The organism is Candidatus Rickettsia tasmaniensis (assembly GCF_036857515.1).
Classification (GTDB): domain Bacteria; phylum Pseudomonadota; class Alphaproteobacteria; order Rickettsiales; family Rickettsiaceae; genus Rickettsia; species Rickettsia rickettsii.
In genome coordinates, this window is sequence record NZ_JAQCNX010000015.1 from 1 (window position 1) to 46675 (window position 46675).

The following is a 46675-nucleotide window of genomic DNA, read 5'->3' on the forward strand; positions in this document are numbered from 1 at the left end:
AATATTTTTTATAATTTTGACAATATGAGGTATCATATTTAATCCATTATTATCAACATCAAAACTATATAAAACACCGTTGACGGAAATAACATTTAAACTTCGCTTATTGTTATTATCAACTCCAACAAAAGGTACTAAAAAAGCAGCAGATTTTAGTTTCTTAGGATCTTGCCCATCATTTAAATCAGCTACAAACTTTACTTTCCCTGTTTCAGGATTAAATGCTGCTATTTGATCCAATCGTTTTAGAGATCTTCACAGAACCTAATATAAAATAGACTCCTTGCATAATCTCTTTCTAAAGGTAATTTGTATGTCGATCCGGTACTCGAATCCTTACATGGATTTGGCTACGCCCCGGCTCTATGTTCCGTGCCTCCTTCAAATTCCTCTTTATAAAATAGATTATGCAAGAAGTCTAATATTTATCTTATACAAAATTTTATTAAAAACTATGGGACTGTTAACAGTACTATAGTAAACTCAACCCTATTTTGTGACAGGCACGAAGGTAGAGCCTATATATATAATAGACGAGAGGATGAACAACGAAGCACAAAGTTCAAATCAGTTTACTATAGAACTATAAAAAAGACGGATAGAATGGTAGCGAGGGAGGGATTTGAACCCCCGACACACGGATTATGATTCCGTCGCTCTAACCAGCTGAGCTACCCCGCCAGGGGAAAAGTGTTTATATAATTTGTTAAGAAGTGTCATTCTAGATAAAAGCGGTTGCATGACTTGGAAAATGTACTTAGTGTCATACCGTAGCTTGACCACGGCATCCCCCAAAAAATAACTTAAAATATTAATAATTTAAATATTTTAAGCTGGACCCCATGATCAAGTCGCGGGATGACAATAAAAAAATTGATCCATGCAACAATTGACTAGCAACTTCTCAAATTTTATCTTAACGTTTAGAGAATTGTGTTTTCTTACGTGCTTTACGTTGTCCGTATTTCTTACGCTCTACTACCCTAGAATCACGTGTTAAAAGACCGCCTTTACGCAAAATAGCATGAAAATCCGGAGCAGATTTATCTAGAGCTTTAGAAATTCCATGTAAAATAGCACCTTTCTGTCCTGACATGCCTCCACCTTTAACAGTACAAATTATATCATACTGATCAATAGTTTTTGTTAAGACAAACGGCTGTAAGATAGTTTTCACATAAGTTTCAGAAGGAAAATACTGGGCTATTGTTTTTTTATTAACAACTATTTTTCCTTTGCCTACTTTAAGCCATACTCGTGCTATAGCATTTTTTCTTTTACCTGTAGCATAAAACTTGCCTAAATTATCTATTTTTTCTTTAGGAGTTTTTAACACTAAAGGTTCTTTAGTTAACTGCTTTTCTACTTTTTCTGTTTTAATTTTTAACTCGGGCATATTCTATTACTTTTTATTTTTTGGATTTTGGCTTGCAAAATCATAAACAGTAGGTTGCTGTGCCATATGAGGATGAGCACCATTTGCATAAACATACAAATTACTCATTTGCTTAGCACCTAAAGCATTTCTTGTAATCATTCTTTTTACGGCCATTTTAATAACTCTCTCAGGGTGTTTACCACTTAAGATTTTACCTGCCGTAGTATCTTTTATCCCACCTGGAAATCCTGTATATCTGTAATATATTTTTCCGTCTTTGGGATTCGCTTTTTTACCTGTTAATTTTACATGCTCCGCATTTATTATGATTATATTATCACCACAATCTAAATGAGGTGTAAAGCTAGGCTTATGCTTACCGCGTAGCATATTAGCAACACTGCTAGCGAGTCGTCCTAGTACAATATTTTTTGCGTCTATGACCCACCATTTCTTTTCAATTTCCGATGGCTTTGCCGAGTAAGTTTTCACAATAGTATCTTTTTAATTAGAATTTAAAATTAAAGAAGCAAGCAACATATTTAATAGCATTAATACCCGCTATCTGTCAAGCTAAATATAATTTATTTACTTCCGAATATTATTTTTCTATCGGTAGAAAAATATAAATTATTATTTGCTCTTAGCCCATAATAACGAATATTTTTTATAATTTTGACAATATGAGGTATCATATTTAATCCATTATTATCAACATCAAAACTATATAAAACACCGTTGACGGAAATAACATTTAAACTTCGCTTATTGTTATTATCAACTCCAACAAAAGGTACTAAAAAAGCAGCAGATTTTAGTTTCTTAGGATCTTGCCCATCATTTAAATCAGCTACAAACTTTACTTTCCCTGTTTCAGGATTAAATGCTGCTATTTGTCTAGCATTATTTGTTACAAATAGGCTATTACCGATTAAAGACATTGATTGAATATCCTCGGCATTTACCTGCCAAATCACACTACCAGTTGCTACATTAAGCTTCATAAGCTTACCAAGACCGGTTGCTATATACAGATTCATATTATCATGAACGGGAGTACATAAAATACTTGATTCGTCAAAATCCGGTATAGCTGTACGATCATTAAGATTTGCAAACTCAAAATTCCATTTTACTTCACCGTTTGTTATATTTAAGGCAAGTATTTGCCCGGAATTATAAGTTACTATTACATTGTCATACTGTACTATCGGCGTCATAAAATAACTAGCCGACAAAACTTCCGCTAGGCTTTCGTGTTCCCATACGGTTTTTAAAGTTTCTGTATTTAAGGCAATAGTTTGATTACTGATAGTTTGCACTAAGACAGTATCATCATTGAGCACAATAGGCTTAATTCTCATAATATCCGGAAGTTCTTTTCTAATTATTTCATAACCTGATTTTGCATCTAGCACTACTAACAACCTTGAACCGTATGTTACGTATAATTTTCCGTTATGGTGTAAAATTCCGCCACCTATATAATTATCTTTTTTATGTCTACTTAAATTATAAGACCAAATAATCTTATTTTTCTCTATAGAAAATGCAGAAATATTCGATCTAATATCCAATGCATAAATCATATCGCCTATAAAAACCGGCTCAGTAATCGTTTTGCGTCTAGCGAAACTATACTGTTTATTCTTAAGCATATTTGCATTAAATGCATATATATTTGCATTAGAATCTAAATATATAGGCTCATGAGTCTGAATTGCTAATTTAGGAGTCAACTCAACAATATTTTTTACCCTTTTTGGTCCAAGCCCGTTACATGAAATTAAAATAAACGATAATAACAGAAGTGCTATTTTTTTTGTCATATTTTTCCTTAAGTACGAATTATTATTTATTTAAATTTACAAGCAATGCTTTAGCCTGATCTTTTATTAGATCAGATACATTATTTGAAATTAATAAATTTTTTAGATTTTTTTCTGCTTGCGGTTTCATATTATTCTTAATATCCCACATAGCTTTTATAATAGTTGCTGTAGCCCAAAAAGGTTTTTTCTTGTCATCAAAATAGTTTAAATATTTGGTCAATTTCTCTTTATCTTGAATATCTAGATTTTGATCATCAATAACAAGACCACACCATGAAACACGTGCATAAGAAGTAGAAATTTCGGAATATTCTTTATTTTCAATAATTTTATTAAGCAGGTCTTTCGCTTCTGAATATTTTTTTTCTGAAATCTTTATGGCTACTTGTTCTAATGCAGCTATTTCTTTGATTTTAGTATTACTAGTAGTAACTAAATTCTCTAAAGTGTTAAAAACTAATTCTTCATTATCTTTTGTTGTTTCCAAACCAACAGTCTTAACAAGAATATCTCCGTTTTTTTGGTTATTTTTAATTCTTTTATCTTTATTATTATTAATAACAACCATTATAGTAATAGCTATTATAGAAATGATTATTATTATAGGTAAAAGCTTTTTGAAAAAAATTAACCTTTTTTCTTCATTTTGATCACTCAGTACTTCATCCAAAATATCAGTCATATTTTATTATTTTTATTTATTTTTACAGCCAAATTTAATCTTGGCATCTTCTGCCATTTTCTTGGATACGGCAGTTCTATTAGTTGGAAATTCCTTATCAAGCTTAGCAAGCATATTACATGCTTCCTGAGTTTTTTTTAGTTCACCTAAGGAAAGTGCTAACTTCAATAACCCATCGGAAGATTTTACCCCTTTCGGTGACTCTTTATAGCCTTTTAAATAGTTAACCGCTGCCCCGTTATAGTATTTTTGTTTAAAAAAGCATTCCCCATACCAGAAATAAACATTACTAATTAGCGAACTGTTAGGATATTTTTGGATAAAATTTTTAAACTTATCTTTTGCTTCAGTAAGTTTATTATCTTTATAAGCAGCAAGAGCTAAATCGTAGGCTTGCTTATCAGGAGCTATATCCTTATTAACCGCAATAGGTTTTTTAGGAGCATTATCCGGCATATCTTTAAGCAAAGCTATATCAAAAACATCTTGTTTTTTTGAATCACCGGCTTCTAAAACTTCAGTATTTTCTTCTTGATTTGAAATATTTGAGTTCTGCGTTAGCATATCAATTTTATGCTGTAAAACCTCAACTTTACCGATTAGCCTTCTGATTTCTTGTTCCTGTTCATCTAGTCTATTTTCAAAATCATTATTTGCTGCATATTTTAAAGGCTTTCCTTTAATAGTTTCGCTTTCTCCGAAAGAAAACATAGAAAATAAAAAAGTAAATAATAAGATAATCAGTTTCATATATTTTTTAAAAATTTATAATTTTTTTATAATACCGAAAATTTTTTAATATTCCACACAATTTTTTATATTTCAATACTACCGTCATATGTAAAAGTTATTGTTATGGTGGTACCTTCATTTATCTTACTTTGCAAATCAAATTTACCGTTCATAAGTTCAATCAGCTTTTTAGTAAGCGGCAACCCAAGACCGGTACCTTCATATTTTCTACTAAGCTCACTATCAATTTGACCGAACGCCGATAAAGTTTTTGGGATATCTTTTTCCTCAATACCGATACCGGTATCTATAACTTTTATATATACTAATTTTGCTAACGCATCTTTTTCAAGTGCAATAGTAACACTTCCTCCGGAATTTGTAAATTTCACGGCATTTGATAAAAGATTTAAGAATACTTGTTTTAGCCTTTTTGGATCAGCCTTTATAACCACATGCTCCTTCGGTAATCTACTAATTAAAGCCACTTCGGCTTGATCGGCACGAGGCTTAACAAGTATCAGCGAAGAACTAATTAATTTATTTAAATCAAGATCTATACTATCTACTTTTAATTTATCGGCAGAAGCTTTAGAAAGATCTAAAATATCATTAATCATACTAAGCAAATGCTTACCGGCATCATTTATATCTTTAATATAATTTTTACTTTTTTCTGCATCTCTTTCCGACATAAGAATTTCCGAAAAGCCTATTATAGCATTAAGCGGTGTACGCAATTCATGACTAATATTAGCAAAAAACTTTGTATTTGAAGAGCTGGTTTTTTCTACTTTTACTATTTGAGCTTTTAAATTTCTATTTGTTTCAAGCTGCTCCTCAATAATTTGTCTAGCATAGTTAGTATTACTAATAATTATAGTGCAGAATATTATAAAAATAATGATAAAAGTTATAAAAACCTTTTGCTCAAGAGAGGTTATATTTTGCCACTGGCTGGTAATATTAGTGTTAATCTCAAATACTGCATCTACGGGAAAATCTAAATTATTATCTATAACAGGGATATAGCTAGTAACAAAAGAAGCCTCTTCCACTGTTAAATCACTTTCATTTTCTATTACTACCCTTGGTAATAATATATGACTTGTAATACCTTCAAAAGCATCTCGAAGCGGAGCTTTTGAAGTAAAGGATTTTAAAAAAAATTTATCGATTTTTGCGGTAACTATCTCAACCAAACTATCATCTTTATAATTGTCTACACTATACATATGTAACATATTACTAGTGATGAATTTATTACCTTTGAGATCGTAGAGAGAAATATTAATATTAAGATTGGTGAACCATTGAGCGGTAATCTTTACAAAATTAATAAAATCTTGATCTTGTAATAGTTTTAAATAATCGAATTTATGTAATTTACTAATTACGTTCTGATGAGTATTCCAAATATTATCAGTGTAAAGTTCCACAATTTTAGTATGTTCCAAAGCCACTTGTTTTACTATCATTTCTTTTATCATAAAATAACGATAAAACATCATATTTATGACAATATTAAGAAACAATATAATAAATGACAATCTTACTATATACTTATTATGGTTCATTATAAGACCTAGTAGTTATTTTTAACTCAACTGATGTCATCCCTGCAGAAGGCTTGCTTGCATACCAAATCGTCATTGCGAGTGACTAAAAGGAGCGTGGCAATCTCATAAACCAGGGTTCCTGAGAGATTGCGTACGTACAAAACTTACAGTTTTTCCGTAGCTTATGACGAAGAATCTATCCATGCAGCAAAACCGAGAATGATATTATCCTCTCTACTTATCTTCTTGTTTAACTCTCTCTTTTGTTTCCAGCTTCTTATTAAGAATCAACCCTGTAATTACATCATAAGCACGAGCAAATTGATAATCTTTTTTGTATAATTCCGATAATTCATTCTCTTCTTGTTTATTATTTTTGGCTTTTGTTTCTTTTTTGCTATCTTTATTTTTAGATGAATTATCTTTGTTTTTTTCATTATCATTCTTCAAATAATTTTTTAAAGAACTCTCAGAAAAACGCTTATCTATTTTTTTCACTTCTGGATACTCAACTTTCGCCGGCTCAATTAAAATATCAGGCTCTATTCCTTCTGCTTGAATAGAACGACCGCTTGGGGTGTAATATTTAGATATAGTCAGTTTTACGGCAGCCCTAGAATTGATTTGCGTTAAAGCCTGAACTGATCCTTTACCGAAAGACTTAGTGCCAAGTATTATTGCTCTTTTATGATCTTGCAAAGCTCCGGCAACTATTTCCGAGGCAGAGGCAGAATTACCGTTTATTAAAACTATCATAGGTACTTTGGGAGCTTTTAACGAAAACTCATTTGCTTTAGTTTCGCTATTACTTGATGTAGTTCTACCTTTTGTTGTTACAATTACACCGGAATCAATAAAATAATCACTAACAGCAATAGCTTGATCGAGTATACCTCCGGCATTATTACGTAAATCTAGAATTATACCTTTAAGGTCATCTTTACTCTCAGTTTTTAACTTCTTTACTGCTGCCTTCAGCTCAGAAATTGTTGACTCATTAAAAGTAGTTATACGTATATATGCAATATTATTTTTTTCTAAATGTGCTTTTATCGGCTTGATTTTTACTATTTCGCGAGTAAGCTCTAGCTCTTGCGGTTTTGCCTCTTCTTCCTTAATTATCAACAATTTAACCTTAGTACCAGGCGTACCACGCATCTCTTTTATAGCTTTATTAGGACCAAGCGTAGAGACTAACTCGTCATTCACGCCTACTATATAATCCCCACCTTTAAGCCCTGCTTTGAAAGCCGGCAAATCGTCAATAGGCGATATTATCTTAATTGCTCCGCTATCATACATTATTTCAACACCGATTCCGCCGAATTCACCTTTTGTAAAAGTAAAAATATCTTCTAAATCCTCATCGGTATAATAGCTTGAATGAGGATCAAGTGAGTTTAACATACCGTTAATTGCTTCATCTATCATTTTCTGCCTATCGGGTACCTGTACATAAGCCTTTTCGATACGTTCAAATACGTCTTGAAATTGCTTATAAGCTTCCTGATTTGATATTTTATTTTCAGTTTCTTTTTCTCCTTCTGCAAATGCACAAATAGAATTTATAATAAAAAATAGTGTTATAATTAAACGTAATAACATAATACTCCAAATATGTGTGTTTTTTAAGCAAAGCGTCATGGCGAGGAAAATTACGAAGTAATTTGACGAAGCAATCTCAGGATATTTGACGAGATTGCCGTGTCGCTTACGGCTCCTCGCAATAACGATTAAATATCCAGCTCACTAATAATTTTATCCATTTTAACTAAAGCCTGTTCATAAATAAATTGAAATCTTTTTTCCGGCTTTTTACCCATTAAATCATCTACTATTTTATCGACATTTTGAAAATCTTCTAAAGTTACCTTTAAAAGCGATCTTTTTTCCGGATGCATAGTAGTTTCCTTTAATTGTGCAGGCATCATTTCACCGAGACCTTTAAACCTACCTACTTCAATTTTAGCTTTACTAGCTTTTAATAATTTATCCGTTAACTTAGCTTTTTCCTCTTCATCGTCTGCATAATAAGTTTTATTAGACTGCGTTAAACGATAAAGCGGAGGCTTAGCTAGATATAAATGCCCCTCTTCTACTAATTTCGGCATTCGTAAAAAAAAGAAAGTCATTAATAGCGAAGCTATATGAGCACCGTCAACATCTGCATCAGTCATAATAATTATTTTTTCGTAACGCAGATTTTCTTTTTTATAATTCTTTAAACTACCGCAGGCAAGAGCTATTTCTAAATCTTGTATTGCTTGATTATTAACGATTTTCTCAAGCGTAGAACTCGCAACATTTAGAACTTTACCCCATAGCGGTAATACTGCTTGCGTTTCTCTATTACGTGCTTGTTTTGCAGAGCCTCCTGCCGAATCACCTTCTACAATAAATAATTCCGTCCCTTCAGGTGAAGTGCGTGTGCAATCGGCAAGTTTACCGGGTAAACGTAATTTTTGAGTGGCATTTTTACGGGAAATATTTTTTTCGTTTTTCTTACTGATTCTAAACTCAGCAATGCTAATTACATGCTCAAGTAAATTAGTAGCTAAAGCTTTATCGCTACTAAGAAAATGGTCAAAATGATCTTTTATTATATTCTCGACCGGTTTACTTACACTGTTTGATACTAATTTTTCCTTAGTTTGTCCTTGAAAAGACGGCTCAGCTATAAAAATAGAAAGTACGACACTTGCGGTTTCTAAAATATCCTCAATAGTTAGATTAGCAGCTTTTTTATTCCCTATCATTTCACCATATGCTTTAAGCCCACGTAAAATAGCCGACTTAAGTCCTTGCTCATGTGTTCCTCCTTGAGGAGTCGGAACAGTATTACAATATGATTGAATAAATGCCGAGCTATCGTTATTTTGCCAACAAATTGCCCATTCAAGTTTTATCCTGTCCGGTGTAGACTCTATATTACCTGCAAAAATTCCCGGAATAACTAAATTATCTAAAGTTATTTTTGAACTTAAATAATCTTTTAAACCGTTCGGGAAACTTATTAATGCCTTTTTAGGTATATCTGACGGTACTTCTACTTCGCATGCCCATTCTATAGTAACACCGCGATATAAATAAGCTTTTGACCTTGCAAGCTCATAAATCTTTTTAGGATTAAAATGTAATTTTTCACTAAAAATTTCTGGATCGGGAGTGAAATTTATTGATGTACCTCTTAGCCTTTTATATGCTTCTTCACATATTAAATCAGTTAATTTTTCTCCTTTAGAATAACTTTGGCTATATAATTTACCTTGTTTATAAACCTTTATTTCTAAATGTTTAGATAAAGCATTTACTACCGATATTCCAACACCATGCAATCCGCCTGCAGTATGATAAACATTATTTGAGAATTTACCTCCTGAATGAAGAGTAGTTAAAATTACTTCTAAAGCTGATTTGTCAGGAAATTTAGGATGATTATCAATAGGGATACCGCGACCGTTATCAAATATAGTAATACTATGATCATGATGCATTTTTATCGTGATGATACTTGCAAAGCCGGCGACTGCTTCATCCATAGCATTATCCAGCACCTCAGATACTAAATGATGCATAGCATTTGAATCAGTACCCCCGATATACATCCCCGGTCTTTTACGAACAGGCTCAAGCCCCTCTAATACTTCAATATCTTTTGCACTATAGTTATTATCGACTAGCTTATTTTTCTTTTCTTTGTTAAAGCTGAATAAATCGCTCATATATTAGAGATTTAATTAATTATTTTCTCTCCTAAATTAAACTATTTAACATAGAAAAGCAATTAAGCTTTAAAGAAATTGTTTGAAAATTCTACGTCATTGCGAGGCAAAACTGTAAGTTTTGACGAAGCAATCTCAGGATTTTATACTATTTCATGAGATTGCCACGCTCCTTACAGTCGCTCGCAATGACGATAAAAATAATCTTATCAATTATATCCCTTAGCTTTGATTAATATACAAGCTATGTTAGCGTTTCCTTGAGCTAATGCAATATCTAATGGATATTGGCACTCATCATTTAGAGTCGAAATTTTAATACCTCGTATGACCAAAAATTTTGCTAAATAGTAATTATCGTTATAAATAGCAGCAGTTAGTAATGTCTCACCGCTTCTACCTTTTTCTTGCAATATAGAATAAACGTCAAGTAACGCACGCAACCCAAAAAGATTGTTTCTATCCACTGCTCTAAAAGCATTCTCTACTGCACTATAATAAGATAGATTGGCATAAATATCTTTCTTTTTATTTATATCATTATCATATTTAATAAAACTCTCTACAACTTTTCTTCTTTCAGCACTTGCTATCCATTCTTCTTTCTTTTGGCACAGCTCTATATATGCATACATATCCATCTGCTCTAAAGTTGCCTGCTCTGTTAGTTTACCAAGAACTATATCATCATCAGGTAAAAGTAACATTTGTGTTTCATCTTTAACAAATTTTGTTACCAATTCCGATGTTTCATTATTTACGTTATTATCTTGTTTTTGAATCGTGACATTTGGAGAGCTTACCGGAGATGATTTCTCTTGATTATTTGTAGTTTGATTATTATTAATTTGCTTCTCTAAAGGCTGAAGTTGATTCGGCTTCACTACAACAACGGGTATAAGCGGCGTATTCCAATCTTGTTTTTTTGGGACATCTGAAACAGCTACAAATGTCTCTTGTGAGTTATTGAGTTCCACCGAAGAATCGGTTGTAGGAACTACTTTAGACGGAGTAGTAACGGGTGTATTTGGGCTAGTCGGTGTTATAGGCTGTGTAGAAGGTTGATTTGTAGGCATTACCGGAGGTGCAGGTACATTACTAGGTACTGCCGGAGTTCCTGCAGGAGGTACTGTTGTCGGCATAGTACTTGATGTAGTATCTTGGGTTACCGGCGGGCTAACCACAGGCGGAGAAACAGCAGGCATATTAGGTATAGAGGGCGGTGCTATCGGTGCTACGCTTTCTTCCTCTTTATTAGCATCAGGAGGGGGATTAAGCGGAATAGGCTTATGCACAGGCGGCAAATTGTTTGGTTTATATATTTGCACCGGTCGCTGCGGAGGCACTACATAACTTCCTGCTTGAGCCGGAGGCATAGATACTATCGGTCTCGGTACGTTAGGAGTTATAATATTAGAAGCTAAATTTGTATCATTATGCTCATTAGAAGCAACTTGTTCTTCATGCATTTCATTACTTGTAACACTAGGTAACGTTGCACTACCAATAGCTATAAAAGGTTTAGATGCCTCGGCTTCATTAGATTCCTGAATGTCATGAGAAGCTAAATTTACACTACTTTCATGACTGGGATTTGTATGAACGTTATCACTTGTAGCACTAGGCAATGCTGTATTACCGACATCTATAAACGGCTCAGCTTGTTCATTGTCATTAGGCTCTTGGGAAGCTAGCTTTGGTTCTTCTTGATGGGCTGCTTTAGTTTGTTCATTTGCTTGTTTAGGGGGTATATCTTTCTTTTTTGGTTTACTAAAAAATTGCTTAAATTTATCAAAAAAAGAAATATCAGCACTAGAGCGAACATCCTTATCTTTAGTATCTACTTCGGCAGCCGGCAATGATGGCGGAGGTGAAGCATAACTTTGAACTGTCACTAATAATAGATTTATAAAAAATAATATCTTACATAATTTATTTAACATATAATTCCTTATTAAATAATTTATTTGATAGCAGGAGGTTATTCGATGTCATTCCTGCGAAAGCAGGAATCCAGGGTAAAGCGAGATAAATCGAGCTTTTAATATTAAAAACTTACTGTATATATACCTTTTAATTGCTGGATTCCCGCTTTCGCGGGAATGACATAAACGAGCCATACACCTCCCCCCGCTGCAATGACATTCACTCCCCTACCTCTTACTATTCTGCACCAATTCCTTTATCTCAATCTCTACTAACTCTTTAACAAGTACAGGTAGATTTTTATCAAGCCAAGCTTTAAGTTCTGGTTTTAACATCTCAACGACTAATTCTTCAAGTGCATTTTTAGATGAGATATTATTATCCAGCTTTTTATCTTTAATAGTATCGGTAAAACTTTTAAAAATATCACCTACCTCTTCAGCAGATTTAGTTGATATTAACTTTTCTTCTTCATCTTGATTTACTATTTCCGTTAGCTCTAATACATCTTCATCTTCGCTATCATTTTCATGAATAGGATTTTTACGCTCGTTTATTACTCCTTTAATCGATTGTAATATGTCTTCTATCGACATATCTTGGTTCTTTTTATTTTCCTTACTCACGTTAGAAACCTATAAACAGTTTCTTTTTAATAGTCTTAAACTCTTCTTCAGGACTAAAATATTTTACTTTAAGTTTTAAACTTTGAGCCGTTAGCTCGCCGGTTAACAATTTCATTTGATATGCCGCAAGTACTGAAGATTTATACGCATCCACACGAGTTATTTTTGCTTCGTATAATTTTTCTTCGGCAGTTAAAACATCTAATATTGTTTTAGATCCGACTATTTCCTCTTGCACAGTACCGTCATATGATATTTGAGCAGCATCCACTCCTTGATTAGCGGCAACAATACGAGATTTTGCTGCTTCAAATCCCTCCCACACGCTTACAACCCCTGCTTGGGTCTGCTTTATCGCACTATCAAGCTGAACTGCACTATTTCTTGTTTGATTTTTAGCCGATCTGATTCTTGAATATTGAGCTCCTCCCTCAGGATAAATAGGGATATTTACCGAAAGAGTAGTAGTATAGCTTCTATTATTTATAGCATTTACATTTCTAGCATTTATATCATCTTGTGGATTGTAGTATGTGCTACCGGATTGCAGTTGCACACTTACTTGCGGTAATAATTTCCCTTTTTCTGCCATTTCTAAAGCTTTAGCCGCAGTTACATTATGCCTTGCCGAATCAATATCAGGATTGAGCTTAGCAGCTCTTCCGGTTAACTCCTCTAATGAAGCAGGTAACATTTTAGGTAACTCAGGCATAGTTATATTAGTCGGCTCTATTCCAAATACTCTAATAAAATTTGCTTTTTTTCCTTGAAAATCGGCATAAGCAGCCAGTTTATTCGTTTCTGCTGCTGCAAGCCCCGCTCTTGCGGTTGCTATATCTACTTCCGTTGCTTCTCCAAGTCTTAATTTTTCCTCAACGGTGTTAACTTGTTGTATGTTAGTGCGAACTCTACTTTCGGAAATATCATATTTCGCTTTGCTCTCAAAACAATCAAGATACGCAGTTATTAAATTTAATAATATTTTTTGTTCACCGGCATAATATGCACCCCGTGCGACTCTAAATCCTGCTTGAGCAGCTTTAAGAGCCGCAACGCTAGAACCACCATTAAATAGAGACTGTTGAATTGTTAATGCACCTTGATCACTATCTGTTTCCCTTGGAGTAAGACCAAGCCTATCAGCATATTTTTTATTATATTTAGTCTTATTATTTTGTCTATTAATCTGTAATCCGGCACTAGGCATAAACCCCGAAAAAGCTCGCGGGAACTGCTCAATCGAGTCTAAAAACTTAATTCTAGTAGCTTTCAGCTCCTCATTATTCTTATATCCTTCAGTTAAAGCTTCCTGCAAATCAACTGCTGCAACCAAACTAGTTAGTAATAATGTAACAATAAATGTAGTTAATTTACGCATAAATTTCTTGAATAATTGATAATATGTTAGTTAGATTAGTTTAATCTTTCAAGAATATACCGATATCCTAATAAAACAATATAAATCTATTGTAGCAATGTTAGCACGTAATATAACAAAAATTAATCTCAAGGGCAATGATAACTATTTTACATTTTATTTTACGATTATAAAGCTTTAAGATTAATTAATATTTGATAACAAAATAATAAATTTTATGTCTATAATTGATTTTTCTAGTTTCAGCGGATTAAATAAAGAACAACAAAGACTTTTAATAAAATTAAAAGGTTTTACAAAATCTTTTAAAATGAATGTAAAAGATTTAGAAGATCATTTATTTTATATTTTACAAAATTCTTTAAATGAATTAGCTCACACTGAAAATATCGATGTAGCAAAAATAGAAAAACTTTTTAATAGGACAATCCAAGAATCTATAACTACTTTATCTGAAGCGCTTGAGAAAGCATATCAAGAACAGTTAAAAACAAAAGATATCTTTTTATTTGACAGGATTATTGTAGGAAAATGTTTAAATGTTTTAGAACAAATTTTAAAATTTCAGCAAGAATTAGATAAACTCTATCCTGGAGCTTCTAAAAAAATTATAGAATCATTAGACAATGATATTAGTCGGGGTTATATCGACTCAAATACCGATGCTTGGAATATTTATACAAACAAGCGGAATACTTGAAAAAGTAAATAATCTTATTGACTCTGAAAAAATTATTGCCAAAAATAACAAAATTGCATAATGATATAAAAGAAATAAGGGAAGAGGCTAAATCTCATGAGAAGCTTGAAAACATCTATGAAAAAGCGAAAAAAGTTGCCGCAATTTCAGAAATATCAAAAGAACCGCCTCAAAAAATTATTGAAATAGCAAATACAAACCCTAATAACCAAGCTTCACTAGAGAATGTTGTAAAAGCTGCTAAAGCTATACCAAAAAGCAAAGATGAAGTAGAAGAAAAAATAACAGAACTAAAAAGTAATATTGAAAGTGCAATTCCACAAGATATAAATATTGACAAATTAAGCTCTGTAAAGAATACTATTTCTGGTAATCTAAATGAAGCTAAAACAGAATTATTAAAAGTATTAAATCCGGAAGCTTCTTGTGGCGAAAAGATAGAATCCTTATGTAAAGCAACAGAAAAAGCTACGGAAATTGCAAGCGACATAAAAAAAAATAATAGGAGTAATACCAGGGAGTCAAGAACTCGGAAATGTTATAAGTCTAACAATAAAAACTAACTTATTACCGCCTCCGGTCTTAGCAATTGCAAAGCTAACTCCTGATATAGCTAACTTAGTTAATATAGGTAAAGCAGTGGTTACTATACTTTCTAAAACACACAACTTAACGCAACAACAAGGAAGAGCAAAATAGTGTCTAATTCTAATACTCATATTTTAATTGCCATAGGTTGCTTAGCATTATTATTAATATTTTTAATGTATAAGAAAATAGCAGCACGTAAAAAAAATATATTACCTGCTGAAGGAGATAATATTGATGATTCGCCAAATGTTGCCCTTAATAGTCAAAAACCAGAAAATAAAAAGCTGACATTACAAGAAAGAATAGAACTATCTTGGAAATTCCTTTATAACATCACGGAAGTTATTTTAAATAAATTCTCTAAAGAAGATGTTATTCAAGTGAATAAATGCGGTCAAGTTTTATTTGAAAATGGCGTTAGATATGAACATGTAGTCGATCTTGCAATCCCTCAAGTTAAGTCTCATACTCAAACAGTTGAACAAGAACAATCTAAAGGGAAAAAAGCCTTAGGGGTCTAATTCTTTTCTTTAAAAAGTAGTATTTTATACTTTTCTTTAAAGCATGTTTAAAATCAATTATGTTTTTTATCCTTTACTTATATACTAATATAACTATTTAGGAGTTTATTCCTAAAAAAGCTTACTATTTAGGAAAAAACTCCAATTAAGTTAGATTATAAAAGGCAGCATTCTTAGCTAAATAGGTAAATTTTATTTAAACTATGTCTAATATATATCTTGTTACTATATCATTTAATAATGGAGAATTTTTTAGTCCTACAAAAAATAAATTGGTTTTTTATGCAGTAATTCCTAATAAAGATGCTTTGCATGCTTCACATTTAAGCTATCATACATTGAAAGATAAAGATGAATTAGAGCAATTGGGCGTAATAATTAGTTTAAAATAACAGCAGACTATGTTAGTGAAATACCTATTGATATCGAAAAAAATATTGAAAATGCAAAATTTCTCTATTTATATCCTATTTCATGGTCAAAAGCTTATGAAGAGCAGCTTGTATTACGTACAGATGAGGGGAGATATCTACCTTTATATATAATAAATGATAAAGACCGATATCTCGGAGGAACAATTACTTCTTGGCAAAATGATTATGCGGCGGCTTACAGCTTATAGCTTTCAAGCTATAAACATTAGAACCTTTAATGGAAAAACAATTAGCAGAATTAGATAGTGATATTTCTATAAAAGGAAGAAAAATTAGTAAGCGAATACAAAAATGTTTAAAAAAGAAAGTTTTTTATCCTATAGCAGAACCGTTATCAAGAAACTCCTATGCACGTTCTAATTATTCAAATTGTCCATCTTGTAAAAAAGATTAGCAATTCAAAACAACGTTTCATGAAATATTTGATTATAAATGTAATAAATGCCTTTTATTAGGTTATGAGAACTTCATAGTTAGCTTTTTGTTGCCTAGAGATACCTTACATATTCTTAATAACGCCGGTTTAAACAAATCCGTTAACTTGATGCTCCCAGAGTCCCTTAAAAGTGCCGTCTTCTACGATCTTGCCTTTATCCATAACAATAATTCTATCCATATGCTTGATAGTAGATAATCTGTAGGCTATAGCAATTATTGTTACATTCTCAATATCAAGCATGGTATTAATAGATTTATGTACTTCTTGCTCTGTATGGCTTATCAAGGCTTGAAGTTGCTTCATCTAAAACCAAAATCGGAGCGTTTTTAAGAAAATAGCACGGGCAATTGCTATACGTTGCCTCTGTCCGCCACTTAGCTTTACTCCTCTCTCACCGACAATGGTGTTATATTTTTCCGGTAAACTTTCATAAATTCATGGATATTGGCAGCTTTGGCGGCATTTTCTATTTCCCAAGGCGAAGCATTCTCTTTTGCATATCCGATATTCTTACCTACTGAGCGATGAAAAAGCATAATATCTTGAGGAATTAATGATATCTGCTCCCACAGGCTGTCAGAGGAAGTTATCGTAAAGGCTTTGGTTATCGATTATAATATCGCCAATTCCGGCTTTAAAATTTTTCAATAATAATGCAATTAAAGTGGATTTACCGCTACCTGAATGCCTAACAACACCCACTTTCTCACCGGCTTTAATATGCAAATTAAGAGACTGGAATACACTACTCCCCTCTTTATAAGCAAACGATATATCCTTAAATATAATCTCCCCTTTGAAGATTTTTAATTCAGCAGCATTCTCTTTATCTATAGTACCTTGTGGGATTTGCATGATTGTAAAGGCGGAGCGAAACGCTGCTATATCTTCTAAAAAGTTTTTAAGTTCCATAGTGGCATGCCACGAATTTTCAGTAACTAAAAAAGTAAGGGACATAATAAAAGCAATATCGCCGATACTAATTTCACCAAGATTACGTTAAATGAATTACACAAATACACCTGTTAAATATACCCAATATACTAAACTGAGTATTATACAAATAATTAAATCATATTTGTAATATTTTATTGTTAGAGGGTTATGTACATTATGGTAATAATCATTTACTTTATTTAATTCTCGCTGCTTTGCTGCAAACGAAAAAATAGTAAAGATGTTTATAATACAATCAGCTACTATACCAAGAATCTTGCTTATCTTGTTCCATTTTAGCAAGTTTAGTAAAAAACTGTAAAGCAAGCAGTAAGTCAATAGCCATAAAGGTACTAATGACAACAAATACTTTAATATTAGTAAGACCCCGTGCAATACCGGAAAGCAAGGTAATTAATAACGGTTTGCTTAATTGATACTCGATTGCTTGGTGCATTTTATAATAATTATCACCTATGCCCCGTACTCTTCCGACGATAGAACCGGAAAGGTTATTTTGAAAATAAGTATACAGCAAATTAAAACAGTGATTACATATTTTATTCATCATGCCTTGAAAGATATGAGGCATTGCTTTAAGTTGTGCAAAGTTATGAGCACGCCAAGCACCATCAAGTATAGCTTGTGCTGCTACAAACCATATTATCGGTTTATAACTTTGAGCAAATATAATCTTTTCATTTTGGGTAAATAAATCAAGCAAAAGCTTTACGGCATAATTATATATAATAGGATGAAAGCCGCTTGCAATAGGCCCAAGCATCATAACAAAATACCAGTATTTATACGGCTTTATAACAGACCATAAACAAGACACAGGATAAGTTTTGATTTTCATAAGTTGAGAAATGTATGTTATTCTTAGATAAACGCGACCTTATTACATGGCCCGTTTCATATCATACCTGCGTGCCCTTGTTGCATGACTCTTATGTCATTCCTGCAAAAGCGGGGATCCAGTACCTTAAAGCTTTATTTGAAAAGTAAAATTTATAAAAAAATTTTGGTCTAAAAGATTTTTTTGGAAAGCTCGATTTATCTCGCTTTACCCTGGATTCCCGCCTTCGCGGGAATGACATCGATCCTTAAGTTGTCACCCATGTGCGATCAACGGAATGACATTATTGTAGATAATCTATTAATATATTAGAAAGGTAGCTTTCATTCGTTCCACTCATTACGTAATTTAGCCTGATATTCTAAACTATCTAGATGTTTTATCTTTCCAGAGTCCAAAAGCGTTTTCAAACGCCTTATTATTGTGATCATTACTAGCAATGTAACTAGTTAAAGCTTGCCCAATAATTTTATCTCTTGATATTTTTTTCTTGGATAGTTTATCTAGAATTTTAATTTGCGAATCAGCTATATTAATAATAGTGCTCACATAATCTCCTTAGGATTTTTTCCTAATTGGGATATCATATCCCTATGATACATATTATTATCTTATATCATCCTTTAGATTTAAAATCTACAAATATTTCTCATTCTCTTCTTTAACCACAGCTATTAACTGCTCAACCGATAATACTTCTTGGTCAGTAGTTCCGAGCCTTCTAATCACTACTTGTTTATTTTCTTGCTCTTGTTTACCGATTACTGCAATCACTGGTATTTTTTGATTAGAAAACTCACGAATCTTATAGTTAATTTTATCAGGTGAGATATTAAAATCCGTTCTTACCCCGTTATCAATTAAAGCTTTCTGCACTTCCAAAGCGTAATCGTTCAAATCGCTGGTAATAGTTGCAATAGCAACCTGCACTGGTGCAAGCCAAAGCGGAAACCTACCTGCATATTCTTCGATCAATATACCAATAAAACGCTCAAGTGAGCCAAGGATCGCTCTATGTAGCATTACGGGTCTTTTTTTCTCTCCGCTTGCTGCAACATAGCTAGCGTCTAACCGCTCCGGCAAAACAAAATCCATCTGAAGCGTACCGCATTGCCATTGCCGGCCTATCGCATCGGTTAATACAAACTCAAGCTTCGGACCGTAAAATGCCCCCTCGCCCGGGTTTAGTGTATAAGTAAACCCTGCTTGTTCTACTGCTTCTTTTAAAGCATTCTCAGCCTTATCCCAAACTTCATCGCTCCCTGCTCTGATTTCAGGACGATCAGAGAATTTTACCTTTATATCAGTAAAGCCGAAATCCTTATAAACTTCAGTCAGTAATTTACAAAAACTAACCGTTTCATCGGTAATTTGTTCCGCAGCACAAAATATATGTGCATCGTCTTGCACTAAACTCCGCACCCTCATTAAACCGTGCAACGCACCGGACGCCTCATTACGATGGCACAAACCAAACTCCGACATACGAAGAGGTAAATCACGATAACTCTTGATACCTTGTTTGAAAATCTGCACGTGGCAAGGACAGCTCATCGGCTTCAAAGCTAATGTCTTGTCGTCTGTTTCTAACGTAAACATATCATCACGAAACTTGTCCCAATGTCCTGAAGCTTCCCAAAGGCTTTTATCGACCAAAACAGGAGTGTTAACTTCGGTATAACCGTTTTTACGAATCTTTTTCCTAATATACTGCTCAATGGTATTATATATACTCCAGCCTTTATCATGCCAAAATACCATTCCTTGAGCTTCTCCTTGGAAGTGGAATAAATCAAGCTCACGCCCAAGCTTTCTATGATCACGCTTTTCGGCTTCTTCAAGCATCAAGAGGTAACTATCTAGCTGCTCCTTCGTGGCCCAAGCAGTGCCGTATATACGCTGCAACATCTCATTACGACTATCACCTCGCCAATACGCTCCTGCAACTTTCATCAACTTAAAATGCTTAACAACCCCTGTAGAAGGAGCATGCGGACCTCGGCATAGATCAATAAAATTACCTTGCCTATATAAAGTAATTGGCTCACCTGCCGGAATCGAAGCAATAATTTCGGCTTTATAATGCTCTCCTATCGATTTAAAAAACTCTACGGCTTTATCCCTATCCCATAGCTCTCTTGTTACTTTCTCGTTCTTTTGTGAAAGTTCTTGCATTTTAGCTTCTACAACGGCTAAATCATCAGTGGTAAAAGGTGTATCACGAGCAAAATCGTAATAATAACCGTTTTCAATTGCAGGACCAATCGTTACCTGAGTTTCAGGGAATAGTTCCTTTACTGCTTCTGCTGTTAAATGTGCCGCATCGTGCCTTATTATCTCGAGACATTCAGGATCTTTCGCAGTTAAGATACGAAGCTTGCAATCATTTTCAATTACGATACTTAAGTCTTGAAGCTCACCGTTTATTTCAGCAACCATTGCTGCTTTAGCAAGTGACATTGAAATTGCATTTGCTACTTCATAGGCGGTAATGTTTTTTGCAAATTGTTTTATACTCCCATCGGGAAAGGAAATATTAATCATTCTTTTATAACTTATTTTTTCTTCAAATTTTTTACTTGTAGACCTTATCTCGTAGCTCTTATGTCATTCCTGCTTTTGCAGGAATGACACTTAGACTACTTTCTTTCTTGATCTATCATAGCCATGGCATTCATAAATTCTAATACTCTTGCATCACTAAGGATCTGATCAATAGCTTTATCGTTAAAGGTTAGTCCGGCGTCTTTACTTTTTACATCAACTACTAAAGATTCACCATCTTTTAATTCAGAATTTTTACTAAAAACTTCTATTGCCCTAAAGCCGTATTGCTTTATTACTGAAGATTGTTTTCCTAGATTTAAAGCAAATTCCTTAGAATCTTCTATTTTATTAAGCACCGGTACAATAGCATTATTAGTATAATGCACAAAATTATTTATAACTGCACTCGGATCCGATAATTTTATTACGCTTTCTAGATTCAGAGGATTATCTATAGTAGGCATATCAATATCAATAGCAAAATTAAAATCATCCATTACAAGATTAGTTTTACCGGATAATTTTTTTGCTTCAGGCTCAAACTTACCTTTTAAATTAAATTCGGAATTATTTATTTTTGCAAAAACACCCATTACTCTTTCCCCATCTTCTTGGGTAATAGGGCTAGTTAGTTTAAAAATTTTATCTAACTCAGCTCTTTTGTTTAAACCATTACTAAAGTAGCTTCCTAAAGCTTCAGCTGCCGTTTTTTGGTATGCTTCAGAAGGTTCTATAGTAGATTTAATATTTAAAGCAAAATCAAAAATTTTATCTTTTTCTATATTTAATTTATATAAATTACTTTCTACTTTTCCTTTTCTTTCAATATCACAAGCAAATAAAAACGGCTTACCTTTTACTAATTCTCCTAACATCTGCATAAAAATAACAGCATGCATATTCTCATTTTGCTTTTGATCTAGAGAAAAATTTTGAATTAATAATTTCCCAAGAGCTACTAACTCATCACTATATTTTAGTTTTAATTTGGAATTGTAAGAAATAGGTAAATTCAATATATCTAACTTTGTCAAACCATACTCAAAGAAAGCAGTATCAGAGTCATTAGTTATTTGATTTCTTAAAAATTCAAAAATTTTATCATATAAATTTCTTCTGTAATTTTCAGAAATAAAAGAAACAGTATTTTTTCCATCCAAAATTAACAAATTAAGGTTATCCGATGTCTTAGTATTAGTAATTACAGAATTACTAATATCACTCTCTGCTAATTTTTCTGCATCTAGAGAACTATAAAGAGTTGATTTATTGTCACTCAAGCTTAATTTCCAATAATCAGGCTCTCTGTTAAACAAAGATTTTATAAACCAAATTGTTGTATGATGATCAGGTGAGTAAAAAATATTTTTTTCATCTTGAGCGGTAGTAATTTTTACATTATTTCCGTAAGAATCAATTTTTGTAATATTCAAAAACGGTATATGTCTAATAACTATTTCATCAAAATAAAAATCTATAGGTTTTAACATTACTTTATTTAAAGTAACACTAAATCCATATTTATTAACTTTTATTGCATCATAAGTTATATATTCTTCATATTTATCAAGAATAGAGATAATATTTTCTTTACTTTGATGTTCAAATTTATAGGCAGCATATCCCCACCCTACTAGGATTAGAGCTATAAAGCTTATTATAATAAATCGTATTTTCATCTTTTTTACTGTAAAAAATTATTAAAAATCAGAAATGTTGTTCCTGCGTAGACACCTAATCGTCATTGCGAGCAGCCGTAGGCTGCGTGGCAATCTCGTCAAATATCCTGAGATTGCTTCGTCAATTACTTTGTAATTTTCCTAGCAATGACGAAAAGCCGAACTTTGTAATAAAACCTTAAACAGTCCAAAATAGCATATATCGCTTAAAAAATATATTTATTTTTCTTTTAAACGATCAGCTATTAGCTGATATGATTCAAAAACCTTATTTGGTTCTTTTTTGAGCAATTCAAATCCCAATTTTTCATTACTGTTAATATGCCATAATCTACAATTATCCGGACTAATTTCATCAGTTAACATAATGATAGATTCTTCACCATTAAACACACGCCCAAATTCTAATTTACACTCAACAAGCCGAATCCCGACACCGATAAATAAGCCGCTTAGAAAATCATATATACGCAAAGCCTGCTCTTTTACCGCTTTAATTTCATCCCTAGTTAACCAGCCGAAATTTAATATTTGATACTCATTAACTATCGGATATTTCAATTCACGACTTCGGACCTTAAAATCAATGATAGGTTTATCAAATACATACCCTTCATCCATTCCGAATTCTTTTACAAATCTACTGCACGCTACTGATGATATTATTACTTGTATCGGGAAAACCTCAACATATTGAATTAATTGCTCCCTCATATTTATTTTTTCGATAAAATGATTTTCAATGCCGATCATTTCCAGTTTATCCATTAGAAAGGAAGAAATATTATTATTAAGTACTCCTTTACCTGATATATCAACAGTCTCACCTGTTTCTAAAATAGCCTTATCGGAAAAAGCCATTATAAGTAAAAAATCTTCTTCGGCAGAATATAAAATTTTACTTGAACCTTCATATAATTTGTTTTTCATTTATTTGTCTCAAAATTCATTTTCCTCGTCATTGCGAGAAAATTACGAAGTAATTGACGAAGCAATCTCAGGAGCTTGTTATTATTTCATGAGATTGCCACGCAGCCTACGGCCGCTTGCAATGACGACTCTGGTATCCACACAAGCATATCATTAAAATCCCTGAAGATCATTCGGACCAATAATTGCCGACGTAGTAGTACCACTAAATATTTTATTTGCCGTATTAATAATATCATCAGCTTTTATGCTCATGATAATTTCCATAATCTCTTCAGGAGAAATATATTTACCGAAAACAGAATAATTTTTACCTATTTCTTCTGACTTATAGGTATTTTTCTCTTGAGCCATTTGTAAATTACTACGCAGTTGTGTTTTAGCTCTAAGAATCTCTTCTGTGCTTACTTGTTCAGTCATTTTTATTATTTCGTTTTTAATCTCTCTATATAATAATTCTAATTTATCATGTGCAGTGGATGCATAAATTGTAAACACTCCACTATCAAAATAAGCACTATTATAACTACCTACTGCATATGCTAAACCTAATTTCTCACGAATACTTTGAAATAAACGCGATGACATACCGCCACCGAATATTATAGAAAGTAGATGGGTTTGGTAAAGCTTTTCTAAATTAATATATGATGTACCTTCAAACCCTAGCACTAAACTAGTTTGCTCTAACTCCTTATTAATAAAGCCATTTCCGCCTATATATTTTGCCGGAATAAAGCTACTTTTTACTCCTTGCTTCAAAGAAGAAAATAACTGTTCTGCTATAATGACTATTTTATCATGATCCATATTACCGGCAATTGATAAATAGAGATTTTCAGCATTATAATGTTTATCTATAAAATTAAAAAAATGTTCTTTCGTAAAAGTTGCAAGGGTTTTAGCAGTACCTAAGATTGACTTACCCAACGGTTGTTCTCTATAAACTTTATTATAAAATTTCTCATATACTAGGTCATCTGGATTATCCTGATGATGAGCAATTTCCTGCATGATCACCTGATATTCCTTAGCTATTTCCTCATCAGCAAAAATAGAATTTTGAATTATATCGGCAAGTATATTAAGTGCTTTATCACAATTTTCAGACAAGACTCGTGCATAATATACCGTATTCTCATGACCGGTATAGGCATTAAAATGTCCGCCTATAGAGTCAAACTCTTCCGCTATCTGTTTTACCGTTCTAGTTTTTGTACCTTTAAAAGCCATATGCTCAAGAAAGTGAGATATGCCGTCCTCTTCTTCATTCTCATAACGTGCTCCAACTTTAGCAATTAAATTTATTGCTACCGAATTAACATAAGGCATATTATATGTTAAAATTGTCAAACCGTTTTTTAATTTACTAACATTAAAATTTTCTTTCATAATTTATCTTTTATTTTCTAAATCGTCATTGCGAAGAGATGCATAGCATCGACGTGGCAATCTCAGGAATTTTATATTACTTCATGAGATTGCTACGCTCCTTATAGTCGCTCGCAATGACGTTTTTTGATTTAAGCGATGACTCTCTTAACTTCGTAAGCCTTAGAAATCTTGCAAAAGCAAAAATTATTGAATCTACAAAACCGTCAAAACCAAATACAAAATAGCGTCTGATAAAAAACGCTTTAAAAAACCACCATATCATTTCAGTTGTTAAACGAAAATTTGAAAGCTTTTTTCCTTGCTTAACTAAATCTTTTGCTTGCTCGCTAGAATAAAAATTTGCTTTAGTGACCAACTGCTCAACTGAAGTACCCGAATAATGATAAGCAGCTTCATTTAATAGATAAATTTTACCTGCAAAATCAACATCTTTATTAAATATTACCGAATCATGAGTAGTACTATTTACGGTATTTGCAAAACTTGCAAATTTTTTATTATACAACCGAGCACATTTATTAAATGGAGCAAACATTCGTGGCTTTTGGTCATTACGATGCATTATTAACAGCTTTATTTGATAAGCTAAATAACGATCTTGATTATGAGAGGCAAAAATATACTCTATTTCGTCTTGTAACTCTTTAGACAATTCCTCATCGGCATCAATATTAAGAACCCAATCATTTACGCAAAGGCTTTCGGCAAAAGATTTCTGTCCTACATAACCAAGCCACGGTTTTATTACTACCTTTGCTCCTAATTTTTCAGCTATTGCTACCGTATCATCAGTACTTTCGCTATCGACTACTATCACCTCATCAGTAATATTTTTTACGCTATTTATAGCTCGTGCTACCCTTGCGGATTCATTTTTGGTAATAATAAATGCTGAGATTTTTTCAGTTAATGACTTATTCATAATGCGTATACATTCTAAGAATTTTTACAACTTTTTCTTGTTTATAAACCTCATAAACCAACCTATGTTGAATATTAATTCTTCTTGAATAGCAACCGCTAAAGTCACCAACGAGCTTTTCATATGGAGGGTAAATTTTCCAAGGATCAGTACTAACTATGTTTAATAAAACTTCTACTTTATTCTTTAAACCGGCTTGCACTATTTTCTTAGCATCTTTTTGTGCTTGTGTAGTATAACGAATTATATACATTTATAAAAAATTACCAATTTAATTTATCGCTACACTTTGCTATAGGCTCTGCTCGTCCTTCAATTATAGACTTATGCATATTTGGAATAGATAATAAATATAAAGTTTCTTCCATATTACGATAATCTTCTTCTGAAATTATAACTACATTATTTCTTTTACCTTTAATATAAACAGGTTTGTGTACATCAGAAACATAATCTATAAGTTTATAAAGCTTACTTCTTGCTTCGCTTGTATTATATATTTCCATTATTTTTTCCTTATAGTTAGTGAGACTTAATATTAATAACGTACTATAAACAGTACGTTTTGTCAAGGTTATATTCCTACTATCACCCTAAACACCAGCTTAACTACATAAGTTAAAAGTAATGTGGATAATAATCCGCTAAGCCATAGGATAATAAACCATTGCCACCCTTTGAGACAAGAGGTTATTTTTTTAAATTTTTTAATATATCGGATGATGAGATGATTTGCCACGGAATATATAATAACAATAGAATGTGTAGCCAAGTATGACAGGTAGGAATATCCCAGCCCCTATCAACAGTAAAGACTGTGACTCCGGTGCTGCTGCTGCAGTTTCAAGCGTAACTTTATAAGGAACGATATATGGCCATATGCTTATCGCGAGCCCTAAATATCCTAATAAAAATAACAAGATCGTATAAATAAATGGCTTTACTTCTTTTTTCTGCTTAACGGCTTTAATTAACTTGATAAATATTAAAGCAGTTACAATAGGTACAATAGATAAATAGTAAATATTAGGTACACTAAACCAACGATGATTTATGTGGTTATTTAAGAAAGGAACCCATAAGCTTACAAGCCCCATAAAAAGTGCAACGTAAAATAAAATATATAAAGCAGATTTATAAGCCCAATCTTGTGTTGTCTTTTCTGTTTTCAGAATAAGCCAAGTAGCACCCAAGAGTGCATAACCAAATATTAATGCTATCCCCGTCATAACGGAAAAGGGAGTAAGAAAATCAAAGCTCCCTCCTGCAAATTCTCGTCCTTCTATCTCTATTCCTTGGACAAACGTACCAAGCATTAAACCTTGACCAAAAACAGCAAGCATAGAACCGAAATGAAAAGCGCAGTCCCAAATATAACGATGACCTATATGAGCCTTAAAACGGAATTCAAAAGCTACACCACGAAATATTAGACCGATTAACATCAATATAATAGGAATATATAAAGCCGGCATTAATAGCGAATATGCCAACGGGAAAGCTGCAAATAAACCACTGCCGCCAAGTACTAACCAAGTTTCGTTACCGTCCCAAAAAGGAGCAATAGAATTGATCATTTTATGACGGCAATCATCGGTAGGTGCAAACGGAAATAAGATTCCTACTCCTAAATCAAAACCGTCTAATAAAACATATAAACAAATAGCGGTAGCTATAAGCCCACCCCAAACAAGCGGTAAATCTATATAAGGTGCAAAATTTAACATAAGCTTATTACTTTTCTAATAATGGGTTATTCAAACCACTCTCTCCGTACATTTCTTTATTATCTATCGCTTCTATACCTTTCTTTATCAAATGCATTATATAATATATACCCGCTCCGAAAATGAGCACATACACTACTATAAAAGCAATTAGAGAAATAAATACATATTTGCCGAGTACCGGTGATACCGTATCCACGGTTTTTAAAATATTATATACTATATAAGGTTGTCTACCTACCTCGGTTACGAACCAACCGGCAAGTACTGCAATAAAACCTGAAGGTGACATTAATATATACCAATATTGAAACCAATGCGTAGTATATAATCTTTTCTTCAAGTAAAGATATAACCCCACAATACCTGTAAATACCATTAAGCAACCGATTCCTACCATAATACGAAAGCTAAAAAATACTACTGCAACTGGCGGACGCTCTTCTTTTTTCCATTCTTTTAATCCTTTCACTTCACCGTCTACACTATGCGTTAAGATTAAACTACTAGCATAAGGTATTTCTACAGCATATTTTGTTTTTTCTTCTTCCCCGTCAGGAAAGCCGATAAGATTAAAAGCTGCTCCTTTTTCTGTATTCCAAATACCTTCCATAGCCGAGACCTTGACCGGCTGATATTTAAGAGTATTTAAACCATGCAGATCACCAATAACTATTTGAATAGGTGCAACGATTAGCGCCATTAACACCGCCATAAAAAGCATAATTTTAGCATGCTCTTTATAACGATTATTTAGTAAATAAAAGCTAGCTACACCACCGATAACAAAAGAAGTAGTTAAATAAGCCGCCGTAATCATATGGAAAAAGCGATATGGGAAAGAAGGGTTAAAGATAATTTCTAGCCAATTTAAAGGATAAAAGAACCCTTCGCCTCGCAGTTCAAAACCAACAGGCGTATGCATCCAGCTACTAGCTGCAAGTATCCAAAAAGCTGAGATTACAGTACCAACGGCAACTATTAACGTAGAAATAAAATGTACTTTTTTACTGACTTTATTAAAGCCAAATAACATTATACCTAAAAAAGAAGATTCGAGGAAAAAGGCAGTAAATACTTCAAAACCGAGAAGCGGACCGAGGACATTTCCAACCTTATCTGAAAAATTCGACCAGTTAGTACCGAATTGATAAGACATTACAACGCCTGAAACTACTCCCATACCGAAAGTAACGGCAAAAATCTTCACCCAAAATTTGTATATTTCTTGATAAACCGGCTTTTTTGTTTTTAACCATAACCCTTCAATTACCGCTAAAAAGCTTGCAAGCCCTATAGTAAAAGCAGGGAATATTATATGAAAACTTATGGTAAAAGCAAATTGAATCCTTGATAATAATACTTGATCAAATTCCATATTTAGGCTGCTGTTTTAAGATAATAAGCTTTGTGACAAAATATACTCCCAGTGTAATAACGTATACTTAATACGTGAGCACCACAGTACTTATAGAACGACGTAGCCAATTTTTCGAATTAAACGAGTATACAGTATTTGATTTAATCATCCACCTTTGCTATTATTAAATTCTATCTGATTAGTTTTAACAAATTTTCCTTTTTCGGAGTTCCAATTATAATGAACATTTACTATTCTTACTTCTGTAACATTAATATCACCATTGGGCAATTGCGTTACATCATACCCTTTTCGGATAGAATCCGTAATTAATAAACTTGCTTGACAAATATATTTTACATCAAAGAACGGAGAATCGTCTTCCTTAGACTTTTCTTGTTCTTCTAAAAAATTATTAGATAATTCTTTTTCTTGCATTTCTAATGATGTTGAAGTTATTTTCTGAATTTTGTAGCATTATTTAAGGTAAGAAGCAAGGCCTGTTTATTATTTTTCCACAGATTTAATATTTTTAGGTAAATTTTTGCAAAATAATTAAATTAAAATATGCTCCAAAATAACACGAATTAATATATTATTTTAAAATCGAGGTACATTATCGTGATAAAATACCCTGCTTTATCTAAATCAACATTTAGCTTAGGTATTTATTTTTTAAAATTCGATAAAGTTAAAATGACTTTATTGACTGTAATTTGTATTTTACTCGGTATGATTCCGGCGATTGATAGTATATTACTTCAGAAAATCATTGATTTAATAGAATCTTTCAGCGATGAGAACTCTAATAATCTTTTATCTTCCATGATTTACTGGGCAGTATTTTATGCTCTTTGGTGGAAGAGTATTAATATAGCATATCGTTCATATGATTATTTGTATCTCAAGACTATGCCCGTAATAAAAGGGAAAATACTAAATGAACTTTATAATTATACCCAATATCATAGCCATAAATTCTTTCAGGATAATCTAGCAGGACATATTAGCAATCGTATTACCGAAACTGCAAGATCGTTTGAGATGATTATTTCAATATTCGGTGAAAAAATTCTTCGTAAACTCGCTATTATTGTATTTGCATTAATTGCTTTATATTCGGTACATTACGTTTTTGCTACGATATTTATTTTATGGATTACGGTTTTTTTAGGACTTAGTGTTCTTTTCTCGGATAAAATCAATAAATATTCATTAAATTATGCTAGAAGCCAATCTTTTGTTGCCGGTAGTATCGTAGATGCAATTAGCAACATTAATGCGGTTAGAATGTTTACAGCCCATAAATTTGAACGTCAACATCTAGAAACAAGAGTAGAAAATGCCGTAGCCGATGAGCAGACTATGCAATTCTTTATGTTCAAATTGCGTTATGCTCTTGGGACTTCTTGTTCAATAATGATTTTTATAATGATTTATTATTTATCTAAACTTCGTAGCGAATTATCTATAAGCATAGGTGATTGCGTATTAGTGCTAACATTATGTATAAATGTAGCAGACGATATTTGGGATTTAACACAAGAAATCGGTGATATGTTCGAGCAGGTCGGGGCATTTAATCAAGGCTTATCTTTAATGGCACCGCATATTATAACTGATATTGAAAACGCTACTCCATTAGATATCAAAGAAGGGGTTATTGAATTTAGAAATGTTACATTTAATTATCATCATAATAACAATCTATTTTATAATAAATCGGTATTAATACCGAGTAAACAAAAAGTAGGACTAGTTGGATTTTCAGGTTCAGGGAAAACCACTTTTATTAGTTTACTCACTAGGTTACATGATATAGAAGAAGGAATGATTTTAATAGATAATCAAAATATTAAAAACGTAACTCAAGATTCCTTAAGAAAAGCCATTAGCCTTATACCTCAAGAACCGGTGCTTTTTCATCGTACCATTTTGGACAATATCAGATACGGGAAAAAAGAAGCTACTCTTGAGGAGGTTATAGAAGCAGCAAAAGCTGCACATATTCATGATGTTATCGATAATCTACCGGACGGTTACGATACTATGTGCGGTGAACGGGGGAATAACTTATCAGGCGGTCAGCGTCAAAGAATTATCATAGCAAGAGCCATCTTAAAAAATGCTCCTATTTTAATTCTCGATGAAGCAACAAGTAGCTTAGATAGCGAGACGGAAAGCCTGATTCAAGAGTCAATGGATTATTTAATGCAAAATAAAACCGTGATAGTCATTGCCCACAGATTATCTACTTTACTCAATATGGATAGAATTTTAGTTTTTGAAAAGGGAAGTATAATCGATGACGGTAGCCATGCAGAATTACTAAAAAATAGTAAGCTATATCAAAAATTATGGGACTCTCAAGTTAAAGGGTTAATAGTGTGAGGAGGTATTACCCATGTATTATGTCATTCCTGCGAAAGCAGGAATGACATAATACCAGCCTCAACCTTTAAACTAAATCATTATGAGCCACTATTGCTCCTATTGCTTCAACTTGAAGTAGTCTGCACTCTGTCATCGCTTTTATTGCACTCTCAAGTAATTTTATCTTATCTGTAGCGTTACTATCAATAATATCTTCAATTTTTAAAATGTATAAAAACTCTAAAGGCGGTATCAATTTAGCTATCTTTTCTCCTAATTCTATTAATGGTTGTTTTATAGAATCATCCGAATCCAAACTCATTTGATTTGAAAATTTATATAGTTCTAATAGGCTTTTAATATACTCATCCTTAGAAACATCTTTTACAACCGGTAATATTGCTACTTTCCATTGAACAAATGCAGCTAAATCTTTCTTGTCAATAGCCTTAATTTTCTTGTAATCATTCTTACGAAATACGGATTCAAGCGTTAAAAGAGCTTTCAGAGGTTCATAAATTGCTTCCTTGTCACGGACCATTTGACCGTCAGGATCGAGTATATCCGGATTAGCACCATATTGTAAAAATACTTTTACCATATCTATACTCTGCTTCCTATCATTAAGCTCTCTAGTTAGGTCTACTAAACTTTTAAATGCGTTTTTTTCACAACGGATAAATTCCATATTAGCACCATAAGCGAGCAATTTAGTTACCATGGCTATATTTAGGTGTAGGAACGTACATATTTCTAAATAAGTCATATTGTCACCTGTTACGTAATTAGGATCCACACCATTTTCAATTAGAAATGCTGCCATATCAAAATGTTGAGCTGTTAGGGCAGTGTGAAAAACGGTCATACCGCTGTTGTGGTCAAGGATTATATTTGCACCTTTTGCAAGTAGAAGCCTTACTATCCCTTTCTGATTATTATGACACGCAAAATATAAAAAAGATTTAGCCTCACCTTCCAATGTATATACTTCTGTATTTGGATCAATATTTAAAGCGGTTAACATACTATCAACTAAATCATAATTACCTTGACAAATTGCTTTAACTATAGCAGTGTCAGGAGATCTTGCTATTTTATCTACAGTGCAGTATGCCATATTGTACACACTAGAAATATTTGTATTTGGATCTTCAATCAAAGCTTTGAATTCTTTGACAAAACTTTCTCTAAAAAATTCATATCTTTTTATTTTATATATATTATTAAATCCCATATTTTGCTGTTCTTCTATATCTTTACTGCTTAATATCTCATGAAATTTATTTCTAATTATATAATCGGTTATCATAGTATTTCCCGTAATGATTCAATTGATAGTATTTTGTATCGTACAGAAAAAAATCATTTTATCAACAAATAGTTGATTTATTAGTAAGCAATCAATAAACTAAAATATTATATTAAATATTGTCATATGCTGTTACAATCACTTTTTTAGCCACTAATATTTAAACAATGAAACTATCTGATTTTGACTTTGATTTACCAAACGAACTGATCGCACAATATCCATCTAGTGAACGTGATAACTCAGATTTACTAATTGCTGTTACGCCGCCTATTAAAACCAAATTCTACAACATAATAGATTACTTAAAAGAAGGGGACTTATTAGTCTTTAATAATAGTAAGGTAATAAAAGCAAAGTTAAATTTGGGGAAAAATATTACAATAAATTTGAATCAAAAATTATCAGATGATAGTTGGTTGGCTTTTGCTAAACCAGCTCGAAAGCTTCATGTAAATGATGAATTTTATTTTGATAATCATAAGGTAATTATTACCGAAAAACTTGCAATGGGTGAGATTAAAGTAAAATTTGAGCTTAATGATATTTCTGTATTCGAGTTCTTAAATAAATACGGTGAGATGCCGCTACCGGTTTATATTAGGCGTTCACACTCATTATGTCATCCCGTGGCTACAACCACAGGATCCAAAAAATATTTAAATAATGACTGGATACCGTGGTCAAACCACGGTATGACAAACACTCAAAACGACAACAACCGCTATCAAACTGTCTATAGCCAAATAGAAGGTTCAGTTGCAGCACCGACGGCAGGCTTGCATTTTACAAAGGATATACTTGATAAGCTTAAGGCAGAAGGCATACAAACTACATTTTTAACATTACATGTGGGAGCTGGAACTTTTTTACCTGTAAAAACCGAAAATATTCATGAACATAAAATGCATACCGAATATTGCTCTATTACTCCTGATACTGCTGAAATCATCAATAAAGCAAAGCAAGAAGGGAAACGTATTATCGCAGTCGGCACTACAACACTTAGAACACTTGAGAGTTCTTGCAATAACGGCATCGTAAAAGCAGGTAGCTTTGAAACCGATATTTTCATAACCCCAGGTTTTAAATTTCAAACAGCCGATATGCTACTTACTAATTTCCATTTTCCTAAATCTACTTTATTTATGCTTATATGTGCTTTTGCCGGATTTAAAGAGATGCATGAATTATATAAATATGCTATAAAAGAAGCAATGCGTTTTTTTAGCTACGGCGATGCAACGCTTTTATGTAGGAAATGATAATCACAACCGTCATTGCGAGCGACTAAAAGGAGCGTGGCAATCTAGCAAAAATAACAAAAAAATGCTAAAGGTTAGCATTTTTCACTGGATCCCGTGGTCAAACCACGGGATGACGGAGGTGAAATTGATCCACGCAACAAAGCATTCCTGCTTTTAGCTAGGAACGACATTTTAGAAAAAACCTATAACAAACTAGATAAAAAATATTTTGGATGATTAAATCCTCTACTTCATTAATACGAGATTCAAAACAAACTGCTTTACGAGAAGAATTAAAACAGCTGGCAGCAGCACTTAATAAGCCTAAAAGTTTATTCAAATTCTTTAATCAAAACAATTTAAAAAGCGGAATTTATTTATATGGTCCGGTGGGCAGCGGTAAAACTATGCTTATGAATTCTTTTTTTGAAGAATTAACCACACCTAAAATAATAATACATTATCAGAACTTTATGCAGGAAATTCATAAATCTATGCATAAATTACAAACAGCAAATCAGAAAGATATCATCCCTAAAATTGCTAAAAACTATGCTAAACAAACTACAGTGTTATGTATAGATGAATTTGAAATTAAAGATATTACTGATGCAGTGATAATCGGTAGATTATTTAATGAATTAATAAAGCAAAATATTTTTATTTTTATAACTTCTAACACGAGTCCCAATAATCTGTACAAAGACGGATTACAACGAGAATCTTTCTTACCTTTTATAAAGATAATCAATAATACATTTTATGTTAAATATCTAGATAATCACCATGATTATCGATTTGATAAAGCGTTAGGAGTTAAAGAGGCAAGAATAATTTATCCTTTAACTTTAGAAAACCAAAACAAACTTGAAAAAATTATCACGGATATTAGTGATAATAATCTTGCTCCTCAAAATATACAGGTTCTAGGTAGAGAAATATCCTTTCAAAAAGTGCATAAAAGAATATTAGTAACAGATTATAATGAATTATTTACAAGAGACTTAAGCTATATTGATTATGTTAATGTTTGCCAAAATTTCAACGTTATTATAGTGGGGAACGTTCATACTATCGATGCTAACGATACAAATACAGCCGTTAGATTTATCAACTTTATCGATAATGCCTATTTCTATAAAATACTCTTATTTATGAGCCTAGAAGATAACCCAAATAAAATATATCAAGGTTCAGCACAAGCCGCAGAATTTAAACGCACTATTTCAAGACTAAATGAAATGAATAGCGAATCTTATTTATTAAATAATGATTTTAAGAATTAACTTCCTTAAGAGGTTGAAATGAATAATATAGTAAATCACCTTAAATTAAGTACGATTTCTATTTTATCTTTTAATTTTTTAAAAATATATCTTATACCGTAAATGGGTCAGCATTAACAGTATTTGCCATATTCTTAAAAAAATAAAATATTTCTTATAAATCTCATCTAATTTAAGGTGATTTACTATATTCTTTCAAAAATCTTATCAATTTTCGCTAAAAAAGCTCTTTAATTACTAATTAAAATTTATTTACAGATGACCTCTAAGAAACTTAATAAATTCATCAATATTGATCTTTATATCGTCTTCTAAATGCTCTTCTGTTGTCTGATCTACATAAAAAGGATAATAATCGCATGACATATAATTTGCCATTCTTTTATAAAAACTTCTAGAGGGAGTTGTACCGTGATCAATCTCTACTACTTTGCATTCTGGAGCCGCAAAAATAAAGTTAGCAAACCTGATCCATGCGATCCAACTATTATTTTTGCTTTATTAAAAAGCTGGACCTGTTCATACGGGGAGGATAGCTCTAGATATATTACTTTAAAACTGAATCTCTCAATTTTTTCTATTAATTCCTCTTCATTAACTATTTTTCGGGTAGAAGCGTATTTACGAGAAATATATATTTTATCGTATGCTTTACTATTATCTTTAATAAAAATATTTCTTAAATCTTTTTTGAACCATAAAGGCAAAGGCGTACCTTTTACCGGAATAAACGGTACAGATGGAACAATTAGTCTAGTAGCTTGAATTATACAGTCACTATTTACTACAAAAAGCTTATCTTCCGGTATATTTAAATAATTTAATACTATTTCTAATGACTTAATTTGCCATGAATATTTTAAATTATTAATATAGATACGATCATATTCAAGAGCTGATTCTTTTAATATAATTAATCTATGCAAAATTTGTAGCAGCCAATGATACCAATTTTCAGAATCAGAGATGAAATTACTGCTAATTTTCCATTAAAATATAAAGGATTTTCAGTATTAATATCTCATTTTTTTAATAAACGATGTTGATCACCTAAGCTTGTTTGAGTATCTTGTAGAATATAACCTTCTTGAGTTAAAATTCCACCTTCATTAATTACTGTGCCGTTTAGTAATTCTAAAATAAATTGACCAGTATTTTTTTCTTTAAATAGCTTTTTAATTTCTATATTAGATTTTAGCGATTCTATGGAAATAAATTGATGTTCATTCCTTAATGCGTAAGCATTACTAATATAGAGAAAGGTAAAAATTATGAATATAAAATATCTCATAAAGAGAAAGAAAGATAATTAAAAATTTGCATTGCAAGCTTGGCAGCGACTTACTCTCCCATGCCTTATGACATAGTACCATTAGCGCTATGAGGTTTCACGTTCGAGTTCGGGATGGGATCGTGTGTTTCACTCATGCTATAACCACCAAGCTAGCAATACAAACTTTTAAAAAGATAGATTTGTATTATAGTTTGCTGTTAATGTTGCTGCACGACTCAAAAAAATTCTTAACATCATATCTTAACTTTTACTACGATACTCAGCAAAATAATTTGCGCTGGATATCGTGGCAAGGCTACAGTATAATATTAGTTATGCAATAACATTTTTATTAGTTGATAAAAGCTATTTAACCTGATAACTTTGTGAGTAGATACTACACTCTTATAGCATTAACACTATATGCATATGTAATCTCACAGCAAAGTAAATCAATCGAGCTATTAGTATCGGTTAGCTACACACATTACTGTGCTTCCACACCCGACCTATCAACGTGGTGGTCTTCCACGGCTCTAATGGGGAAGTCTAGTTTTGAGGTGGGTTTCCTGCTTAGATGCATTCAGCAGTTATCCCTTCCGTACTTAGCTACCCAGCTGTGCCGTTGGCACGACAACTGGTCCACCAGGGGTACGTCCACCTCGGTCCTCTCGTACTAAAGGCAGATCCTCTCAAACTTCCTACACCCACGGCAGATAGGGACCGAACTGTCTCACGACGTTCTAAACCCAGCTCACGTACCACTTTAATCGGCGAACAGCCGAACCCTTGGGACCTTCTCCAGCCCCAGGATGTGATGAGCCGACATCGAGGTGCCAAACGATTTCGTCGCTATGGACGCTTGGAAATCATCAGCCTGTTATCCCCGGAGTACCTTTTATTCGTTGAGCGATGGCCCTTCCACTCGGGACCACCGGATCACTATGACCGACTTTCGTCTCTGCTCGTCTTGTCAGACTTGCAGTCAGGCTAGCTTATGCCATTGCACTCTAAAAGTTGATTTCCGACCAACCTGAGCTAACCATCGCGCGCCTCCGTTACTCTTTGGGAGGCGACCGCCCCAGTCAAACTACCCACCATGCATTGTCTCGGATCCTGATTCAAGGATCTCGGTTAGATGTCAAGAACCAAAAGGGTGGTATCTCAAGGGTGACTCTACAAAGGCTGACGCCTTCGCTTCGTAGTCTCCCACCTATCCTGCACATCTGATTCCTAACACCAGTGCAAAGCTATAGTAAAGGTTCACGGGGTCTTTCCGTCTGACCGCGGGAACTCCGCATCTTCACGGAGAATTCAATTTCGCTGAGTCGATACTGGAGACAGTGGGGAAATCGTTACGCCATTCGTGCGGGTCGGAACTTACCCGACAAGGAATTTCGCTACCTTAGGACCGTCATAGTTACGGCCGCCGTTCACTGGGACTTCAATTCAGAGCTTGCACCCCTCCTTTTAATCTTCCAGCACTGGGCAGGCGTCAGACCCTATACGTCGTCTATTGACTTTGCAGAGCCCTATGTTTTTAATAAACAGTCGCTACCCCCTAGTTTGTGCCACCTGCACATGGTTGCCCATATACAGGTCATCTTTCTTCCGAAGTTACAGATGCAATTTGCCTAGTTCCTTCAGCATCGTTCTCTCAAGCGCCTTGGTATACTCTACCTGTCCACCTGTGTCGGTTTCGGGTACGGACTATAATGAAGGTGTTATTTCCTGGAAAATATTCACCGCACAATCAATCCAATAAGACTGTACAATTTACTATTTTCGTCACATCCTTCAGGTTCAGGAATATTAACCTGATTCCCATCGATTACGCCTTTCAGCCTCATCTTAGGGGCCGACTAACCTTGCGCAGATTAACTTTACGCAAGAACCCTTGGACTTTCGGCGAGAATGTTTCTCACATTCTTTATCGCTACTTATGTCAGCATTCTCACTTCCGATACCTCCAGCAAACCTTACGGTTCACCTTCGCAGGCTTACGGAACGCTCCGCTACCATTTATGCCAAATGCATAAACCCGCATCTTCGGTACATGACTTGAGCCCCGTTACATTGTTGGCGCAAGAAAACTTATTTAGACTAGTGAGCTATTACGCTTTCTTTAAATGATGGCTGCTTCTAAGCCAACATCCTAGTTGTTTTGGTCTTCTCACATCCTTTAACACTTAGTCATGATTTAGGGACCTTAGATGGCGGTCTGGGCTTTTTCCCTCTCGACTATGGACCTTAGCACCCATAGTCTGTCTGCTATGCTGTACTCATCGACATTCGGAGTTTGATTGAGTTTGGTAAGTCTGTGGGACCCCCTAGCTCATTCAGTGCTCTACCTTCGATGGTAATCGCTATAACGCTCTACCTAAATAGATTTCGCGGAGAACCAGCTATATCCGAGTTTGATTGGCCTTTCACCCCTAACCACAGCTCATCCCCTACTTTTTCAACAGTAGTGGGTTCGGTCCTTCAGTGGATTTTACTCCGCTTTCAACCTGGCCATGGCTAGATCACCCGGTTTCGGGTCTAATTCATCTAACTAAACGCCCTATTCAGACTCGCTTTCGCTACGCCTACACCTAACGGCTTAAGCTTGCTAGATAAACTAAGTCGCTGACCCATTATACAAAAGGTACGCCGTCACAAGACATATTAAATACGCTTGCCCCGACTGCTTGTAAGCATTTGGTTTCAGATACTATTTCACTCCCCTTGTCGGGGTACTTTTCACCTTTCCCTCACGGTACTTGTCCACTATCGGTCACTAGAGAGTACTTAGGCTTAGAGGGTGGTCCCCCTATGTTCAAACAGGATTTCACGTGTCCCGCCTTACTCAAGGACCTCAAACTTTTTACCTATACGGGACTATCACCCTCTATGGTCAACCTTTCCATGCTGTTTTAGTTATTTTTTTGAAGCCACTGGCCTGGTCCGCGTTCGCTCGTCACTACTAACGGAGTCTCGGTTGATGTCCTTTCCTCCAGCTACTTAGATATTTCAGTTCGCTGGGTTTGCCTCATATAGCTATGTATTCACTATACAATACCTAATAAATTAGGTGGGTTTCCCTATTCGGAAATCTTCGGATCAAAGTTTATTCGCAACTCCCCGAAGCTTATCGCAGCGTATTACGTCCTTCATCGCCTTCTAGTGCCAAGGCATCCACCAAATGCTCTTATTATATTCACTTACGCTTTTAACTTGAGATTACACGATGCATACAGAATTAATTTCACAATTATTTTCAGCATCTACTCACGATATAAATTTTTATTATCGCGGTGTATTTAGTTTTTAGCTTTATCAACTTTTTAAACAGCTACAAAGTTTTACGTTTCAAACTTTGTGTGATGATTTTATATCTATATTTTTAAAGCTTGTCAAACACTAATTTCAAATAATTTTAATTTTATTTCTTATGAGAGGGCTTAAAGTTATTTTAAGCTCTTTTTAAAGTAGGCTTTGTCGGCTTTTTGTTTAGATTTGCGGTCCCTAATTTTGTATCTACCTTACCGCCTAAATCTTCAAACAAAAATCTGCCTTTTTGTAAAACATGATTTACTGCTGTTATTTTTCCTTCTCTATTTATCAAACCGCTTTGAGTTTTAACCAACAATAATTTACCGTCTTTTCTAAAGACTGAATTTTCATCAATTGTAAAATCTTTAGTTATACTTAAATTACCGTTCTTATCAAATTTACCTAAAATATTTTTCTGTAAATCAGCAAATACGGCATGAGCGTATAATTTTGAAATTTCTTTTATTTGCTTTGGATCGTTTATATGTTCGCCGGCTTTGTTAATAAAGCCGCTAATTTCATATTGAGATGTTTTACCATGTGGAGTTTTTTTCACAAGAAATTGAGTTTCCATAAGTAGCTTAGTTTGATCCTCTACTTCATCATCTACTATATTAATTACTTTCCTTTTTACAGAATAAATATCACTATTCTTTTCAAGCTTTGAGGTAAACTCCTTAACGTCTCAATTATCATTAAACCTAACTTCTTTTTTATCTTTACCCATAATTAAGACTCTTATTTTAATACTGTATCTTTTAAAATATTTGTACCACGTAAAAATTCTTCTATATTCAAAGCTTTTTTACTCTCTTGCTGAAGTTTTTTCACTCGTAATATACCGCTTCCACAAGCTATTTCCAGCTTATCGCTAATAACGGTACCGGAAGTAAAGTGATGATCCGCATTTAAATATTCTGCTTCAAGGATTTTAATTATTTTATCATTATAACTAAAATATGCTCCGGGCCAAGGATTCATGCCCCTTATTTTACAATCTATTTTATATGCGGATTCATGCCAATTAATTTTTCCTTCTTCTTTAGTTAATTTATGAGCATACGTAACGCCGTCACTTGACTGTTTTATTGGTACTATATTATCGATATTTGCAAGTGTTTTAATTAATAACTCCGCTCCGAGATTTGCACATTTGTTATGCAGTTCTTCCAATGTTGTTCTTTCTTCTAAATCAAAATCTTCTTTCATCAGTATATCACCTGTATCAAGCCCTGTATCCATACGCATAATACATACACTACTTTTCCGGTCACCCTCTATAATAGTACTCTGCAGAGGAGCCGCTCCTCTGTGACGAGGCAAATCGGATGGATGGATATTAAGACAGCCGTATTTCTTAGCTTCTAATATAGCTTTCGGCACAATAAAACCATATGCAATAACAACTATAATATCAGCATTAACTTTATTAATTAGCTTTATTATTTCATCATTACGAAGAGTAGAAGGAGTATAAACAGGCATTTGATGCTCAAATGCTAATTGATGTATTGGAGATTTAGCTAAGTTAAGTCCTCTGCCCTTAGCTTTAGGTTGCTGTGTAAAAACAGCTTTAACTTTGTGATGAGTTATAAGTTTTTTAAGAGCGGGAACAGCGAATTCAGGCGTTCCCATAAAGATTACTTTCACACTATATTATTTTTGAGTTTCTTAAGCTTACGAAGTACTACATCTCGTTTTAAATTACTTAAATAATCAATCATAAGCTTACCTTCTAAATGATCATACTCATGCTGGATAACTCTTGCAAGCCAATCATTTGCTTTAAGCTCTTGCGATTTACCATGATAGTCTAAATACCTAATCTTTATAGATTCCGGTCTTGCCACCTCAATACGTTGCTCCGGTAATGAGATACAACCTTCGTTAGCCGTAACTAGCTCTTCTGATTTTTCTATTATTTCAGGATTCACTATAAAAAGCGGATAAAAATCTTTTGGTTTTGCTACCGAATCATGATCTTTTATATCAATTACTAAAATACGTTTCAATACCCCTACTTGTACTGCTGCAAGCCCTGCACCGTCTTCATGGTACATAGTGTTAAGCATATCATCCATAAATTTTCGTGTTTGATCGGTAAACTCTAAAACCGGCTGAGATTTCTGCTTTAATCTTTCATCAGGTGCCGTTACTATCGGTAATATTGACATAATTAAATCTTAATATTTTATTTTAATATACCATAAAATCACCAAAATGTAAAGAAAGCAAACCTGCCTAATTCCGGCAATAGTTGCATAATAAACTCACCTATTTGCAATAATTTGTCGAATTAATAATATTTAGTAAAAAATAATAGTAACTATCAGATAACATGTTAATAAATAAGGCTTGCATAAAATTAAGGAGGAATAATAATGCATTGGGGTGATATTGAAGAAATTGCCGAACAACTCGAAGAACATTGTAGCGATCAGTATAATGAAAAAAAAATTTCATTATTAAAGCTAGAGAAACTGATTAGAGATTTACAGGACTTTGAAGATGGAGAGAAAAAAGTCGAAGAAGTTACATTAGAAGAAATTTTAGACAAATGGGAAGAATTACGTGAAGAAATTAGAGAAATCGATTAAGTAGCTTTTGAGTTATTTTCAGACATTTATAAATTAACTTTATAAAAATACATTATAATCAATAAAAATATAGCAACTGCCTGAAAAAAAACTCTTAAAGTCATTAACTTTGAACTAAATTTCTTATCAAACTTTCCTCCGATAGCCATCAGCACTACCCCTATAATAAGAACCGCAACGGTTAAACCAATCGCAATTAATAACCACAGCATAATTTATTACCAAAATATCACTTTCCACACAACGATTATATGCTTTTTCTCTTTTAAATCAATTATCTAATATTTGAGATTTGGTTAAAAAATTCACTAATTCTTCGTAAAAAATAATAATTCAAGGAACACAAATATCTAATTTATCAAATATAGATAATTCAACAATTACTTTAAACGAAAAAGAGATATTAGGCTCTTGCGTTCTTATTAATTTTTGCTCAAAAATATCTAAAAATACAAATAATTTAATTTTCTGCACGCAAGAACCTAGAGTATTTTGAGAAACCTTGTCTCTATTGCTAAAATATTTATTAACGCTCACGGTGGAACATGACTTGCTCCATGCAAATTTGCTTAAATTAAGCTTTCTGAGTTACACTATATATATTATCTATCAGTTTAACAAAAGCACCATTTCCTAAAACATTAGCACAAGTGATCACAGGATCAAATAAGATATAAAGAGCTGTAATCAGAGACATCATATTAGTATTAAAACCTAGATATTGTTCAAGTATAGGGGGCATTACAATAATTCCGCCACCTGGTATAGCCGCTACTGAAAATAGTGCCAATACAAAATAAAAAGTAAAAATAAAATAAGCAAGAAAGATATAACCAAACTGAGCAAATGCGATCGTCACAAAAATGAACATATAATCTTTAATAATTATATCTAATACTTCATCAAACTGCAGTTTTACGATAAAGCCCATTATAAATAAGGGAATTATATAGATAAACAATCGCAATATTTTTGCAACAAATGCTTCTAGCTTACAAGCCAATCCAATTGCAACTTCAGCATACAATTTTGAGGAAATAAAGCCTAAGATAATACTACTAAATACGATTTTATCATTAGAAATAATATTAGGAAAATTAAGCAACCATAAAGGCTTTAAGCTATCATTTTCTATAGGAGAGATTATTGATAAATCGAATTGATATATGTATATACCTACATAATGACTTATGAAGGTAGAACAAAAATTAGACCCACATACTAGTAATAATATTAAGAAAACTATACGTGTTGCATCTTTGGCTAGCATTACAACAGATTTAAAAAGTAAGCCAAAAATAATTAAAGGCAGAAATAATCCAATTATAGATTTAATAGATAGACTTATTGAATACAATAACCTTTGTACTTCTAAACTCATTAGTGGGTTTAACAATATGATAGCTATGATAATAGCCATTAAAATAAGTGGCATTTTACGCAACACAAAACTTACCTAATAATAATTAGTTAATTTAAATATATGGATATAATTAAAAGAAAGATATAGAGATATTGTTACCGGCTTAGACCGATTGTAGTAGTAAAAAAAGACTGGAAAGTTAATATTTGCATATTCATAAATTCAATATACAGTTATTATAGAGAGAAAAATTAGTGTTGCAATACTTTTCTAGAAGTTCTTTGGGGGTATTGTTAACTAAAAGCAGATCAATTAATAAATTAACGTCATTGCGAGGAAAATTACAAAGTAATTTGTACGTCCGCAATCTCAGGAGTTTTATTATTTCATGAGATTGCCACGTAGCCTATGGCTGCTCGCAAGGCATTGTTGCGTGAAGCAATTTCACCTCTGTCATCCTGTGGCTTGACCACGGGGTGACACAGTGGGTTTCACCGGTCCATGCAACAATACCTCCTCGCAATGACGACTTAGGTATCTACGCAAAATGCTTTCGCAAGAATGACATCGAGAACTTTTTAAGAGCTATGCGGGAATAACAACTCCTCAGCCCTTACACCTCTTCAGATTGCTCTAATCCCTCTTCCTCTAACTCACTATCTTCTTCACTTTCAGAAGTTTCAGCAATTAAAGAGACAGACACGACTTTTTCACCATCATCTAGCTTAAATAGGATTACGCCGCTAGTGTTACGTCCCGTAATACGTACTGACTCAAGTTTACAGCGAATTAACTTACCGCTATTGGTAATCAGCATTAACTCATCATCCATTTTAACCGGCATAACACCGACGACTAAACCAGTTTTGTCGTTAATATCCATATTGATTATACCGCTGCCGCCACGGTCAGTAATTCTATAGCCATAAGCTGAGCTTCTCTTACCAAAACCGTTCTCAGTTACGGTTAAAATGAATTCTTCGGAATTTGCCATTTCTAAAATAGCCGGGGCGGTTAAGCTTACGCCAAGTTCTTCAGGATTAAACGCCTCACCTTTAGCAATCTCTAATCTCTGCTCCCACGGCACGGATAAATAAGCATCTCTATCCTCTTTTGTACTACTAATACCTTTAAGCACAGTCATAGAAATTACGGAATCCTCTTTGGCAAGCTTCATACCTCGTACCCCATCGGAAGTACGGCTCTTAATAACACGCAGCGATTCAACAGGGAATCTTAAAGCTTTACCGGCTTTGGTAGCAAGTAAAATATGCTCGTCTTCTTTACATGGTTTTACGTCTATTAATTTATCGTCCTCATCAAGCCTAATAGCAATTTTACCGTTCGACTGAAGCTTTTTGAAATCTAATAAATCGCTTCTTCTGATATTACCCTTGGCAGTTGCGAACATAATGTTTAAATTATCCCTCTCATCCTGATTTTCAGGTAGCGGCACAATATTCGTAATATGCTCATTTGCTTTCAACGGTAATATATTAACCATCGGTCTACCCTTACCCTGCGGATTACTTAAAGGCAGTTTATACAGTTTTAAACTATAAACCTGACCGATATTTGAGAAGAACAACATAGGAGTATGGGTACTACCAACAAAAACTTGCGTGGTAATATCTTCATCACGCATTGAAAGCCCTGATCTTCCTTTACCGCCACGTTTTTGCGCACGATAGCTACTTAGAGGTACACGCTTGATATACCCGCCAAGCGTTACGGTTACAACCATTTCTTCACGCTGAATTAAATCTTCTATATCTTGATCAAATTCGCCGGACTCAATTGAAGTAAGACGAGGAGTCGCAAATTCTTCTTTAACTTTAATGAGCTCTTCCTTTAAAATTTCAAGTAACCTTGTACGAGAGCCGAGTATATGAAGATATTCGGTGATTTCCGTAGTGAGGTTCTTTAAATCCTCTTCAAGCTTGTTTTTCTCCATAGCGGTCAGGCGTTGCAATCTCATTTCTAAGATTGCCTTAGCTTGCACTTCGGTAAAGTTACATTTACCCTGCTCGTTTAACATTGCTTTATCATCAACCAACTTTACAAGAGGTAGGATATTTAATGCTTCCCACTGACGAACCATTAATTCTTGTTTAGCTGCATTCGGGTTATTTGAAGCTTTAATAATACGTATTATTTCATCGATATTACTAACGGCAATAGTTAGTCCTAGTAAAATATGAGCTCTATCTCTTGCTTTATTGAGTAAATATATAGTACGGTTAGTAATTACTACTTCCCTAAAACTAACGAAAGCTGCAATTACTTCTTTCAAATTCATCACTTTCGGTAGCCCGTCTTTAAGAGCAAGCATAATAACACCGAAGCTAGTTTGTAGCTGCGTACATACGTATATTTGATTTAAGACTACTTCAGCAACTATGTCTTTCTTTAACTCAATAAAAATCCTTACACCGTTTTTATTCGATTCATCACGTAAATCACTTATACCTTCTATACGCTTTTCCTTAACCATTTCAGCGATTTTCTCAACGAGCCTTGCCTTATTTACCATATACGGTATTTCGGTAATAATAATTGCTTGACGGCTATTACCGATATTCTCAATCTCGGCTCGACCTCGCATAATGATACTACCTCTACCAGTAAGATATGCCGATCTAATACCGCTAATGCCTAAAATCATTGAACCTGTAGGAAAATCCGGTCCTTTAACGACTTCAAGTAAATCTAATATTCCTATATCGTTATTATCTATATATAAACAGCACGCATCGATAACCTCACCAAGATTATGAGGCGGGATATTAGTTGCCATACCGACCGCAATGCCTCCGCTACCGTTCACCAATAAATTGGGAAACATTGCAGGAAGTACAGAAGGCTCTTCTTCAGAACCATCGTAATTAGGGTTAAAGCTGACAGTCTCTTTATCGATATCCTCTACGAGCCTATGCGAAACTTTGGCCATTCGAGATAGTGAGTTAGAGGAAGAGGGATTAGAGCAATCTGAAGAGGTGTAAGGGCTGAGGAGTTGTTATTCCCGCATAGCTCT

At 33.4% G+C, this 46675-nt stretch carries 46 protein-coding genes, 1 tRNA gene, 2 rRNA genes and 4 pseudogenes; 10 read left to right on the forward strand and 43 right to left on the reverse strand.

Annotated features, from left to right (window positions below; genetic code table 11):
* From O6R16_RS03895 to O6R16_RS03960, 14 genes and pseudogenes are all read right to left on the reverse strand, one after another.
* Positions 1-237 (reverse strand): annotated as a pseudogene (locus tag O6R16_RS03895) (outer membrane protein assembly factor BamB); the annotation flags it as partial.
* A gap of 370 nt (positions 238-607) precedes the next feature.
* Positions 608-684: transfer RNA gene (locus O6R16_RS03900), tRNA-Met, on the reverse strand.
* 235 nt (positions 685-919) lie between these two features.
* On the reverse strand, positions 920-1399 hold the full coding sequence (gene rpsI, locus O6R16_RS03905; RefSeq protein ID WP_499680096.1) for a 30S ribosomal protein S9: 480 nt from the start codon (positions 1397-1399) through the stop codon (positions 920-922).
* 6 nt (positions 1400-1405) lie between these two features.
* On the reverse strand, positions 1406-1873 hold the full coding sequence (rplM, locus tag O6R16_RS03910; protein ID WP_499680097.1) for a 50S ribosomal protein L13: 468 nt from the start codon (positions 1871-1873) through the stop codon (positions 1406-1408).
* Positions 1874-1965: 92 nt separating this feature from the next.
* A complete protein-coding gene (locus O6R16_RS03915; RefSeq protein ID WP_499680098.1) occupies positions 1966-3210 on the reverse strand; it encodes an outer membrane protein assembly factor BamB in 1245 nt (414 codons plus the stop codon).
* A 22-nt stretch (positions 3211-3232) separates the two neighbouring features.
* Entirely contained in the window at positions 3233-3895 is a 663-nt protein-coding gene (locus O6R16_RS03920) for a DUF2659 family protein (RefSeq protein WP_499680099.1), read from the reverse strand.
* Between the two features lie 12 nt (positions 3896-3907).
* Positions 3908-4645 (reverse strand): tol-pal system protein YbgF, encoded by a 738-nt coding sequence (gene ybgF / locus O6R16_RS03925; RefSeq protein WP_499680100.1) that lies wholly within the window; start codon positions 4643-4645, stop codon positions 3908-3910.
* A 65-nt stretch (positions 4646-4710) separates the two neighbouring features.
* On the reverse strand, positions 4711-6204 hold the full coding sequence (locus O6R16_RS03930; protein ID WP_499680101.1) for a sensor histidine kinase: 1494 nt from the start codon (positions 6202-6204) through the stop codon (positions 4711-4713).
* A 216-nt stretch (positions 6205-6420) separates the two neighbouring features.
* The gene (locus O6R16_RS03935) at positions 6421-7791 is read right to left on the reverse strand and encodes a S41 family peptidase (protein ID WP_499680102.1); all 1371 of its coding nucleotides are present in this window, start codon (positions 7789-7791) and stop codon (positions 6421-6423) included.
* Positions 7792-7919: 128 nt separating this feature from the next.
* On the reverse strand, positions 7920-9908 hold the full coding sequence (gene parE / locus O6R16_RS03940; RefSeq protein WP_499680103.1) for a DNA topoisomerase IV subunit B: 1989 nt from the start codon (positions 9906-9908) through the stop codon (positions 7920-7922).
* A gap of 209 nt (positions 9909-10117) precedes the next feature.
* Entirely contained in the window at positions 10118-11851 is a 1734-nt protein-coding gene (locus tag O6R16_RS03945) for an ankyrin repeat domain-containing protein (protein WP_499680104.1), read from the reverse strand.
* Positions 11841-12057: pseudogene (locus O6R16_RS03950) on the reverse strand (hypothetical protein). Before O6R16_RS03950 ends, O6R16_RS03945 begins: the two are co-directional and overlap by 11 nt.
* A gap of 4 nt (positions 12058-12061) precedes the next feature.
* Positions 12062-12460, reverse strand: a complete 399-nt coding sequence (locus O6R16_RS03955) for a DUF2497 domain-containing protein (RefSeq protein WP_499680105.1) — start codon at positions 12458-12460, stop codon at positions 12062-12064.
* Between the two features lies 1 nt (position 12461).
* Positions 12462-13838: a TolC family protein gene (locus O6R16_RS03960; protein ID WP_499680106.1), complete on the reverse strand. Its 1377-nt coding sequence runs from the start codon at positions 13836-13838 to the stop codon at positions 12462-12464.
* Positions 13839-14055: 217 nt separating this feature from the next.
* Between O6R16_RS03960 and O6R16_RS03965 the strand changes: the two genes are divergently transcribed.
* The 5 genes from O6R16_RS03965 (at position 14056) to O6R16_RS03985 (ending at position 16478) form a co-directional block, all read left to right on the forward strand.
* Positions 14056-14538 (forward strand): hypothetical protein, encoded by a 483-nt coding sequence (locus O6R16_RS03965; RefSeq protein ID WP_499680107.1) that lies wholly within the window; start codon positions 14056-14058, stop codon positions 14536-14538.
* Positions 14539-14555: 17 nt separating this feature from the next.
* Entirely contained in the window at positions 14556-15101 is a 546-nt protein-coding gene (locus O6R16_RS03970) for a hypothetical protein (RefSeq protein ID WP_499680108.1), read from the forward strand.
* 135 nt (positions 15102-15236) lie between these two features.
* Positions 15237-15650: a DUF2660 domain-containing protein gene (locus tag O6R16_RS03975; protein WP_499680109.1), complete on the forward strand. Its 414-nt coding sequence runs from the start codon at positions 15237-15239 to the stop codon at positions 15648-15650.
* 203 nt (positions 15651-15853) lie between these two features.
* The gene (locus O6R16_RS03980) at positions 15854-16042 is read left to right on the forward strand and encodes a hypothetical protein (protein ID WP_499680110.1); all 189 of its coding nucleotides are present in this window, start codon (positions 15854-15856) and stop codon (positions 16040-16042) included.
* Between the two features lie 259 nt (positions 16043-16301).
* A complete protein-coding gene (locus tag O6R16_RS03985; RefSeq protein ID WP_499680111.1) occupies positions 16302-16478 on the forward strand; it encodes a hypothetical protein in 177 nt (58 codons plus the stop codon).
* Between the two features lie 129 nt (positions 16479-16607).
* On the opposite strand, the gene O6R16_RS03990 is transcribed toward O6R16_RS03985, so the two are convergent.
* From O6R16_RS03990 to O6R16_RS04065, 16 genes and pseudogenes are all read right to left on the reverse strand, one after another.
* Positions 16608-16826 carry a multidrug ABC transporter permease gene (locus O6R16_RS03990; RefSeq protein ID WP_499680112.1) on the reverse strand — a complete coding sequence of 73 codons (219 nt, stop codon included), beginning with the start codon at positions 16824-16826 and terminating at the stop codon, positions 16608-16610.
* Positions 16827-16958 (reverse strand): ATP-binding cassette domain-containing protein, encoded by a 132-nt coding sequence (locus O6R16_RS03995; RefSeq protein WP_499680135.1) that lies wholly within the window; start codon positions 16956-16958, stop codon positions 16827-16829. It abuts the gene before it with no gap.
* Entirely contained in the window at positions 16904-17059 is a 156-nt protein-coding gene (locus tag O6R16_RS04000; RefSeq protein WP_499680113.1) for a hypothetical protein, read from the reverse strand. The genes O6R16_RS03995 and O6R16_RS04000 overlap by 55 nt, the downstream gene beginning before the upstream one ends.
* A 40-nt stretch (positions 17060-17099) precedes the next feature.
* A complete protein-coding gene (locus tag O6R16_RS04005; RefSeq protein ID WP_499680114.1) occupies positions 17100-17480 on the reverse strand; it encodes an ATP-binding cassette domain-containing protein in 381 nt (126 codons plus the stop codon).
* Positions 17481-17715: 235 nt separating this feature from the next.
* Positions 17716-18318 carry a hypothetical protein gene (locus O6R16_RS04010; protein ID WP_499680115.1) on the reverse strand — a complete coding sequence of 201 codons (603 nt, stop codon included), beginning with the start codon at positions 18316-18318 and terminating at the stop codon, positions 17716-17718.
* 323 nt (positions 18319-18641) lie between these two features.
* Positions 18642-18867, reverse strand: a pseudogene (locus O6R16_RS04015) (hypothetical protein).
* 87 nt (positions 18868-18954) lie between these two features.
* On the reverse strand, positions 18955-20862 hold the full coding sequence (gene thrS, locus O6R16_RS04020) for a threonine--tRNA ligase (protein WP_499680116.1): 1908 nt from the start codon (positions 20860-20862) through the stop codon (positions 18955-18957).
* Between the two features lie 95 nt (positions 20863-20957).
* Positions 20958-22544 (reverse strand): phosphoribosylaminoimidazolesuccinocarboxamide synthase, encoded by a 1587-nt coding sequence (locus tag O6R16_RS04025; RefSeq protein WP_499680117.1) that lies wholly within the window; start codon positions 22542-22544, stop codon positions 20958-20960.
* Between the two features lie 219 nt (positions 22545-22763).
* On the reverse strand, positions 22764-23474 hold the full coding sequence (locus O6R16_RS04030; RefSeq protein WP_499680118.1) for a phosphoribosylaminoimidazolesuccinocarboxamide synthase: 711 nt from the start codon (positions 23472-23474) through the stop codon (positions 22764-22766).
* Positions 23475-23627: 153 nt separating this feature from the next.
* Entirely contained in the window at positions 23628-24866 is a 1239-nt protein-coding gene (locus O6R16_RS04035; RefSeq protein WP_499680119.1) for a M16 family metallopeptidase, read from the reverse strand.
* Positions 24867-24942: 76 nt separating this feature from the next.
* Entirely contained in the window at positions 24943-25791 is an 849-nt protein-coding gene (locus O6R16_RS04040) for a glycosyltransferase family 2 protein (protein WP_499680120.1), read from the reverse strand.
* The gene (locus O6R16_RS04045) at positions 25784-26044 is read right to left on the reverse strand and encodes a Txe/YoeB family addiction module toxin (protein WP_012152537.1); all 261 of its coding nucleotides are present in this window, start codon (positions 26042-26044) and stop codon (positions 25784-25786) included. Before O6R16_RS04045 ends, O6R16_RS04040 begins: the two co-directional genes overlap by 8 nt.
* Before the next feature lie 10 nt (positions 26045-26054).
* Positions 26055-26297, reverse strand: coding sequence for a type II toxin-antitoxin system Phd/YefM family antitoxin (locus O6R16_RS04050; RefSeq protein ID WP_004996433.1), 243 nt, complete (start codon positions 26295-26297; stop codon positions 26055-26057).
* Between the two features lie 201 nt (positions 26298-26498).
* On the reverse strand, positions 26499-27518 hold the full coding sequence (cydB, locus tag O6R16_RS04055) for a cytochrome d ubiquinol oxidase subunit II (protein WP_499680121.1): 1020 nt from the start codon (positions 27516-27518) through the stop codon (positions 26499-26501).
* A gap of 7 nt (positions 27519-27525) precedes the next feature.
* Positions 27526-28896: a cytochrome ubiquinol oxidase subunit I gene (locus O6R16_RS04060; protein ID WP_499680122.1), complete on the reverse strand. Its 1371-nt coding sequence runs from the start codon at positions 28894-28896 to the stop codon at positions 27526-27528.
* 147 nt (positions 28897-29043) lie between these two features.
* Positions 29044-29316 carry a DUF2671 domain-containing protein gene (locus tag O6R16_RS04065; protein ID WP_010976947.1) on the reverse strand — a complete coding sequence of 91 codons (273 nt, stop codon included), beginning with the start codon at positions 29314-29316 and terminating at the stop codon, positions 29044-29046.
* A 183-nt stretch (positions 29317-29499) separates the two neighbouring features.
* Here O6R16_RS04065 and O6R16_RS04070 point away from each other — a divergent pair, with 183 nt between their 5' ends.
* Positions 29500-31269 carry an ABC transporter ATP-binding protein gene (locus tag O6R16_RS04070; RefSeq protein ID WP_499680123.1) on the forward strand — a complete coding sequence of 590 codons (1770 nt, stop codon included), beginning with the start codon at positions 29500-29502 and terminating at the stop codon, positions 31267-31269.
* 67 nt (positions 31270-31336) lie between these two features.
* Here O6R16_RS04070 and O6R16_RS04075 read toward each other — a convergent pair whose 3' ends face one another.
* On the reverse strand, positions 31337-32560 hold the full coding sequence (locus O6R16_RS04075) for an ankyrin repeat domain-containing protein (RefSeq protein WP_499680124.1): 1224 nt from the start codon (positions 32558-32560) through the stop codon (positions 31337-31339).
* Between the two features lie 167 nt (positions 32561-32727).
* On the opposite strand from O6R16_RS04075, the gene queA reads away from it, so the two are divergent.
* Together queA and zapE are read left to right on the forward strand one after the other, a co-directional pair.
* Complete coding sequence (gene queA / locus O6R16_RS04080; RefSeq protein ID WP_499680125.1) at positions 32728-33825, forward strand: tRNA preQ1(34) S-adenosylmethionine ribosyltransferase-isomerase QueA; 1098 nt, start codon at positions 32728-32730, stop codon at positions 33823-33825.
* Between the two features lie 215 nt (positions 33826-34040).
* A complete protein-coding gene (gene zapE / locus O6R16_RS04085) occupies positions 34041-35093 on the forward strand; it encodes a cell division protein ZapE (RefSeq protein ID WP_499680126.1) in 1053 nt (350 codons plus the stop codon).
* Between the two features lie 252 nt (positions 35094-35345).
* Here zapE and O6R16_RS04090 read toward each other — a convergent pair whose 3' ends face one another.
* From O6R16_RS04090 to def, 8 genes are all read right to left on the reverse strand, one after another.
* Positions 35346-35471, reverse strand: coding sequence for a hypothetical protein (locus tag O6R16_RS04090; protein WP_499680127.1), 126 nt, complete (start codon positions 35469-35471; stop codon positions 35346-35348).
* Positions 35472-35518: 47 nt separating this feature from the next.
* On the reverse strand, positions 35519-36019 hold the full coding sequence (locus O6R16_RS04095; RefSeq protein WP_499680128.1) for a glycosyltransferase family 61 protein: 501 nt from the start codon (positions 36017-36019) through the stop codon (positions 35519-35521).
* 95 nt (positions 36020-36114) lie between these two features.
* Positions 36115-36384 carry a hypothetical protein gene (locus tag O6R16_RS04100; protein ID WP_499680129.1) on the reverse strand — a complete coding sequence of 90 codons (270 nt, stop codon included), beginning with the start codon at positions 36382-36384 and terminating at the stop codon, positions 36115-36117.
* 37 nt (positions 36385-36421) lie between these two features.
* A 5S ribosomal RNA gene (gene rrf, locus O6R16_RS04105) occupies positions 36422-36536 on the reverse strand.
* Positions 36537-36810: 274 nt separating this feature from the next.
* Positions 36811-39570: ribosomal RNA gene (locus tag O6R16_RS04110) — 23S ribosomal RNA — on the reverse strand.
* A 250-nt stretch (positions 39571-39820) separates the two neighbouring features.
* Positions 39821-40237 carry a hypothetical protein gene (locus O6R16_RS04115; protein ID WP_499680136.1) on the reverse strand — a complete coding sequence of 139 codons (417 nt, stop codon included), beginning with the start codon at positions 40235-40237 and terminating at the stop codon, positions 39821-39823.
* 182 nt (positions 40238-40419) lie between these two features.
* On the reverse strand, positions 40420-41331 hold the full coding sequence (gene fmt, locus O6R16_RS04120; protein ID WP_499680130.1) for a methionyl-tRNA formyltransferase: 912 nt from the start codon (positions 41329-41331) through the stop codon (positions 40420-40422).
* Positions 41328-41855: a peptide deformylase gene (gene def / locus O6R16_RS04125; protein WP_499680131.1), complete on the reverse strand. Its 528-nt coding sequence runs from the start codon at positions 41853-41855 to the stop codon at positions 41328-41330. The genes fmt and def overlap by 4 nt, the downstream gene beginning before the upstream one ends.
* 207 nt (positions 41856-42062) lie before the next feature.
* On the opposite strand from def, the gene iscX reads away from it, so the two are divergent.
* Positions 42063-42278: a Fe-S cluster assembly protein IscX gene (gene iscX, locus O6R16_RS04130; RefSeq protein WP_499680132.1), complete on the forward strand. Its 216-nt coding sequence runs from the start codon at positions 42063-42065 to the stop codon at positions 42276-42278.
* A gap of 26 nt (positions 42279-42304) precedes the next feature.
* Here iscX and O6R16_RS04135 read toward each other — a convergent pair whose 3' ends face one another.
* The 3 genes from O6R16_RS04135 to O6R16_RS04145 form a co-directional block, all read right to left on the reverse strand.
* Positions 42305-42490 carry a twin transmembrane helix small protein gene (locus O6R16_RS04135; RefSeq protein ID WP_499680133.1) on the reverse strand — a complete coding sequence of 62 codons (186 nt, stop codon included), beginning with the start codon at positions 42488-42490 and terminating at the stop codon, positions 42305-42307.
* A gap of 121 nt (positions 42491-42611) precedes the next feature.
* A complete protein-coding gene (locus O6R16_RS04140; protein WP_499680137.1) occupies positions 42612-42752 on the reverse strand; it encodes a peptide deformylase in 141 nt (46 codons plus the stop codon).
* A 100-nt stretch (positions 42753-42852) separates the two neighbouring features.
* Positions 42853-43149, reverse strand: coding sequence for a cation:dicarboxylate symporter family transporter (locus tag O6R16_RS04145; RefSeq protein ID WP_499680138.1), 297 nt, complete (start codon positions 43147-43149; stop codon positions 42853-42855).
* A gap of 319 nt (positions 43150-43468) precedes the next feature.
* On the opposite strand from O6R16_RS04145, the gene O6R16_RS04150 reads away from it, so the two are divergent.
* A complete protein-coding gene (locus O6R16_RS04150) occupies positions 43469-43738 on the forward strand; it encodes a hypothetical protein (RefSeq protein WP_499680134.1) in 270 nt (89 codons plus the stop codon).
* A 516-nt stretch (positions 43739-44254) separates the two neighbouring features.
* On the opposite strand, the pseudogene gyrA reads toward O6R16_RS04150, so the two are convergent.
* A pseudogene (gene gyrA / locus O6R16_RS04155) lies at positions 44255-46597 on the reverse strand (DNA topoisomerase (ATP-hydrolyzing) subunit A); the annotation flags it as partial.
* Positions 46598-46675: the final 78 nt, after the last annotated feature.

Coding starts and splice junctions, on each gene's coding strand:
- O6R16_RS04150 (WP_499680134.1), top strand. CDS start 43,469: ATGAAGGTAGAACAAAAATTAGACCCACATACTAGTAATAATATTAAG.
- O6R16_RS04075 (WP_499680124.1), bottom strand. CDS start 32,560: ATGATAACCGATTATATAATTAGAAATAAATTTCATGAGATATTAAGC.
- O6R16_RS04025 (WP_499680117.1), bottom strand. CDS start 22,544: ATGAAAATACGATTTATTATAATAAGCTTTATAGCTCTAATCCTAGTA.
- O6R16_RS03980 (WP_499680110.1), top strand. CDS start 15,854: ATGTCTAATATATATCTTGTTACTATATCATTTAATAATGGAGAATTT.
- parE (WP_499680103.1), bottom strand. CDS start 9,908: ATGAGCGATTTATTCAGCTTTAACAAAGAAAAGAAAAATAAGCTAGTC.
- thrS (WP_499680116.1), bottom strand. CDS start 20,862: ATGATTAATATTTCCTTTCCCGATGGGAGTATAAAACAATTTGCAAAA.
- O6R16_RS04090 (WP_499680127.1), bottom strand. CDS start 35,471: ATGGCAAATTATATGTCATGCGATTATTATCCTTTTTATGTAGATCAG.
- zapE (WP_499680126.1), top strand. CDS start 34,041: ATGATTAAATCCTCTACTTCATTAATACGAGATTCAAAACAAACTGCT.
- O6R16_RS03965 (WP_499680107.1), top strand. CDS start 14,056: ATGTCTATAATTGATTTTTCTAGTTTCAGCGGATTAAATAAAGAACAA.
- iscX (WP_499680132.1), top strand. CDS start 42,063: ATGCATTGGGGTGATATTGAAGAAATTGCCGAACAACTCGAAGAACAT.
- O6R16_RS03945 (WP_499680104.1), bottom strand. CDS start 11,851: ATGTTAAATAAATTATGTAAGATATTATTTTTTATAAATCTATTATTA.
- O6R16_RS04005 (WP_499680114.1), bottom strand. CDS start 17,480: ATGTCCCTTACTTTTTTAGTTACTGAAAATTCGTGGCATGCCACTATG.
- O6R16_RS03985 (WP_499680111.1), top strand. CDS start 16,302: ATGGAAAAACAATTAGCAGAATTAGATAGTGATATTTCTATAAAAGGA.
- O6R16_RS04040 (WP_499680120.1), bottom strand. CDS start 25,791: ATGAATAAGTCATTAACTGAAAAAATCTCAGCATTTATTATTACCAAA.
- O6R16_RS04135 (WP_499680133.1), bottom strand. CDS start 42,490: ATGCTGTGGTTATTAATTGCGATTGGTTTAACCGTTGCGGTTCTTATT.
- O6R16_RS04030 (WP_499680118.1), bottom strand. CDS start 23,474: ATGAAAAACAAATTATATGAAGGTTCAAGTAAAATTTTATATTCTGCC.
- queA (WP_499680125.1), top strand. CDS start 32,728: ATGAAACTATCTGATTTTGACTTTGATTTACCAAACGAACTGATCGCA.
- O6R16_RS04050 (WP_004996433.1), bottom strand. CDS start 26,297: ATGGAAATATATAATACAAGCGAAGCAAGAAGTAAGCTTTATAAACTT.
- O6R16_RS04145 (WP_499680138.1), bottom strand. CDS start 43,149: ATGTTCATTTTTGTGACGATCGCATTTGCTCAGTTTGGTTATATCTTT.
- O6R16_RS03990 (WP_499680112.1), bottom strand. CDS start 16,826: ATGAAGCAACTTCAAGCCTTGATAAGCCATACAGAGCAAGAAGTACAT.
- rpsI (WP_499680096.1), bottom strand. CDS start 1,399: ATGCCCGAGTTAAAAATTAAAACAGAAAAAGTAGAAAAGCAGTTAACT.
- O6R16_RS04060 (WP_499680122.1), bottom strand. CDS start 28,896: ATGGAATTTGATCAAGTATTATTATCAAGGATTCAATTTGCTTTTACC.
- O6R16_RS03960 (WP_499680106.1), bottom strand. CDS start 13,838: ATGCGTAAATTAACTACATTTATTGTTACATTATTACTAACTAGTTTG.
- O6R16_RS04035 (WP_499680119.1), bottom strand. CDS start 24,866: ATGAAAGAAAATTTTAATGTTAGTAAATTAAAAAACGGTTTGACAATT.
- O6R16_RS04100 (WP_499680129.1), bottom strand. CDS start 36,384: ATGAGATATTTTATATTCATAATTTTTACCTTTCTCTATATTAGTAAT.
- ybgF (WP_499680100.1), bottom strand. CDS start 4,645: ATGAAACTGATTATCTTATTATTTACTTTTTTATTTTCTATGTTTTCT.
- O6R16_RS04065 (WP_010976947.1), bottom strand. CDS start 29,316: ATGCAAGAAAAAGAATTATCTAATAATTTTTTAGAAGAACAAGAAAAG.
- O6R16_RS03915 (WP_499680098.1), bottom strand. CDS start 3,210: ATGACAAAAAAAATAGCACTTCTGTTATTATCGTTTATTTTAATTTCA.
- O6R16_RS03935 (WP_499680102.1), bottom strand. CDS start 7,791: ATGTTATTACGTTTAATTATAACACTATTTTTTATTATAAATTCTATT.
- cydB (WP_499680121.1), bottom strand. CDS start 27,518: ATGTTAAATTTTGCACCTTATATAGATTTACCGCTTGTTTGGGGTGGG.
- def (WP_499680131.1), bottom strand. CDS start 41,855: ATGTCAATATTACCGATAGTAACGGCACCTGATGAAAGATTAAAGCAG.
- O6R16_RS04000 (WP_499680113.1), bottom strand. CDS start 17,059: ATGCTTTTTCATCGCTCAGTAGGTAAGAATATCGGATATGCAAAAGAG.
- O6R16_RS03920 (WP_499680099.1), bottom strand. CDS start 3,895: ATGACTGATATTTTGGATGAAGTACTGAGTGATCAAAATGAAGAAAAA.
- O6R16_RS03930 (WP_499680101.1), bottom strand. CDS start 6,204: ATGAACCATAATAAGTATATAGTAAGATTGTCATTTATTATATTGTTT.
- O6R16_RS04045 (WP_012152537.1), bottom strand. CDS start 26,044: ATGTATATAATTCGTTATACTACACAAGCACAAAAAGATGCTAAGAAA.
- O6R16_RS04010 (WP_499680115.1), bottom strand. CDS start 18,318: ATGAAAATCAAAACTTATCCTGTGTCTTGTTTATGGTCTGTTATAAAG.